The sequence below is a fragment of the Arthrobacter pascens genome, from assembly GCF_017052465.1.
In the GTDB taxonomy this organism is placed as follows: domain Bacteria; phylum Actinomycetota; class Actinomycetes; order Actinomycetales; family Micrococcaceae; genus Arthrobacter; species Arthrobacter pascens.
Map to the genome: position 1 here is coordinate 1 of NZ_JAFHKT010000102.1, position 52,168 is coordinate 52,168.

The 52,168-nt window shown below is 66.1% G+C and carries 40 protein-coding genes; 23 read left to right on the plus strand and 17 right to left on the minus strand.

Annotation, left to right across the window (positions count from 1 at the left end):
* Window positions 1-155: 155 nt before the first annotated feature.
* The 5 genes from JYA52_RS02265 to JYA52_RS02285 all read right to left on the minus strand — a co-directional run bounded on the left by JYA52_RS02265 (window position 156) and on the right by JYA52_RS02285 (window position 7,270).
* Window positions 156-629, minus strand: coding sequence for a CHAT domain-containing protein (locus JYA52_RS02265; protein WP_240459874.1), 474 nt, complete (start codon window positions 627-629; stop codon window positions 156-158).
* Window positions 630-1,576: 947 nt separating this feature from the next.
* A complete protein-coding gene (locus tag JYA52_RS02270; RefSeq protein ID WP_205651530.1) occupies window positions 1,577-2,284 on the minus strand; it encodes an AfsR/SARP family transcriptional regulator in 708 nt (235 codons plus the stop codon).
* A gap of 647 nt (window positions 2,285-2,931) precedes the next feature.
* Window positions 2,932-3,150, minus strand: coding sequence for a peptidoglycan-binding domain-containing protein (locus tag JYA52_RS23025; RefSeq protein WP_205651568.1), 219 nt, complete (start codon window positions 3,148-3,150; stop codon window positions 2,932-2,934).
* Window positions 3,151-3,258: 108 nt separating this feature from the next.
* A complete protein-coding gene (locus tag JYA52_RS02280; RefSeq protein ID WP_205651531.1) occupies window positions 3,259-3,441 on the minus strand; it encodes a hypothetical protein in 183 nt (60 codons plus the stop codon).
* A 382-nt stretch (window positions 3,442-3,823) separates the two neighbouring features.
* Window positions 3,824-7,270, minus strand: a complete 3,447-nt coding sequence (locus tag JYA52_RS02285) for an IPT/TIG domain-containing protein (protein ID WP_205651532.1) — start codon at window positions 7,268-7,270, stop codon at window positions 3,824-3,826.
* 1,019 nt (window positions 7,271-8,289) lie between these two features.
* Here JYA52_RS02285 and JYA52_RS22905 point away from each other — a divergent pair.
* The 21 genes from JYA52_RS22905 to JYA52_RS02390 all read left to right on the plus strand — a co-directional run bounded on the left by JYA52_RS22905 (window position 8,290) and on the right by JYA52_RS02390 (window position 34,227).
* Entirely contained in the window at window positions 8,290-9,228 is a 939-nt protein-coding gene (locus JYA52_RS22905) for a helix-turn-helix transcriptional regulator (RefSeq protein WP_205651533.1), read from the plus strand.
* Window positions 9,229-9,370: 142 nt separating this feature from the next.
* Window positions 9,371-11,410, plus strand: a complete 2,040-nt coding sequence (locus tag JYA52_RS02295) for a phage tail sheath family protein (protein ID WP_205651534.1) — start codon at window positions 9,371-9,373, stop codon at window positions 11,408-11,410.
* 13 nt (window positions 11,411-11,423) lie between these two features.
* Window positions 11,424-11,945, plus strand: a complete 522-nt coding sequence (locus tag JYA52_RS02300; RefSeq protein ID WP_205651535.1) for a phage tail protein — start codon at window positions 11,424-11,426, stop codon at window positions 11,943-11,945.
* Window positions 11,946-11,950: 5 nt separating this feature from the next.
* A complete protein-coding gene (locus JYA52_RS02305; protein ID WP_205651536.1) occupies window positions 11,951-12,685 on the plus strand; it encodes a hypothetical protein in 735 nt (244 codons plus the stop codon).
* Window positions 12,682-13,515 (plus strand): hypothetical protein, encoded by an 834-nt coding sequence (locus tag JYA52_RS02310; RefSeq protein WP_205651537.1) that lies wholly within the window; start codon window positions 12,682-12,684, stop codon window positions 13,513-13,515. The genes JYA52_RS02305 and JYA52_RS02310 overlap by 4 nt, the downstream gene beginning before the upstream one ends.
* Window positions 13,512-14,243, plus strand: coding sequence for a Pvc16 family protein (locus tag JYA52_RS02315; protein ID WP_205651538.1), 732 nt, complete (start codon window positions 13,512-13,514; stop codon window positions 14,241-14,243). Before JYA52_RS02310 ends, JYA52_RS02315 begins: the two co-directional genes overlap by 4 nt.
* Window positions 14,240-16,216 (plus strand): ATP-binding protein, encoded by a 1,977-nt coding sequence (locus JYA52_RS02320; RefSeq protein WP_205651539.1) that lies wholly within the window; start codon window positions 14,240-14,242, stop codon window positions 16,214-16,216. The genes JYA52_RS02315 and JYA52_RS02320 overlap by 4 nt, the downstream gene beginning before the upstream one ends.
* A 44-nt stretch (window positions 16,217-16,260) precedes the next feature.
* Entirely contained in the window at window positions 16,261-16,437 is a 177-nt protein-coding gene (locus tag JYA52_RS02325; RefSeq protein WP_205651540.1) for a hypothetical protein, read from the plus strand.
* A 107-nt stretch (window positions 16,438-16,544) separates the two neighbouring features.
* Window positions 16,545-19,775 carry an eCIS core domain-containing protein gene (locus JYA52_RS02330; RefSeq protein ID WP_307869284.1) on the plus strand — a complete coding sequence of 1,077 codons (3,231 nt, stop codon included), beginning with the start codon at window positions 16,545-16,547 and terminating at the stop codon, window positions 19,773-19,775.
* Complete coding sequence (locus tag JYA52_RS02335) at window positions 19,772-20,428, plus strand: hypothetical protein (protein ID WP_205651542.1); 657 nt, start codon at window positions 19,772-19,774, stop codon at window positions 20,426-20,428. Before JYA52_RS02330 ends, JYA52_RS02335 begins: the two co-directional genes overlap by 4 nt.
* Complete coding sequence (locus tag JYA52_RS02340) at window positions 20,425-20,745, plus strand: hypothetical protein (RefSeq protein WP_205651543.1); 321 nt, start codon at window positions 20,425-20,427, stop codon at window positions 20,743-20,745. Before JYA52_RS02335 ends, JYA52_RS02340 begins: the two co-directional genes overlap by 4 nt.
* Window positions 20,732-21,850, plus strand: a complete 1,119-nt coding sequence (locus JYA52_RS02345; RefSeq protein WP_205651544.1) for a hypothetical protein — start codon at window positions 20,732-20,734, stop codon at window positions 21,848-21,850. Before JYA52_RS02340 ends, JYA52_RS02345 begins: the two co-directional genes overlap by 14 nt.
* The gene (locus tag JYA52_RS02350) at window positions 21,847-22,362 is read left to right on the plus strand and encodes a phage baseplate assembly protein V (protein WP_205651545.1); all 516 of its coding nucleotides are present in this window, start codon (window positions 21,847-21,849) and stop codon (window positions 22,360-22,362) included. Before JYA52_RS02345 ends, JYA52_RS02350 begins: the two co-directional genes overlap by 4 nt.
* An 11-nt stretch (window positions 22,363-22,373) precedes the next feature.
* On the plus strand, window positions 22,374-22,718 hold the full coding sequence (locus tag JYA52_RS02355) for a hypothetical protein (protein WP_205651546.1): 345 nt from the start codon (window positions 22,374-22,376) through the stop codon (window positions 22,716-22,718).
* Window positions 22,715-23,089 carry a GPW/gp25 family protein gene (locus tag JYA52_RS02360; RefSeq protein ID WP_205651547.1) on the plus strand — a complete coding sequence of 125 codons (375 nt, stop codon included), beginning with the start codon at window positions 22,715-22,717 and terminating at the stop codon, window positions 23,087-23,089. Before JYA52_RS02355 ends, JYA52_RS02360 begins: the two co-directional genes overlap by 4 nt.
* On the plus strand, window positions 23,086-25,596 hold the full coding sequence (locus JYA52_RS22740; protein WP_504739504.1) for a baseplate J/gp47 family protein: 2,511 nt from the start codon (window positions 23,086-23,088) through the stop codon (window positions 25,594-25,596). The genes JYA52_RS02360 and JYA52_RS22740 overlap by 4 nt, the downstream gene beginning before the upstream one ends.
* Complete coding sequence (locus tag JYA52_RS02370) at window positions 25,593-28,181, plus strand: baseplate J/gp47 family protein (protein WP_205651549.1); 2,589 nt, start codon at window positions 25,593-25,595, stop codon at window positions 28,179-28,181. The genes JYA52_RS22740 and JYA52_RS02370 overlap by 4 nt, the downstream gene beginning before the upstream one ends.
* Complete coding sequence (locus tag JYA52_RS02375) at window positions 28,178-30,637, plus strand: hypothetical protein (RefSeq protein ID WP_205651550.1); 2,460 nt, start codon at window positions 28,178-28,180, stop codon at window positions 30,635-30,637. Before JYA52_RS02370 ends, JYA52_RS02375 begins: the two co-directional genes overlap by 4 nt.
* A complete protein-coding gene (locus JYA52_RS02380; protein WP_205651551.1) occupies window positions 30,634-33,162 on the plus strand; it encodes a hypothetical protein in 2,529 nt (842 codons plus the stop codon). Before JYA52_RS02375 ends, JYA52_RS02380 begins: the two co-directional genes overlap by 4 nt.
* A 355-nt stretch (window positions 33,163-33,517) precedes the next feature.
* Entirely contained in the window at window positions 33,518-33,697 is a 180-nt protein-coding gene (locus tag JYA52_RS02385) for a hypothetical protein (RefSeq protein WP_205651552.1), read from the plus strand.
* Window positions 33,694-34,227: an SLATT domain-containing protein gene (locus tag JYA52_RS02390; RefSeq protein ID WP_205651553.1), complete on the plus strand. Its 534-nt coding sequence runs from the start codon at window positions 33,694-33,696 to the stop codon at window positions 34,225-34,227. Before JYA52_RS02385 ends, JYA52_RS02390 begins: the two co-directional genes overlap by 4 nt.
* A 640-nt stretch (window positions 34,228-34,867) precedes the next feature.
* Here JYA52_RS02390 and JYA52_RS23030 read toward each other — a convergent pair.
* Entirely contained in the window at window positions 34,868-35,008 is a 141-nt protein-coding gene (locus JYA52_RS23030; RefSeq protein WP_372433707.1) for a plasmid pRiA4b ORF-3 family protein, read from the minus strand.
* 1,097 nt (window positions 35,009-36,105) lie between these two features.
* The gene (locus JYA52_RS02400) at window positions 36,106-36,822 is read right to left on the minus strand and encodes a CBS domain-containing protein (RefSeq protein WP_205651555.1); all 717 of its coding nucleotides are present in this window, start codon (window positions 36,820-36,822) and stop codon (window positions 36,106-36,108) included.
* Between the two features lie 1,025 nt (window positions 36,823-37,847).
* On the opposite strand from JYA52_RS02400, the gene JYA52_RS02405 reads away from it, so the two are divergent.
* Window positions 37,848-40,646 (plus strand): P-loop NTPase fold protein, encoded by a 2,799-nt coding sequence (locus JYA52_RS02405; RefSeq protein WP_205651556.1) that lies wholly within the window; start codon window positions 37,848-37,850, stop codon window positions 40,644-40,646.
* 804 nt (window positions 40,647-41,450) lie between these two features.
* On the opposite strand, the gene JYA52_RS02410 is transcribed toward JYA52_RS02405, so the two are convergent.
* From JYA52_RS02410 to JYA52_RS02455, 10 genes are all read right to left on the minus strand, one after another.
* Entirely contained in the window at window positions 41,451-42,050 is a 600-nt protein-coding gene (locus JYA52_RS02410; RefSeq protein ID WP_205651557.1) for a peptidoglycan-binding protein, read from the minus strand.
* A gap of 397 nt (window positions 42,051-42,447) precedes the next feature.
* Window positions 42,448-42,633, minus strand: coding sequence for a peptidoglycan-binding domain-containing protein (locus JYA52_RS23035; RefSeq protein WP_372433708.1), 186 nt, complete (start codon window positions 42,631-42,633; stop codon window positions 42,448-42,450).
* A gap of 371 nt (window positions 42,634-43,004) precedes the next feature.
* Window positions 43,005-43,865, minus strand: coding sequence for a peptidoglycan-binding domain-containing protein (locus JYA52_RS02420; RefSeq protein WP_205651559.1), 861 nt, complete (start codon window positions 43,863-43,865; stop codon window positions 43,005-43,007).
* Window positions 43,866-44,053: 188 nt separating this feature from the next.
* Window positions 44,054-45,151 (minus strand): IPT/TIG domain-containing protein, encoded by a 1,098-nt coding sequence (locus JYA52_RS02425; RefSeq protein ID WP_205651560.1) that lies wholly within the window; start codon window positions 45,149-45,151, stop codon window positions 44,054-44,056.
* Window positions 45,152-45,261: 110 nt separating this feature from the next.
* Window positions 45,262-45,597, minus strand: coding sequence for a hypothetical protein (locus JYA52_RS02430; RefSeq protein ID WP_205651561.1), 336 nt, complete (start codon window positions 45,595-45,597; stop codon window positions 45,262-45,264).
* A 19-nt stretch (window positions 45,598-45,616) separates the two neighbouring features.
* Complete coding sequence (locus JYA52_RS23040) at window positions 45,617-45,958, minus strand: peptidoglycan-binding domain-containing protein (RefSeq protein ID WP_205651562.1); 342 nt, start codon at window positions 45,956-45,958, stop codon at window positions 45,617-45,619.
* A gap of 38 nt (window positions 45,959-45,996) precedes the next feature.
* Window positions 45,997-47,472, minus strand: coding sequence for a hypothetical protein (locus tag JYA52_RS02440; RefSeq protein WP_205651563.1), 1,476 nt, complete (start codon window positions 47,470-47,472; stop codon window positions 45,997-45,999).
* A gap of 24 nt (window positions 47,473-47,496) precedes the next feature.
* Window positions 47,497-49,107 carry a hypothetical protein gene (locus JYA52_RS02445; RefSeq protein WP_205651564.1) on the minus strand — a complete coding sequence of 537 codons (1,611 nt, stop codon included), beginning with the start codon at window positions 49,105-49,107 and terminating at the stop codon, window positions 47,497-47,499.
* A 46-nt stretch (window positions 49,108-49,153) separates the two neighbouring features.
* Entirely contained in the window at window positions 49,154-50,155 is a 1,002-nt protein-coding gene (locus tag JYA52_RS02450; protein WP_205651565.1) for a gluzincin family metallopeptidase, read from the minus strand.
* 1,005 nt (window positions 50,156-51,160) lie between these two features.
* Window positions 51,161-51,442, minus strand: a complete 282-nt coding sequence (locus tag JYA52_RS02455) for a hypothetical protein (protein WP_205651566.1) — start codon at window positions 51,440-51,442, stop codon at window positions 51,161-51,163.
* A gap of 409 nt (window positions 51,443-51,851) precedes the next feature.
* Here JYA52_RS02455 and JYA52_RS02460 point away from each other — a divergent pair, with 409 nt between their 5' ends.
* The gene (locus JYA52_RS02460) at window positions 51,852-52,070 is read left to right on the plus strand and encodes a hypothetical protein (RefSeq protein ID WP_205651567.1); all 219 of its coding nucleotides are present in this window, start codon (window positions 51,852-51,854) and stop codon (window positions 52,068-52,070) included.
* The last annotated feature ends 98 nt before the right edge of the window (window positions 52,071-52,168 follow it).

Below are 52,168 nucleotides of genomic sequence, written 5' to 3' on the forward strand. Positions count from 1 at the left end.
GTTTGAGCGCCATCAACTAGGCTCGTCGCCCAGTGATTGAAGGAGGCAGCAATCTCCACGTCGTTCATCGCTGCCATGCTCTCCGCTGTTGCCGATTTCATGCTTTAACCCTCCTGTGTGTCCACTTGCATTCCTCGCCGCGGTCACGGTGTCGCCTACTGCCAGTACCCCGACAGACTGAACGCCGCCCATTCAAGAGCCGGGCGGCCTTCGTCCCTCATCGACGTCGCGGCCTCCCGCCACGCCTCCGCCCGGGTCAGGCCGTCAACTAGCCACGCGCGGTAGAACCGCGTACAGAACTCCCCGGCCGGCTCGACCGGAACATCCCAGTGTGTCGTGAGGAGACTCGATGCGCCCGAAAGCAGGAAACCGAGCTCCACGCCCAGCGCATCCCCTGCGCTCCCCTCGCGGGCAAGGCCGGTGGAGCATGCTTGCGTGGTCACATGACTCCCCGTCAGCCGCAGCCCAGCAACCCGCTCCGGCGAAAGCAGGCCACCTGGCCGGCCGATCGCAGCCAGAGACGGCAGCCCCGACCCGGGCGCCAGAAGCAGGCCAGCCCTCGAGAACCTGGAAATCCGGTATTTTAAACCAGTTTGCGAAGTCGACAAGCATATGACTAGATTTGTCATATGTGGCAGAACTTAGGGGGAAATGCTTGTGGTATGTGAAGCGAAGGCCTTCAAAATTGACGTTGCTTTTGGGAATCAATTTCGAAGCTAGGGCAGACAACGAGGCAATTCACCAGGCGCCGTTGTTTCGAGTACTTCCAAAGTAATACGGCACCTCAGAGGTGAGCAGCCGCCCCAAGGCAGGTACTGCTTTACGCCGTCCCTGCTAGCTGCTCTGGAAAAGTTCATGAGCGAGCCTGTTGCTCGACCTCTGTGGCGAAGTCGGACGGCTTGCCCAGGGACTTGTTCCGTGCGGTGAAGTGCGACGAAATATCCTACGATGACAAAGCGCCACTTGTATCCCCGGCGAATCATTATCAGGCGGGCAATCTTGAGCAAAACTTTTGCGGAAGTTGGTGGATTCCTGATTCCCGTACAGCAGGATCAAAGGTACCCGGCGAATGCCGGCTCTCAGACCTTCCTGGGCAGAATTGCCCAGATCGCTGTTTCCGGACAGCAGAGGCGGGTCCGGCATTCGAGAGTGGGTTCTTCCAGCATGTGGCTGGTTACAGACTGAAAGTAAGGTGAAACGCCATGACAAGCGATGATCGTCCATCAGGAATCTCCGCTCACGAGGCCGATTCGAGGACGCCGCCTATGGGCACGCTAGTCATCCGTACCTGGTACGAACCGGATCAGGTACCCAGTTTCCGAGCCAGGGTAACGTATAGCCAGGATGCGGATGATGATCCCGCCACGGTCGTCGCTGCCAATCCGGAGGAGGCCCTGAGCGTCGTACGTCAGTGGCTCTTCACCCAGTATGGCTCCCCGGACGAAGCCTAGAGGCGCCGGGGTGAGAAGGATAGAAGGATACAGCAAGGTTGCCGGCTTGACCCCGAACCCGTTGAACGTCTACCGTCCAGTCGGCCTTTGGAACGCGCCCGTTTACATTCCGTTTCAGCTGCTTGTCACCGAACATCTGCAACAAGCGTTCGAATAGCATCCGATGGAGCAATTCCCATTTCGGCCTTAAGCAGCGCTTGATACTTCTCGAAGGCTCGAAGCGCCGAGGCGTTGTTACCCTGCTGCCGCTCAGCCTGGATTAGGAGTCCGACCGCTCGTTCGTATAGCGGTTCAAGTTCCAGTGCGGCCTCGGAGGCTTCCACTGCAACCTCGCAGTCGGAGCGTGCCAGGGACTCGCGGGCGATGACCAGAAGGGCGTGCAGACGATTCTGCCTAAGCCGTGTCTGCTCAAAAATCACCCAGTCTTCGTACCAGCCGGGGAGAAGCTCAGCATGACGTAGCTCGTGAAGGCAGGAAGCAGCGTTGCCGTTGAGCCCGACTTGGATCAGATGCTGAATTTGCGACCGGACGCGGTGAAGGTCGACGTCCGCCGCTTCGCTGAGTGAAAGCACGGCCCCGCCATTGATCAACAGGCCGGGCACCTGCCTCGTGATGAGATGCACGCTCACACGGAGGCTTTCCAGGGCTCGCGGCTCAGAATGCTCCGGCCACAGCAGCCCCACTAGATAACTCCGGGGGCGCGGACCGTTTATCGCCAGCGCCGTAATCAGCCGCTGTTGGCGCGCTGCGACGTGCACGACGTTGTCGCCGCAAAGAAGTTGCCATGACTGAAACAGGCTTAACCGAAAATCACCATAGTCACCGTCGCCCATGGGATACCCCCAAATCCAGTTGTTCCAGAGGTCTGGGATAGATCTAGGAACGAGGATCCGGAGTTTCGCGAAGGATGTCAATGATCAACGTCATCTGGCAGTTTCTCCCAGCAACAGACTATGCAGTTGGGCATCATTGGGAATCCAGCAACAATTATCGCCTACACTGCTGACCCAAGGGTTGGGACTTGATTTATTGGCTAGCCGGAAACGGACGGTCAGCGATTCCTGCACAGCAGTGAGACCCTCACTGGAAGCAGACTGCCCACCGACTTTCGGCCCTCCGACTGGTGCACACGTTTCCACAGGAGAATGTTGTTGAGTAGTGTGGACTATTGAAAACTTGCTCCTCGATGAGCCCAGACGTGAGCAATTTCTGCGTTCCATTCTCGAACGGAACATCTGACCGGCATCAAACGCGACAGCGTCATCCGCTCTGGCCAATGGCGCGTTCCTCACCGGGCCTCCAACATCGTCCAGCTTTGGCCGCCCAGAATTGCCAAACCACGTATAGCCGGCAGCGATAGTTCGACCGGCCGAGACGTAACATTTGTCAGTCCGGAGCAGTTCAGCCGCCGCAGGGCCTCAATTCCGGGACGAAGGCCGGCCACGGAGCCTTGCAGAGCACGGTCGGCCTTAGGCAGCAGCTATCCGACGGCGGCCCAAGTTATCGGCCCAACGATCCCGTCCGCGGTCAGGCCGTTGGTGCGCTGGAAGGAGCGTGCGGCCGATTCAGTACCGGGGCCAAATATGCCGTCGATGGTCAGCCTGTAGCCTAGGGCAAAGAGCCGCTGCTGGAAATAGGTGACATGCTCACCAGTTGAACCTCTGTGGATCTGAGGTCGCGTAACGGTCCGCAGCTGGATCTTTCACCATCCCGATGATGCCGATTTGGTTCCAGATGAGCTGCCCGGGCCCGCGCGACCGGGAGGGGGAGTCAGAGGTCATTTTCGGACTAGGAGCTGCCCGACTCCTCAGCCGGCCAGAAACTCGTAAACCCTGTTCGCTTCATCGGAACCGATCATGATCGGATCCGATGCGTCCATACCGCGGCTCGGGGTCACCACGTAGTAGAGGTTTCGTCGCGAGGACGGGCCGCGCATGGCCATCACTAGGTCCGCGCTGCGAGGCTCCTGCTGGCCGCCCTCAACCTGCAACTTCCTTCCTTTCGTGCGTGCAGTCCAGTCTTTGAATTCGTGCTGCCGGCACCTTTTCGTCGTGAAGGTTCTTGGCTGCGCCGGAGTAGATAACCTCCGCCGCCTCTTCATCGGGGGCTCCAGGGATTAGGCGTAACGATACGAGCTGTTCGATATCATGTGGTATCAATGGAATCACAGCCCCTTGTGGCCGATTGTCGGGCGAATCAATTCAACTCGCCACAATGTTCCTATAGTGGTCTTCCGTCATGTCCGGGGTTCTGCAATGGGCAGAAACTACCCATCGCGTTTCCCGCTCAGGCACCGCGACACCTCTCCCGTGAAGATTTGGGGTCGTCGAGCGCGCCGGCGACCCCTCGTGTCTGGTCGTCTCCCCGCCGGCTCAGGGCCGGATGCGGACCGAATTCGAGCGCATGCCTGCGACGAAATCGGCGCCGTCGACGACGGCGACCACGTCGAGATCCCGGCCGTCCAGTTCGGGGTTCCGGTCGAGCACCGCGCGCAGTTCGAACTGCGTATCGAACGAGCCAGAAGGTCCCGTGACAGTCTCATCGACGACGACATCGCCATCGGGTCCGCCCGTAATAACGATGAGCACAGGGATGCCGGAGCCTCCGGGGCTGACATCCCCGCCCACTGCAACCGTCCCTCCACCGGATTCCGCCCAAATGCGCACGCGGCAAGCGAACTTGGCCTTGCACCGGGCGGTCAGCCCGCCGATGGGCGAGAGGAATTCGCCCGGCTCGATCCCGTCGGCGGTCTCGGTGTAACGTCGTTCGAGGAATCCGTCGATTCGCACATCGATCGGCGGCTGCTCAACATACCGCCCGACGTCGTCGGGTGCCGCGATGACGACATCGACCATCCGCTCGCCGTGTCCGTCGACCCACACCCACTGATGCGGAATCTGCGCGAGGTAGCCATCGGAGCGCCCCGTGACCCGTGCGCGCAGGTGGATGCGCCGGCGACCAGCAGACGGGTTCCGAACCGCGACCGGAAGCGTAAGGGGATGCACCGGGCTGCCGGCCGACAGGTCGAACTCGGCGATGTTCTCCTGCGCTTGGTTGTTGCCGCCCGTGACCTCGCCCAGCTGATGGGTGGCCACGACTTTGAGGCAGGTGTGCTCACCGACCTGTGGCACCCACACCGTCGTTGAGTCGAAGGAGGAGCCGCTCGCGATGGAGCCCACGGTGGCCGTCTTGATCGGCGCCCAGCTTCCGTTGTCGCCCACACCCGGAGGTGTTACGGAATAGAACGTCACCAGGACGTTGGTTGCCTCATCCGTCCCGTCATTGCGGATGCGGCAGTAGAAGTCGTTCTTGGCATTGACGAGCGGTTTGTCCCCGCTGCCCTTCGGCCGGCCCTCGGCATCCATGGGCTGGTCGTACACGCCGTCCTGCTTACGGTCGATCCAAATGTCGGGCGTCTGGTAGTGGTCGTCCCACGGCTGGATGCGTAGGTCGAACTTGCCCGCCGGATCGTCGGGGACATTCTGTGCCCACTCGATCTTCACCTTGCAGATCAGTGGCCACGCCTGGACATTGTCGTCGAGCACGGTGATCTTGAGGTCACGCAGCGGATCGACGACGACGCTGCCAGTGCGCAGTACGTTCGGCGCGTGCGCGAGGGTGATGAAGCGGGTTTGCTGGTTGTTGTTGATCGAGTCGAGCAGCACGCGTGTGACGATGACTCCGCCCTGGTTCGGGTTCGGCGCCCCGCCGAGGGGCAGACCCGGGTCGAACACCAGCCCCGTCGTGCCTGGACGCTGCCGTACCTCGACGTAGTACGACAGGGAAGGAGTGACGATGATCTTCAGCACGTGATACCGGCCCTGAACCGTGTTCTCGGTCGTGCCGTGCGCTTGCAGCTCGACCTCCAGGGTGCGGGGGTTGCGGTCCCACTTGACGCGCCCGATGTTCGTCTGCCCGCTCAGGTTCTCGTCGTTAGGGTTCGACGCGTGCGCGTCGGCGAACCACCCCAGGTTCTCTAGGTTCGAGCCGCTGAACAGCGCGTGAAATGCGTCGTGGGAGCCCATGATGTCGAATGCCGCGGCGGTCGCCTCGGCGGGGTCGATAAGATCGGACCCGTATATGTCCTCCCCGAGGTGCGCACCCGCCGCGAACTTCGGATCGATGATGTTGTGCCCGGTCTCGTGCGCGAGGCGACCCCAGTCGGCGTCCTCGTGAACCGTGATGTATGGGGTGTCCTTGCTGAGGGTCTCGTTGATGCTGAGTCCCGCCGCGGAAAAGGTGAACGTCTTGGCGCTCATGTTTCCCCACCCGCGTGTGAACTTTCCGCCGGTGTAGCAAGTAACGGCGATCATGTCGGGCTGCGAGGCAGCGATCTCGGTCTTGTAGAGCTGGACTGCCTCAGCGACCAGCCGCGGGTTGTTCCAGAAATTGTTGTACACCTTGACAGTGCCGTCGGGGTTGGTCTGGGCCACGGGATTGCCAGAGGCGTCCGTCTCGAACTCTGCGTGGCCGTTCGAGTCGTAGACAGGGTTGCCGCTGGCATCGACCTTCTGCTTCAGCTCGGAGGTCCAGTGGTAGTCCAGTAGATTGCCACTGAGCGTCTTCCACCCGGCGGTCACCGCGCCGCTGACCGCGCTCTTCGAGTAGCTCGCCTGATCGTAGTACGTGGCGACCGAATCCCCGGGACCGTTCCAGCGGTCGTCGATCGTTGTGCGTGCGCCTGTCGGCGGCGACGCCAGATCAGCCGGGTTCACCAGCGCGACGAAGACCGCGCCGCCCGACTTTGGCAGCCCCTGCTCGCCAAGCGCCGGGGCGGGGGCTATATCTGCCAGCACTAGCGGCGGCCCGTCGTCGAAGTACCCCGGGCTCTCGTTCAAAATGAACGTACCCGCGTCGAGGATGTTAGGACCGACCCTGACGGTGACGGAGCCGTCCCGCGTGTCGGGGTGCGTGAGCACACGCAGCCGGTGGTCCGAATGCTCCAGCACGGTCGCTGGCACGCCGCCGACCTCGACGGTAACCGGTGTCGCCCAGTCCCCGAACCCGCTGCCCGAGAGCACCAGCACGTCGCCGCCGTGGCCGAGTAGGGGCGAGAGGGCGGTGACCACGGGTCTGGGCGGCACGGGTGCGAGGTCGTAGACGATGACCTCGCGCATACCACTGATCACCACCCGATCCCGCACCATTCCGATGCTCGTGGGCTGCACATCCCCGGCGTCGAACAGCGCCGCCGTCACACCGGCAGAGTCGATCTGCTGCACCCTGCCGCCTGTGCCGGGTTCCGCGTGTAACAGGAGTGTCTCGCTGTCGTCCGTCCAGGTGAGGCGGCCCGGGCTCTCAAACGAACCCGTGAGCGGCGAGATCAATCCACCCGAAACATCGACCGCGAGGATTTCGTCCCGACGCGAGACGTAGGCAAGCGAGCCGTCCGCGCGCGCTGCAAGGCCCACTCCGTTGTCGAGCGCGTCCGACAGGCGCGAGACGTCGCCTGTCGCGGGTGCGATTTCAATGAGGCGTCCCTCCGGTCCCGTCTGCACCGCCCACACGGTGGCCCGCCCCGGAACCCAGGCGATCTGCGCGACCTCGCCGAGATCCTTAGCGACGAGCTGCGGCGCCGACCCGGGCGAGGACAAGTCGAGCAGGTAGAGGCGGCCATCGCGGATGGCGACGAACGCGGCGAGACCGTCGCTGGTGATCGCAAGATCCACGGCGCCGCGCAGGTCGCGGGTGAGTGCCCGCATCGAGCGGTCCATGCCGATGCTCGACACCCGGCCGGAGATCTCTGCGACATAGACCCTGTCGTCGATCGGGTTGTAGCGGCATCCGCTCGTCGGGGTCAATCCGTCTGCGATCGTCACGCCAGTGACCATTGCTGCCTCCCCAATTCATCTGCTGGTTCCTCTGAGGGTCTGAACCTTCCAGATTGACAGGTCCGCCTGGCCGGGTAGGCGGGTCAACGTTTGGCTCGCTCGTCCTACCAATATCGGCGGATGTCGTTACTGTGGCGTTACTGACGGTGACAGTGTCAGCCGTATGGTCCGTCCCCTGCATCCTGCCCCCCGTCGAGTTCATCGCCGCGCATGAACTTTCCGGCCTGGGCGAAGGATCCGTTCGCGGAATTCCACCTAAACATCAAGGCCTGCTGTTGGCGGCGCCACAAGAGCCATCACTCGCTACTACGCAGGGTTCCCGGTGTCGTCAGCCATCACGTATTGACCGGACTTCGTAACGCGGGAGTAACACGTCACCGTTCCAACGCATCAGTCTTTTCTCATGGATCTATGGGTGCGCGGCTGGATATTTTTCGTCGGCCTGATTGTCCTATTGATAGCTCATCTAATTTTTGAGTCCGGGAACGTCGGTGCCCCGGAGGATATAAGTGATCACCCCTGCCCAGATGGGTCTCGACACCATGGCTCCGGCTGCCTCAGCGATCAGCCGGATACCAGATTAGGCAGGTGCCAAGAAACGCGCCCTGCGCAGACACGTAAGCAGGTGGGCTGAATGGCCTATGGCCGAGCGCCGAAGGACCTGCCATGCTGCCGATAACGCGTCAGTAACGCGCGACTTCTATAGTCAGAGGTCCGCGACGCTATGGAGTTTTTTGCGATCACAGTTGGGATCGACGGAGGTGATTGTTCATGTTGAATGCTCTTCGTCCGCTGATTCTCGTGCGAGGATTCGGCGGCACCGAGGTATCGGATGATCAAGCGAGGCCCTATCAGGGCTTCAATGACGGGACCGTGTGCCTGACTCGGGGTGAGAATTACATCTACGAGGGCTACCTGCTCCGCGCACTCAAGTCGGCGACATACCCGTATCGGATGCCACGAATGTCGTGGGGTTCTACTCTGATAGCGTCAGCGCGTCTTCGACCGTGACTGATATCGATCCGGACTCTCTGGAGGGCACGGTCGTCCTCGACCCGGCGGTCGAGAGCAAGGTGGTGATGGTCGAGCATCGCTGGGGACGGGAAAGCGAGCAGTCCAGCCGATCGGAGGATGCCCTCGCGTCGGCGGCCCAGGCCCGGTTTCACCCCGCCGTGCTCTCGGTGACGCTCGAGGTGTTGCATGCGATCGCGGAGGGGGTCCCGACCAAGGTCGCCCTCTGCCGGTGCCTGGCTCGCGAGACCGAGGCGGCCGTCGCGGCCCATGTCGAGCTGGATCCGACCGCGGGCACGTTGAGCATCGTCTCGTGGCCGGGCCAGGCCGATCTGGTGCGGGCCCAACCCTTTCTCGACACCCTGCCAGCGGTCGTGCCCCACCTGATCGGGCTGCTCTCGGCCGACCGCCGCGCGCGCCGGCTGTCGACGGAGTCCCACCAGCTGAGCTGGCAGGCGACCGTGGCGGCGATGTTGTTCGAGGACGTGCTACGGTGCCGCGACGTCGCCCTGGTGCCTCTCGACGTCGACGGGCCCGAGCTGCGCCTGGTCGTGCTGGGCGGCCGCGACCACCTGTGCGCACCCACCGTCCACCTGCTCGACTGCCTGCGGGGTCCGCTGTCCGACCTGATACGGATCGCCGCACCCCACGCCGCGGGCGGGCAGGATCACGGCGTCGCCCCGTCATCTGGCCTCACCCAGCGCGAGATCGAGGTGCTGCGGCTGATGGCAGAGGGGCTGCTCGCCCACACCATCGCGCTCCGCCTCCGGGTCTCCCCCCGGACGGTCCACAAGCACCTCGGGAACATCTACCGCAAGCTCGACGCCCACGACCGTCTCGTCGCCGTACGCCGCGCGGAGGGCCTCGGCCTGCTCGACCGCGCGACCGGCGACCGCCCCACGCTGGCCGACGGGCTGCTCACGCTGAGGTGGTAGTTCTACGTATAGCGACCCCCGCACGGCACTAGTAGGGTTACGTGGACCGCCGGTCGTCCGACCGGCATCCGCGCAGGTGAAGATCTGCGCGGCCAGATCATCGGGGCCGGCCTGCCAGGGTCGACCGCCGCGGGGAGGGTCGATGCTGCAGCTGACGTATCCCGGGGTCTACACCCAGGAGAAGAGCTCGGGGGTCCGCACCATCACCGGTGCCAGCACCTCGGTGGCCCACTTCATCGGGCCAACGCGGACCGGGATCGACAACCGGCCCGTGCGCTGCCTCAACTACGGGGACTTCGAGCGGCAGTTCGGGGGTCTGCACCCGCAGAGCTCGTTGTCCTACTCGGTCCTCCACTTCTTCGCGAACGGCGGGTCGGAGGCCTTCGTGACCCGGCTCCCGGTCAGCGGGTCGGCGGCCGCGAGCTCGGTGGTCCCCGGCAGCGGCGGCGGCGCGACCGCCCTCACCGTGACCGCGCTCGGGACGGGCGCGGTTGGCAACGGGATCTTCCTCGAGATCGACTCCTTCGACATCGGGGCCGATCCCTTCGGTGCGGCCGCGGACACCAAGCGGTTCAACCTCACCGTCGTCGACTCCGTGACCGGGACCGTCGAGCGGTTCACCAACCTCACCACAGCCTCCGGCAACGCCAGGACGGCCGACGCCGTGGTCAACGACCCGGCGACCGGCTCGCGGCTGGTGAAGATCGCGATGGCCCCGCGCGACGCGGCTGGCCCGGCTCCGACCGGCACGGTCTACAAGATCGGCGCCGGCCCGGCCACCGCCACCATCGCCGCCGACCTCAAGCTGGCGCTGACGATCACCCGCCGCCAGACGGACGGGACGGCGGACGCCGCCAACACGGTGACCGCCCTCGAGGTCGTCGCGCTGCCGACCGGCTCGCCCACCCCGGCGAGCCCGCGCGAGCTCGTCGCCCGCTTGGTCGGGGCGATCAACCAGACGCTCCGCGCGACACCCGCCGAGATCGCGAAGCTGGCGGGCGCCGAGGTGCAGGGTGAGCTGTTCGAGGGCGGCGCACAGTTCCGCCTGTCGCTGACCCGCCCGACCGGCCCCGCGGGCACCGCACGCATCCACGACGCCACCATCACCTTCGCCGGCCCCGCGAGCGGATCGTCCTTGAGCGCCGCCTACAACATGGGGTCCGTCGCGACGCCGCACGTGTCCTCGGGCCCGTCGCGGGTCCGGCTCGGCCTGCCAATCGCCGGCCTGGTCACGACAGCCACCGCTGGCGTCGACGGCGCCACGCACGGCCAGCCGTCAGACACGGTCTTCAAGAACGCTGTCACCGCCCTCGACGGGCCCGACCCGTTCTTCAACCTGCTCTGCCTCCCGGACCTGGTCCGGCCGTCGACGACCGACCCCGCCGTGCCGCAGCACAGCAACGTGGTGGCGGTGTACGCCGAGGCGGCGCGGGTGTGCGCCAAGAAGTTCGCCTTCCTCGTCGTCGACCCGCCGCCGCAGGTCAACGACGTGGGCTCCGCCGAACAGTGGAAGACCATGCAACTGGGCTTCTCCTCCACACACGCAGCCGCCTGGTTCCCGCGCATCCGGGTCGACGACCCGCTCCAGCCCGGCTCGATCATCAGCCACCCGCCGTCGGGTGCGATCGCCGGCGTGATCGCCCGGACCGACGCCCAGGTGGGCGTCTGGCAGGCGCCGGCCGGGACCGAGGCGGTGCTGGCCGGGGTCTACGGACCGGCGGTGTCGATCTCCGACCCGGAGCACGGCCTGCTCAACCCGGTCGGGCTCAACGTGATACGGCAGTTCCCGATCTACCAGACCGTCGCCTTCGGCTCACGCACGGTGGACGGGTCCAACGCGCTCGGCAGCGAGTGGAAGTACATCCCGGTGAGGCGCACCGCCGACTACATCCTCCGGTCATTGTCCGAGGCCCTCCGGTGGGCCGTGCACAAACCCAACGGGGAGGATCTCTGGTCGCAGCTGCGCGTCAACTGCACCTCCTTCATGCACGGCCTCTACCGGCAGGGGGCCTTCAAGGGCACCTCGGCACGGCAGGCCTACTTCGTTGCCTGCGACGCGAGCACCACCACCCAGGGGGACATCGACGCTGGCGTGGTCAACATCGCCATCGGCTTCGCACCGCTCAAGCCAGCTGAATTCGTCGTCATCACGCTGCGCCAGATCGTGCAGCCGGCGGTCTGAGGGGGTATCCGACATGGGACAGTTCTCAGTCAACGCACAGCGGTTGGACCCGTACAAGAACTTCAAGTTCCGGGTGAAGTGGGACGGCCGCTACGTCGCCGGCGTGTCAAAAGTGTCGCTGCTCAAGCGCACCACCGAGGTCGTCAAGCACCGCTCCGGCGGAGACCCGTCGACGTCGTTCAAATCACCGGGCCGCACCGAGTACGACGCCATCACGCTCGAGCGCGGCGTCACCCACGACCAGGACTTCGAGCAGTGGGCCAACAAGGTCTGGAACTTCGGCTCCGGACTCGGCGGCGAGGTGTCCCTCGCGGACTTCCGCAAGGACATCATAGTCGAGCTGCTCAACGAGGCGGGGCAGGTCGTCCTCTCCTACGCCGTCTTCCGGTGCTGGGTCTCGGAGTACCAGGCACTGCCTGACCTCGACGCTAACGCCAACGCCGTGGCGATCTCCAAACTCAAGCTCGAGAACGAGGGCTGGGAGCGCGACTACGCCGTCGTGGAGCCCAGCGAGCCCACCTTCGTCGAGCCCTGACCGCCATGACCGGGCTGACTGTCCCCGACCTGATCCGCTGGTGGCCGCCGCCGGCCACCGGCTCCGCGCACGAGCGCGTGGTGGGTCTGCTCGTCGCCCTCGACGGTCCGGCCGCGGCCCGGGTCACCCTGGGCACGCACCACCGGCAGCTGCTCGCGCTGCACCGCGACCTCGTCGGGACCGCGCTCGAGGCCGTGGTCACCTGCCGGCACTGCGCCACCGACAGCGAGTTCCCGGTGCCCGTGGAGGCGGTGCTCGACCTGCCTGCACCCGTGCCGGAGAACGTCGTCGCGGTCGAGGCGGGTGCCGCGCGCGAGACCTTCCGGTTGCCGACGGTCGAGGACCTGGACGCCACCCACGGCCTGGCCTACGACGACGCCGTACGCCGTCTGGCCGAGCGCACCCACGTGGGCGGTGGCGCCCCATTGCTCGGCTCCGGGGACCTCGCCCGGCTGGCCGCCGCGTGGGACGAGGCCGACCCGGCCGGCGACGTCACCGTCGACGTCAACTGCGTGGGCTGCGGCGCCCCCCTGGCTGTCTCGGTCGACCCGGTCGAGTTCGTCGCCCGCGACTTCGACCGGTTTATCGACCGCGTGCTGCGCGAGGTGCACGCGCTCGCGACCGCGTACGGCTGGACCGAGGAGACGATCCTCGCCCTGCCCACGAGCCGGCGCCGTCGCTACCTGGAGCTGGTCGACCCCCGGGCGACGGCGAGATCCCTCACGGCGGTGTCGTCGTGACCGAGCACCCCACCTATCTCGACGCGCTCGCCAGGGCCGCCGACTGGGAGCGCCCGGCGGACGACCGGACCGATACTGCGCGTCCCCGCCCCAGGTCCCACTTCGAGCCCGACGGGCCCGACCTGGCCAGCGGTGAGGTCGCCTACACCGATACCGCAGTCGAGGCCGAAACGTCGGGTTCGGTGGCCGAGCCGACACATCCGCGCACCCAAAAGGATGCGCCGGTGCAGCCGACCGAGGACGAGCCGCCGGTCGGCCGCCCCGAACCGGCGACTGCCACCACCGAGCCGGCCGCTCCGCCCGCCGAGGAGGCTCCGCAACGGTTGGCCGCGCAGCCCGCTGCCGAGGAGGTGGTCGCACGCGAGCCCGCCCGACCGCCGGCGCACGTCGAGCCAGCGGAGCCAGCCGGGCTCCCGAGCCCACCGGTCCCGGACATCCGCGAGCACGCGCCCGCCGAGCCGGTGACGTCGTACCCCGAGCCCGAGCCTGCCCCGGAGCAACGAGAGCCCCACCCGGCGGCGACGGCGGCAGTGCCCGTGGACCGGTCCAACCCGACCCCGCCGCGCGAACCGATTCCGGCACCCGAGGCGGCCCACGAGGCTCGTCCGGTCGCGCGACCGGTCGAGCTGGCCGCGACCGAGGAACCTGTCCCCCCTGAGCCTGAGGCTGGCGGCGGACCGACTGTCCTCGTCGAGATCGGTCGCATCGAGGTCCGGCTGGCGTCCGACCCGGGTACCGCCCCGCGGCCCACGGCGATCCGCCCGACACCGGGCCCGTCGCTCGCCGACTACCTGCGTGACCGGTCGGCCGGCGAAGGGCGGCTGGCATGAGCGCCCGCTTCGCCATCCCGGCCACGACCTTCGTGCTGCGCGGGATCCTCCAACAACGGCTCAACCTGTCCTACCCGGCCACGCTGACGGCGCCGGTCGTGTCGGTGGAGCCGCCACCGCGCCCGTCGCCGACCAATGGGAACCCCTCCGGTGGCGGCGCCGCGCAGCCGGAGCCCGCCCGGCTCCACCTCTTCTGCCACCACGTCGCGCTCAACCCCGCGTGGCGCAACATGTACGACCCGCACGTCAGCTCCGCCGGCAAGCGCGTCGGTCCGTCCCCGCTGGCCGTCGACCTCCACTACCTCCTGGCCGCCACCGGACTCGACCTCGAGCGTGAAGTGCTCCTCGGTCTCGGGATTACCGCCCTCAACCGGTTCGGCGTCGTGCCGAGACCCAAGATCGCCGCGATCCTGGGCGCCGTCGCCGTGCCGGGCACGCCGGCCAGGATCACCGACCTGATCCCCGATGAGGAGCTCCATGACCCGCAGGAGCAGCCCCAGCAGATCACGATCAGCCAGCAACCGGTGGACCTAGACATGTCGACGCGGATCTGGTCGGCGTTCCAGTCACCGCTGCGGCCCTCGGCGTACTTCCTGGTCACCACCGTGTTCCTCGAGGTCGACGAGAACCTGCCCGAGATGAAGAACGTGGATGACCTGAAGATCGGCGTCCGACCCGACGTCAGCGGCGCGGATGCGGACCCGGCCGACGTGGTGACCACGCCATGACCACCGTGGACCGACGCTCCTGCCTCCAGGTCAGCCGCGAGGCGGCCCTGGCCGCCCTGGCCGGCGGACCCGACCCGTTCGCGGACTGGTGGCGCTGGTGGGAGGCGCAGGACGGCGATGCTTCGGTACGCCGGCTGGTCGCCGGCTTCGCCCTGGCCCGGCCCGAGGCGGAGCTGGTCGCGCTGCTGCTGGCGGCCTCCGCGAGCGAGCAGGTCGCCCGGGCGGTGTCGACGGCCGTCGACACCGAGGGTGGCGTCGGCGGGGCCGGGCTGCCGCTCTGGCTAGCCTGCCGGGTGGTGCCCGGGCTCTACGTCTCCGCCTTGGCCCGGTCTGCGCCGTTGCAGCGCCTCGGTCTGGTGGAGACCACCGAGAGGGTGCCCCGGATCGAAACCCGGATGCGCCTGGTCGACGCGCTGGTTGACCGGCTGATCGGCGACCCCGTGCTCGACCCGGTGCTGACCGCGCGCATGCAGCTGCTGCCCGATGCACCGCCGGGGATGCGCGAGCCCCAGCCGGGCAACGAGGGCCTCGCGGCCGTCTCCAGCGCGAGCCGGCGGCTGGCGCAGGAGCTCTCCACCGCGCTCGGCACCCGAGGGCCTCTCGGCGTGCCGCCACTGGTCCTAGCCCGTCGATCCGGGACCGCTGAGCTCGGTCGCGCCCTCCGGACGCTCGGGTTGCTGCCGTGGTCGCTGGCGGCCACCTCCCTGCCCGACGACCCCGACGAGATCGAGTCCCTGGCGCTGCGCTGGAGCCGGGAGGCCGCGCTCGACGCGATCGCGCTGGTCGTCCACGACAACGCGGGCGGGCCACGCCCTGGGCTCGGCAGCTTCCTGGACCGGGTGCTGGGGCACGTCGTCCTCGCCGGATCCCAGGCGCCGGAAGAGCTGATCCGCGGCGTCCACGTCCTGGCCGAGCGGCCGGACGGCCCCGACGCGATGCTGCTGCGCTGGGCGCGGGAGCTCGGACCGGAGCGGACCCGCCGGGTCGGTCCGGGGCTCGGTTCGGTGGCCGCCCACTTCCGGCTCGACGAGGCGACGGTGGGCCGCACCGCGGGCACCGCCGGCCCGGCCATCGACGCGGCCGGGGACGACCCCGGGGCGGCGTCCGCGGCGCTCTGGCACGTCGCCGCGCGCGCGGTTACTCCGGTCCCCCGGCCCGGCATCCGGATTGTGGAGCCGGCGTACACGTGGGAGGACCTGGTCCTGCAGCCCGAGACCGAGGCCACGCTCCGTCGGGTCGAGGCGCACGTGCGGTTCGCCGCCCAGGTCCTGGACGACTGGGGCTTTGCGGCGCGGCTCGGGGGGCGCGAGGGCTGGCGCGGACGCGGCGTGGCGGCGCTCTTCGCGGGGCCGTCCGGCACCGGCAAGACGATGGCGGCGGAGGTGATCGCGGCGTCCCTCGACCTGCGGGTGATGTCGATCGACCTGAGCCAGGTGATCTCGAAGTTCGTGGGCGAGACCTCCAAGAACATCGCCGCGGCCTTCGACGACGCTGAGCGCTCGGGTGCCGTCATGGTGTGGAACGAGGGCGACGCGGTGTGGGGCACCCGCGGTAGCGTGGGCAACGCCGTCGACCGGCACGTCAACGCCGAGGTCGGCGACCTCCTGCAGCGCATCGAGGAGTTCTCGGGCTTCACCCTCGTCACCACCAACCTGCGGCAGGCGATCGACCCCGCCTTCCTGCGCCGCTTCCGGTTCGTCGTCGACTTCCCGATGCCGTCCGAGGCCGAGCGCCTGCGGCTGTGGCGCTCCGCCTTCCCCGCGGCCACCCCGGTCGAGCCGCTCGAGTGGGAACGGCTGGCCGGCCTGCCGCTGACGGGCGGCTCGATCCGCAACGTCGCCCTCGGCGCGGCCTTCCTCGCCGCGGCGGCCGGGACGTCGGTGACCCGCACGATGATCGAGGCCGAGCTCGGCCAGGAGATGCGCAAGCAGGACCTGCCGATGCCGCGGCTGACCTGGTCGGAACCGTCGTGACCGCCCCGCGCGAGCTGCGCGTCCAGGTCGGCACCCTGCGCGTGGTGGGTGGCTCGACCATCGAGGCCAAGCGCGTCGCCGACGCCCTGCCGGCGGCAATCGAGCGTGCGCTCACCGGTCGTCCGGCCGCCGCGCCCGGACCCGCGGACCTCGTGGCGGACGCGGTCGCCAGCCGGGTCCGCCGCGAGGCGGGCGCCGCCGGTGCGGAGGTGGGTCCGTGAGGCAGTTGGCCCAGGCAGTGCGCCCCGCACCGGTGACCGTGAGGCCGGTGCCGCGCCCGGCGGCCCGCCCGGTCCCGCAGACGGCGGCTCCGGACGCACAGGCGTTCGTGGCGCCACCGGTCGCCTCCGTCGTCGCGGAGGAGGGTCGCCCCCTGCCCGCGCCGTTGCGCTCGGAGATGGAGACAGCGCTCGGCCACGACCTCGGCTCGGTCCGCGTGCACGACGGCGCCGGCTCCGCACGCGCCGCGGCCGAGGCCGGCGCCCGCGCGTTCACGGTCGGCGACCACGTCGGCTTCGGCAGTCCGGGCTTCCACCCCGAGACGCCGGAGGGACGCGGTCTCCTCGCCCACGAGCTGGTCCACGTCCTCCAGGGCGGCGCCCCCGACCACGCGCGCGCCGAGGCGGAGGCTGCCTCGGCCGTCGCGAGCCTTGCCCGCGGCGAGCGGCCCACGCTCACTCGTCACCCCGGGCGGGCCGGCCTGCACCGCGCCCCCACCGACGCCCCGGCGCCGGCAGCCGTACCGGCACCGCCGCCCGCGTCGGCTCCGGGTGCGGCCGCCGCGCCCGCGGTCTCGCCCACGCAGCCTGCCCCCGCCGGGATCCCCGCCGTGCGCCTGCCGGCGGGCATGAGCGTCCTGACCGACACCCCTCCGGGCATCGGCACCACCGAGCTGGTCGTCCAGATGCCCCAGTTCACCCTGCCCCTGGAGAAAGGCGCCGGGCCGTGGGTTCAGCAGGCCTACAACGACGCCGGGACCGGCGGCCGACTGGTGTTCAGCCCCCTCATCGAGGGCGGCTCGGTCGCGGCGTACAAGGAGGGCACGGAGGACTACAAGTCCGTCTGGCTCAACAAGTTCGGGTTCACCAGCACCGCCGCGATGGCCCGGGCTTTCACCTCCTCGACCGATCCCGCCGTCCGCGCCAGCCTCCAGGACCCGGCGGTCCGCGACACCGTCCACCGTCTGCGGACCAACCTGAAGCAGGCCCAGTGCGACATCGACCACATCGTCGAGAAGCAGATCGGCGGGACCTCGATCCCGTCCAACCTGCAGTTGCTCACCAGCAGCAAGAACCAAGCTTCCGGACGGCAGACCTATCAGTCGCTCGTCGCGATCGTGAACGCGATCCGCGCGTCCGATATGCGCGGCCCCAATGTGCGGAACCTGCAGATCCGCCTCCGCGCCGCCACCGTTCCCCAGGGCACCAGCGACCCCAGCTTCGTCATCGAGGACCACCTGCGCGCCGGACGGGTCTTGGGCAGCACCGACGTGCAGACGCGGGCCGCCGGCAAGCCGGTCAGCCTCCGGGCCGGCGGCATGTCGGAGGCCGCGGCGCTGCGCGACACCGGCGACACGGCCCTCGACAGCATGAACCGGCGGCTGGTCCCGGCGATGCGGCTTACCACCTACCGACGAGGTGCCCAAGGTGCCAACAGTGCCCAGGACACCGTCCTGGCCGAGCTCGACAGCCGGGCTATGCGGGCGAGCGGCTCGGGAGCGAGAGTACGCCTCGTGGCCCGGCGCGCGGCGGCCGCCGCCGGTGACGGTCCGCCGGCGGCCACCCAGCCGCCCCAGGGCGCGGCGCCGGAGCCGACCTCCGCGCCGGCCGGCGAGACCCGCGAACTGCGCCTGGAGGACCGCGACCAGCGCCTGAACTTCTTCTATCCCTATCTGAGCCCCGGCCAGCTCACCCAGCTCTCACTCGACGAGCAGGGCAACCTCAGCGGCACCGGCTTCATCACGCCGACGATCCCGATCTTCAGGCGTCTCGACGTCACGTTCAGCCGCGACACCCTCGCTCTTGTCGCCCCGCTCGACAAGGACAAGCTCCGGTCGCCGTTCCCGGCCGGGTTCCGCTTCACCGGCGGCGAGCTCGCGTTGCAGCTGTCCCCCGAGCTGGTCCCGCGCGGAAGCCTCACTTTCTCTGTCGGACCCGCCGCCCAACCGCTGATCAACGGTGCGCTCTCGGTGACGATGACCGGCGGCGTGCTGATCGCCAGCGGCGACCTCACCCCTGCGCGACCGATCCCCGGCATCAGCTCGGCCTCGGGCAACGTCACTTGGCGCTCGGACACCGGATGGCAGGGGGCGATCCGGGCCACCTCGTCGTCGATCCCCCACAGCACGGCCGACCTCGAGCTCGGGTTCCGCACCGAGGGTGAACAGTTCGCCCCGTACGCGCGGGGCGGGCTGGTCAGCCAGGTGCGCAACACTCAGATAGGCCTCACCGCCTCGTGGCGCGGTGGCCCGGTGAGCTACCGCGGCCACACCATCATCGAGAATCCGCTGCCCCTGGTGGAGCGGATCCGCCTGGACGGGACGTACGGCGAGCGGGGACTGCACCTGCACGGCAATGCGCCGATCCGCTGGCGCAACATCGAGTCGACCATCGACCTCAACTACGACCAGCGTCCCGACCAGACCGAGGGCCGCTTCTCGGGCACCGCCACCTTCGCGATCCGCACGCCGAAGGCCGAGGGCACCGCGACGCTCGCCTACGACGACCGGGGGCGGTTCACCGGCCGCGGGACGGTCGCCTACCAAGTGACTCCCAGCCTGCGGCCCCAGCTGGGCATCGAGCTGACCGCCGACCGCCGCGTGAAGCTGACCGGCGAGGTGCGGCTCAACGACATCGAGCTGAGCCGGCGGTGGCCCTCGGCCGAGGGAGGTCAGCTCTCGATCATCAGTGGCCTCGGGGTGAAGTTCAGCATCCCGACGCCGGTCCCGGCCGTCACCGCGTACGGCGAGATCCGGGGCTCGCTCGGCCTCGGGTACGGCGTGGGGCCGATCATGCTGCGCGGCGTCATCTTCTCCGGCGAGCTCTACCCGTTCGAGGACGACCCGCAGGTCCGGGCGCGGCTCCGCGGCAGCTTCGTCGTCCCGGCGTACGCCGAGCTGTACGGCACCTTCGGCGCCTACATTGGCCTCGAGGTGGCTCTGGGCGCCGTTGGCGCCAAGGGCGGGGTCGAGATCACCCCCCGGCTCCGGATCAGTGGCGAGGGCGGGATCGCCGTGGACGCGGTCTATGACTCGGGCGGCTTCAGCTTCGCCGCCGAGGCCTACGCGTCCGGGCAGCTCACCGCGTCGGCGACGGTCAACCTGGTGGCCGACCTGTACGCGGCGTACGGCCTCTTCTCGCACCGGTGGACCTATCAGGCAGCCTCGGTCAGCGCCCAGATCGGCCCGACCGTCCGCCTCACGATCGGCCGGATCGCCATGTCGAAGACCGGGGAGATGACCTGGCCCAGCCTGTCGCAGGTCCGGATGGAGCCTCAGAACATCGACCCGCTCGCGGTCGTCCGCGACATGCTGCGCCGAGGGGAGACCCGGGAGACATGACCACGTTCCCGCGATCTCCCCGCACGCTGCGCGGCGGCTTCATCGTGATGGACGCCGGCGGCCTCGCCGTGCGTCGCACCGTGCCTTTCCAGTACAACCCCGACACCCTCACCAGGTCCCTGGCGCCACGCGGTGCGACTGCGGACGCTGGCGACCGGCTCGAGCCGACCCGCCTGGTCGGTCCGCCCGCAGAGACGATGAAGCTCGAGATCGCCCTCGACGCCACCGACCGGCTCGAGAAGCCGGCCCAGAACACCACGACCGCGGCCGAGGGCATCGCCGCCGACCTCGCCGAACTGGAGACGATGGTGTCGCCGACCGTGGCGGACCTGGAGGCCGCCGAGGCACTCACCAGCCGGGGAACCCTGGAGATCCTGCCGCTGCCCTCGCCGCTCCTCCTTCTGGTGCTCGGCGCCAACCGCGTGGTGCCGGTGCGGATCACCGAGTTCGCGGTCACCGAGGAGGCCTTCGACACCAAGCTCAACCCGGTGCTGGCGCGCGTGAGCCTGGGCCTGCGGGTGATGACCACCGACGACCTGCCGTTCGGGTCGAAAGGCGCCGCGCTCTACCTCACCGCGGCCCGGCGGCGCGAGCGGCTCGCGGCACGCCGCGGCGCCGGCGTCCAGGCCCTCGGACTGACGAGGGCGCCATGAGCACGCCGTTCCCTCCCTCGAGCCGCTACGCGCACGTCCCAGTACTGACCCGCACCCTGGCCGACGGGACCGTGGTCCGCTACCTCGCCCGCAGGATGCTGCCGCCCGCTGAACGCTTCCAGCCCCTGGAGATGGTCCGTCTCGACGGCACCGAGCGCCCCGACACCCTGGCCGCCGACGCCTACGGCGACCCGCTCCTCTGGTGGCGGATCGTGGACGCCAGCGGCGAGGCAGACCCTCGCGACCTGACCGGGACCGAGGGCCGGCTGGTCTTGATCCCCCTGCCCCTGGAGATCACCGACGATGGCCGCGCTTAGCTCCGTGACGCTGTCGGTCCAGATCGGGCCGATCGCGGTCTCCCCCGCCCCGGCCGCGGTGATCGACGCGATCGACGGCGCCACCGTGACGCACGCGGTCGGAGCACGGTCCGGGTTCCAGCTCAGCCTGACCTACTCCAAGACCTCCCCCATCGCGCGGACCCTGCTGCCGTCGGGCTTCTTCGACCCGATGGTGCGGGTGATGCTGGTCGCCACCCTGCGCGGCGTCTCCACCGTGCTCGCCGACGGCCCGATCAAGCGGCAGGACGTCACCGCGACGACCCACCCCGGCCAGTACCGGCTGGTGCTCACCGGCGAGGACGTCTCCGGCTACATGGACCTCCTGGACCTCACAGGTCTGCCGTACCCAGCCATGCCGCCCTTCGCCCGGGTCGCCCTGATGCTCGCCAAGTACGCCCCGCTCGGCGTCGTGCCCGTCACGATTCCCGCTCCGTTCGCGGCGACCGAGAACCCCGTCGAGGGCTTTCACCACCAGCAGGGCACCGACCTGGAGTACGCCACGAAGCTCGCCCGCGAGGCCGGCTACGACTTCCACGTCTCCCCCGGACCGGTGCCCGGGGCGAACACGGCGTACTGGGGGCCGCCGGTCCGGGTCGGCCTGGTGCAACCGGCCCTGAGCATCGACCTCGACCACGCCTCAAACATCGACAGCATGAGCTTCTCGGCCGACGGCAACGCGGCCGTCCTGCCCTATGGCTTCGTCAAGGTCGCCGGCTTCTCGGTGCCGGTCCCGGTGCCGGACCTCGGCATCCTCAAGCCGCCGCTTTCGGCGCGCCCCCTCATGCCCACGAAGACCAAGCAGCTGGAGTCCGAACGCATGAAGCTCCCCGACGTGATGATGGGCCTACTCGCCGGCCGCGGCGGCACCGACCCCGTGACCGCCACCGGCTCCATGGACCTCACCCGCTACGGCCGGCCGCTGGCAGCGCGCTCGCTGGTCGGCGTCCGCGGCGCCGGCAACGCCCACGACGGCCTGTGGTTCGTCAAGTCCGTCACGCACACCCTCGGCCGGGGAAAGTGGAAGCAGAGCTTCCAGCTCTCCCGCGACGGCCTGGGCTCGCTCGTCTCGACGGTGACGCTGTGACGGCGGGACCGGCGTACTTCGGGAAGTACCGCGCGACGGTGCTCTCCACGACCGACCCGATGGTCCAGGGTCGGATCATGGTCCAGCTGGCCGACCGGTACGGACCGTTCCCGTCCACCTGGGCACTGCCTGCAGTGCCGTTCGCCGGCAAGGGCATGGGCGGGGTCGTGGCCCTGCCCCAGGTCGGCAGCATGGTGTGGGTCGAGTTCGAGGCCGGCGACCCGGACTACCCGATCTGGAGTGGCGGCTTCTGGCCGGACGCCGCCGGCTTCCCGGTCCTCGCACTGGCGGGTGCCACCCCGCTGGCACCCAATATCCACTTCCAGACGACCACCGGGGTCTCCGTGACCCTGTCGGACCTGCCGGCCAAGCAGGTGCAGGTGATGACACCGACCGGGGCCATGCTGGTAATCGGCGCCAGCGGCATCACGATCAGCAACGGTCAGGGCGCCTCGATCGTCATGTCCGGACCCTCCGTGGTCATCAATGGCGGCGCGCTGGTCGTGACCTGAGACGAGACGATATGCCCGGACCTGTCCTCCACGCCAGCGCCACCGTCAGCTGCCCGCACGGTGCGCCACTCACCATCGTGCCGTCGGCACCACGCGTCACCGTCTCGGGACTGCCGGTGGCGGTGCTCACCGACCAGGGCATGGTCGCCGGCTGCCCCTTCAACGTCCCGGTGGTGGCCGGGACCAAGCCGCAGCCCTGTGTCAGCACGCGCTGGATGCTCGGCGCCACGCGCGTCACGTCCGGTGGGCAACCGGTGCTGATCAACCCAGTGGGGGCGCTCTGCCTCTCGGCCGAGCAGATCCCCGGCGGTCCCCCGACGGTCTCCTCCAGCCAGACCCGGGTGGTGGCGACATGAGCCGGATCTCGTTCCCCTTCGGCCCGACCCCGCTCGGACGCTCGGCGGTGGTCGACTACGGCAGCGACGCCCACGTCCGGCAGCTCCTGGAGCTGCTCATCTTCACAGTGCCGGGCGAGCGAGTGATGCGTCCCGAGCTCGGCAGCCCGGTGCGGCAGATGGTCTTCGGTCCGCTCGGTGGCCCCGCGTCGCTCGCCTTGGAGGCGGCGCTCCAGGCCACAGTGCAGCAGTGGCTCGGCCACGTGCTTACCCTCGTCGACCTGACCGTCACGGTGTTCGACGAGGACGCGGCGCTCGAGGTGTCGCTGACCTACGAGACCGTCCGCACCCGCTCGACCGGCCAGGTGCGCGTCCGCAAGGACCTCACATGAGCACCCGCTACATCTGCTGCGACGAGCGCCGCCGCGCCCTGCTGGCTGATCCCGCCGCCCCGACTGGCATCTCCGGCATCGACTACCTGGAGGTCCAGCAGGGCAACCCCGTCTCGAACCCGACGGTGATCACGCTCGTGCTGGTGAAGCCGCTCACGCTGCCGGCGGCCCAACTCGCGGGGGACAACATCCGGATCACCGGAGGCGTGCGCTTTCCCGCCCCCCAGGTCGACCCCACCGTGAAGGCTCTTCCCGGGGCGGGCACGGTGTCGTCGTACGAGGTGACGATCCCGGGCGGCCAACAGACGGACTTCTCGACTTACCGGCTCGAGGTGGTCGCCGGGCCGGGTCAGACCGACCCTCCCGCGTTCCTCGACCCGCACCTGGCCTCGGTCGAGTTCACCTTCAAGATCGACTGTGGCAGCGAGCTCGACTGTGCCGAGCCGTCGCGACCGGCCGGGACAGAGCAGGCGGACGACCCCGAGTTCGACTACCTCGCGCGCGACTGGGAGGGCTTCCGTCGGCTGATGCTGGACCGGTTGGCCGTGCTGGTGCCCGGGTTCCGCGAGGACGACGCCGTGGACCTGACCACGACTGTCATCGAGGCACTGGCCTACCGCCTGGACCAGCAGAGCTACCGCGTCGACTGGACCACGACCGAGGCGTTCCTCGACACCGCCCGCAGTCGCACGTCCCTGGTACGGCACGCCCGCCTCGTCGACTACGCACCGGCCGAGGGCATCAGCGCACGCACCTTCGTGAGCCTGGGCTTCCGGGCGTCGGCGGCGTTCCCGGACGGCCAGCTGCTGCCGGCGCACACCCCGGTGCTGCCCCGGCAGGCCGAGCTCCCGACCGCTGTGACCGCGCCCGAGTACGCCACCTGGCTGCGCGCCACCCCGGACCTGCCGGTCGTGTTCGAGACGCTCGCGCCGATAGGTCTGTGGCAGTGGCGGTCCCGGATCGCCCTCCACACGTGGGGCGACGAGGAGTGCTGCGTGCCCCGCGGAGCGACGGGCCTCACGCTGGTGGACGACAGCGGGGGCGGTCCCGGCGAGCTCCGCGCGGGCGACTTGCTCCTGGTCGAGGAGATCGCCTCCCCCGACACCGGTGAGGGGGCAGATGCCGATCCACGGCACCGGTTCGTCGTCCGGCTCACCTCCGTGAGCCCCACCCACGACGTCCTCTTCCCCGCTCTCTCGCTGGTCGAGGTGGGCTGGGACGACGCCGATGCCCTGCCCTTCGACCTCGTCGTCTCACGCCGCGTGCAGGGACCGAGCGGGCCACCGGTCCGGGTCGTCTGCGGGGCGGTCCGCGGCAACATCGTCCTGGCCGAGCACGGCGTCAGCCTCCCCCCGGTGGCGTCCCTGGGCCTCACGCCCGCGAGCACGGCCGACCTGTCGCCCAGGCTGGACCCGCCGTCACCAGAGCCCGGCAGCCGCTGGCAGCCACGCGTCCGGGCGCCGGGCCCGCTGGCCCGGGTCTCCCCCCACGGCCCCGCCGACCTACCACAGGTGACGGCGACCGCACTGCTGGCGGACACCGGAGGGCCCCCGGCGATTAGCCTGCGGGACGCCTTCTCCACGTGGACGGCGCGCACCGACCTGCTGGCCAGCGGTGCCTTCGGCCGCGACTTCGTGGTCGAGACCGACGCCACCGGCGCACCGACGCTCCGCTTCGGCGACGGGATCCACGGGCTCGGCCCGACGGTGCGCGCCGTACTCGGGGTCGAGGGCCGGTTCGGCTGCGGCACCGCCGGCAACCTGGGCGCCGACGCTCTGGGCCACGTCGTCGTGCCGGCCGCCCTCGAGCAGCTGCCCGTTCAGAACGTCTCCAACCCCCTGCCCGGGCACGGGGGTGCCGCACCCGAGAGCGCTGCCGTCGTGCGGGCGGTCGCCCCGGAGGCCTTCCGTCACCCGCAGCGGGCCGTCACGGCCGACGATTACGCGGTCGCTGCGCGCGAGCACCCTGACGTGTCCAACGCGATGGCCGTCGCACGATGGACCGGCGCCTGGCAGACGGTCGTCGTCCACGTCGACCGAGCAGGCGGGCGTCCGGTCGACGCTGCGTTCCGGACGTCGCTGATGGCTCACCTCGAGACCTACCGGCTCGCCGGCTTCGACGTGGCGGTGAGGGCGGCGAAGCTGGTCCCGCTCGACGTGGAGCTCTCGGTCTGTGCGCTCCCGGGTGAGATCCGCGGCCAGGTCGGACAGCGGGTCCGGGCGGCGCTCACGCCGGTGGGATCCGACGGCGGCTACGGCTTCTTCCATCCCGACCGGTTCACCTTCGGCACACCGCTCTACCTCTCGGCCCTGATCGCCGCGGTGATGGCGGTGCCGGGTGTCCAGAGCGTCACGCCGATCGTCTTCCAACGGTTCGCCCGGCTCTCGCAGGGCGAGCTCGGCCTCGGCCTCATCAAGCCGGATGCCACCGAGGTGCTCGAGCTGCGGGACGACCCGAGCTTCCCCGAGCGCGGGCGGCTGCGGATCACGATGGGAGGTGGCCGATGACCGGCGAGGCAGGCTGCGGGTGCGGGACCGGTACGACGTGCGGCTGCGACGAGGCGACACCGGCCGTCCAACTGCCCGGCGACCCGGCGGCGTTCGCGCACCACGCGATCCTGGAGCGAATGCTCGATCACGTGGCGCACGCCGAGGTCGACGCGCATCGACCGCTCCTCGGATGGACGACCCGTGCGCTGGACGATCCGGGTATCGCGCTCCTCTCAGCGCAGGCCGGCGCGGCGCACGTGATCGCTTGGAACCTCCACCGCCAGCACGCCGACACGACACTGACCCGCAGCGGCGACGCCGAGGCCCTTCAGCTCCTCACCCGGCTTCTCGGCCACCGCAGGCGCCCAGCGCTGGCGGCCACCACGGTACTGTCGTTCGCGGTCTCGGAGATCGACGGCGCGCCCACCCGGGCCACCGTCCCCGCGGGGACCAAGGTCAGCACGATCCCCGAGCCCGGGGAGAAGCCCCAGGTGTTCGAGACCGACGCGGACCTCGACGCCTGCCGGGCCTGGAACAGCCTCAGCCCTGTGCGCGCACCCCAGCCCCAGACCGTCGCGACCACCACGACGTCGCTGCTCGTCACCGGCGTCGGCCATGCCGTCCGCACAGGTGACCACGTCCTGACCTGGCAGGGCGAGGCCGGCTCTCAGACGACCTGGGTGCTCTTTCGGGTCAATGCCGTCGCCACCGACGACGACGCACAGGTCCCGACCACGACCCTCATCGTGTCCGGGGGTCGCACGTGTGCCGCGGACAGCTACGTGACGTCCGGCGCCGCCCAGGGGACGGTCGTCCTGCTCGGCGACCGGGCCATGCCGTTCGGGGCAACGGCCCCCGACATCAGCTTCATGCCGGAGTCGGTACGGATTGCCAAGGGAAGCCCGGCGACGGCAGCCGCCACGGCTTGGAAGGACTTCACCGCCTTCAAGGACACGAAGGTGGACCTCGATACCGTCCACGCTGCTGCCGCTGCAGGTCGGGTTGCACTGCTGGACGGGTCGAGCTCCGTCCTGACGCGCATCACGGCGGCGGTCGACACGGCCCGCAGCGATTTCGGCCTGTCCGCTCGGTGCACCCGACTCACTCTCGCGCGGACCAGCGCGGGAGGCATCGACCTGGCCGTGTCGCCGCTGAAGGAGTTGGACTCCGAGGTACGGACCCTGTCCATCTACCTCGAGACCGGACGGCTCAGCCTCGTCGTGCCGCTGGCCGACCCGGAGCTGCCGGTGACCGGCACCGCACCCGCGCAGCACCCCGCGCTCCCGGCGACGGCTCAGGCGGACCGGTTCTACGTCCTCGGCACCCACGAGCTGCCGCCCGGGCGACGCGTGGTCCTCAGCGGCGTCGACACCACGACCGGGGCGGTGGCGACGGAGCCGGCCGTGGTCGCGAAGGCGACAGCGGTGACCGGAAGCGGAGTGACCGCGACTCTGCTGCAGCTGGAGGGCACGCTGCAGCGCAGGTTCCGTGCGTCAACCCTGTCTGTGCTGGCCAACTGCACGGTCGCCTCCCAGGCGGAGTCGGCTCCGCCGATCCCTGCCGCACCGGGCGTCGAGCCGGGGGTCGAGATCCTCGGGTCGGGCGACCCAGGCGTCGCGCTGCCCCGGTACCCCCTGAGGCGTCCGCGGCTCGCCTACCTCCCGGCCGCCGGCCCCGCCGGCTTCGCGCCCGCGATCCAGGTGAGCGTGGACGGCCGGGCCTTCCACCTCGTCGACACACTCCCGGGCGACAACCCGACGAGCCGCGACTTCCGCGTGCTGGCCCGGGGCGACGACAGCGCCGAGGTCCAGTTCGGCGGCCGGCTGCCCTCGGGGATCGGCAACGTCACCGCCCGGTACCGCACCGGAGGCGGGGCGGCCGGCAACCTCGTCGCCGGACGGTTGGTGCAGTCATTGACGCCCGTGACCGGTGTCAGCACCGTGACGAACCCCGTTCCGGCCGAGGGCGGCAGCGACGCAGAGACCGACGCCGAGATGCGCGAGACGGCGCCCCGGGCCATCCGCACGCTCGGGCGAGCCGTCGCCCTCAGCGACTTCGCGGCGTTCGCCGAGGGCTACCGCGGCGTGGGACGTGCTGACGCCACCGAGATTCGCCTCAACCGGGCCCGCACAATCGTCGTCACGATCGCGACGACGACCTTCGCGCCCCCGGCGCCCGGCTCCGACCTGATCACCGAACTGGGCGACGCGATCCTGGCCGCCGCTCCCCCGGGCACCAAGGTCCTTGTTGCCGGCTTCATCGACCTGGCCATGTCGGTCGGCGTGGCGTTCGCCCATGACCCGACGTACCGGCGCCCGGACGTCGAGGACCGGGTGCGGGCCGCGCTGCTGGCGCAGTTCGGGGCCGCCGGCCGACCCTTCGCACGGGCTGTCCACCGCTCCGAAATCCTGGCCTTCGTCCAGAACGTCGAGGGCGTCGTGGCCGCCCGCCTCGTCTCGTTCTCCGCGACCGGGGTCGTCGAGGACGCCCAGGGCCGGCTGCCCTGTCCCGGACCCGAGGCGCCGAGCACCGGTTTCATGCCTGCGCGCCGCCTGTCGCTTGCCGCGGCCGGGATCCTCCCGTTCCAGGAGCTGACGCCATGAGCACCACACCGGACGTGTCGCCGAGCCGGGTCGCCGAGGTGGGCGCGGAGCTGTACGACCTCCTGCCAGCGCACGTGCGGCAGGTCGATCTGGCCACTGGCAGCGCGCTTCGGTCCCTGCTCGGGGTGCTCGCCCGCTCCAGCACCGAGCTCGACGTCGAGCTCGAGGCCTACTACGACGCCCTGTTCGTCGAGACCGCCGATGCGGCCAGCCTGCCCGGACTGGCAGCTCTGGTGGCCGCGATCCCGCTGCAACCCATGCCACCGGGAGCGGCGCTCGACCAGCGGGCGTACGTCGCCAACACCGTCCGCTACCGACGCGGCAAGGGCACCGCCCGGGTCCTGGAGGCCCTGGCGCGCGACGTGTCCGGCGACGGGGCCGCTGCGGTGGAGTACTTCCTCCGCGTGGCCCGTCTGCAGCACCTGCTGGACGTCCGGCCCGAGCGGCCGGCGACGGGATCGCTGGTCGACGGAGACACGCACGCCCGCGCCGGCGCCTTCCAGGACCGGCTGCCACGGCTGCTCGACGTCCGGGACGTCGTGGCGACCCATGCCCACCCGTCGGGGCGGTTCGGGATCCTCTCGGTCGGGGTGCACCTGCTGCGTCCGGTCGTCCCGGTGTTCCCGGCCCCACCGGTCGGGACCGCCTTGGCGGCCAGCGACGTGTCGGGCGTGCCGCAGGCCCAGACCTGGCCGGTAGCCGGCGGCACGACCGGCCACTTCCAGCTGGCCGCCCAGCCCGGCGCCCCGCTCCGCCTCTTCGCCCCGGACCGGGTCGCCGATGCCGCCGGTGCGCGGCCGGAGGGACGCGACCTCGCCGACCGGCTGCGCCGGCTGCCGCTGCACCGCGAGACCGACGAGCTGCGGCGGGCCGCCGTCGAGGGGCGTGCGCCACGGCTCACGGGTCGTCCGTGGTTCGACGCGAGCGGCCTGCCATTCCGGGTCTTCGTTCGGCGTGCCGGCGAGACAACGTTCGCCGCCGTACCACCCGCGCAGCTGCGGATCGCCAACCTGGAGACCAAGCCGTCGGCCAGACCGCCCGCCACCCTGCCGGTCATCTGGTACCAGCAGGGCGCGACCCAGGCGACCCGCACGACCGACTCGGCTCCGATCACCTGCGCCGTCGACCCGGTCACCGGGCGCGTCGTCACTGCCCTGCCCGCCCCCGGCACCCCGGACGTGACCGAGGTCAGGGTCGCTTATGCGACCGGCCACGGCCGTCCGGTCGGAGCCGGGGCGCAGGAGCGCGGCGCCGCCGACCAGCCCTTCGAGATCCGCGACGACGGTCCGGTGACCGACCTGATATGGGTGGTCGACCCGTCGCGGCCGACCGGCGGCTCGGCGCAGACCTCCAGCCGGACCGTGTCCAGCCTGGCCGCCGCTCTCGCCGAGGTCGCCGCAGCCGGCGCGAACCGCCGCAGCTTCGTCATCCTGGCTCGGTGCGACGTCGAGTCGGTGTCGGCGGCGGCCGGGACGCTCGACATCGAGGTGCCGGCGGAGTCCGAGGTGCACCTGGTGGCCGCCGAGTGGCGCATCCCGGTGGCCGCGCCCGGCGTCCCGGGCGACCCCGCGCTCCGCGGCTTCGTCGTACGCCGGGAGCGAAGGTTCACCGTCGAGGGCACGGTCCGGGTGCAGCGTGGCTCGGGACCGGACACGGCCGAGGCCGGTCGGCTGGTGGTGGACGGCCTCGAGATCACCGGTGGGATGAGGCTGGCGGTCCGCTCGGTCTCCCACCTCGAACTTCGGCACACCACCCTCCGGTCCCCTGGCGCGGCGGCCCTGACCGCAACCGGGCAGCTCACCGACGTCACCGTCGAGATCACCCGCACGATGTGCGGGCCGATCCGCCTCGGCTCCTCGGCCATCCCGGTGACCGGCGACCTCACCCTGTGTGACTCAGTCGTCGCGTCCGACGGCATCGCCACCGGAGACACGTTGGCCGCACCCGGCCTGGACTGCTGCCTGCGCAACGTCACCGTCCTCGGCAGCTCGCAGCTCCGGGAGCTGACCGCCACCAACGTGCTGTTCGCCGCCCCGTTGACCGTCTCCCGTCGCCAGTCCGGCTGCGTGCGCTTCAGCTTCGTCCCCGATGGCTCGGCCGCCCCGCGGCTCTACCGTTGCCAGCCCCAGCTGGCGCTCGCAGCAGCCCGCCAGGCGAAGGGCGCGCCGCTGTCCGTCAGCGAGGCACAGCGGGTCCGGCTCTCCGTCGAGCCGGTCCTCCTGGATCGCTCGCTCGACGAGCCGACGGTGGCGATGCTCCACGAGCTCTGCCCGGACGCGATTCGGCTGGGCGGTGAGGACGAGGCCGAGATGGGCGCCTTCGCGGTCGCCGCCCACGGCATCGCCCGCGCCAACCTCGTGTCGCTCTTCGATGACTTCGTCCCATCGGCTCTCAGGGCCGGAGTCATCGACGACACCCGCTCGGCCACTGTCGCACAACGGAGGAACACGCCATGACGATCCGCAACGACGCCACCCGTCAGACCATCCGCGCCGCCGACCGGCGCGCGGCCCGAGCCGTCGTACCCCGGCAGGGCCAGGCCCTGCTCGACGCCGACCTCGACCAGCAAGCCCGGCACACACTCACCCGGATCGAGGCCGAGACGGCCGACACCCTGGGCTCTCCGGGCCGGTTCGTCGTCCCGGCCGGGTCCACCGCGTTCGCGATCACCGTGGCTGCGACTCCGCCGGCCTGCGGCATCGGCGGCGGCCGCGGCTACCTCGGCGGCTGGCTGCTGGAGAACCCTTCCGCGTGCACGCTCGGCACCCAGCCGCACCCGCGGACCGACGCCGCTGTGGTCGGACCCGTCGCGATGGTGGTCAAGGCGCTGGTCCGCCACGTCGACCCGGTCGAGGAGACGGCGTACGCCGACCCGGCGCTGGGTGACGCCCAGGCGGCGGGGCGGTCCCTGGTCGACTGGCAGGTCTTCCCCTTCTCGCCCAGCGGTGCCTGGGCGTCGCCCGGCTGCGCCACGATCACCGGCCAGGCCGACTGGCAGCGCCTGGTCGCGCCGTCGACCGGCACCCTCGCCGTCGTACCGGACGCCGCGCCACCCTCGACCGACCCCTGCAGCCTGGCGCCGGCCGGCGGCTACTCGCGCAGCGACAACATCTGCTTCCGCATCGAGGTCGACGGCGGCACCGCCCGCAACGATTTCCCGAACGTCGACGGTCCGCGGTTCGGGCTGGCCGGACTTCGGGTGAAGATGTCGCGACGCAACGCCTCGCTGATGGTGCGAATCAAGGGTGTCAGCGGCACCGACGTCACCGTCGAACCACCGGCGCTGGACCCCCACAACTGGTTCGCCGCCGGCATGTACGCCGAGCTGGTCACGGCGCACGACGACGTGGACCCCCGCGCGGCGATCGCGAGCACGCGGATGTTCCAGGTGGCCACCGCGAGCGACAGCGTGGTGACCCTGGCCTCGACCGCGGCCGCCACACTCGCCACCCTGACGGGCACCTGGTATCTCCGGCTCTGGGACGCCTTCCCCCACGGGTCCGGGACCCAGACCGTCACGACCACCGCCACGGCCCCAGACGTGTCGCAGGACATCGACCTCGGTGACGGCGTCAAGGTTCGCTTGGGGGCCGGTAGCGGCGGGGCCGCGGCCACGACCTTCCGCCGGGGCGACCACTGGACCTTCGCCGGTCGCTCCGACGGCACCATCGACTGGCCGGCAGGCAGTCCCCAGGAGCTGCCGCACGGCCCCGACACGCGCTACGCCCCGCTCGCGGTACTCAACGGCGCGAGCCCCTTCGAGGACTGCCGGATCCCCGCGGCGTCCCTGACCGACCGCAGCCTGTTCTTCCGAGGTGGCGACGGCCAGGCCGTGATGGTCCCGCCCGGCAGCGGCTTCGTCGCCCTGCCCTCGCCGCTGCGGGTAGCGGTGATGCGTGGCCGGACGCCGGTCGCCGGCGCGAGGCTCCGGTGGAACACTCCCGCCGCGCCGGTGTCGCCGCCGTCCCAGATCAACGGTCAGGCCGTGTCCACCGCCGCCGTGGTCGACGTGACCACTGGCACCGACGGCGTCTGCGAGGTTCAGTGGAGCGTCGACAGCGCCACGTCCGCGTCCGCCCAGCGGGTCCAGGTCACACTGCTCGACGGCAGCGGCAACTCGGAGGGTGCGCCCCTGGTGTTCACGAGCCAGTTCTCGACCGCCGCCAACACCAGCTACCAGCCCGGCGCCTGCAAGGTGCTGAACAACTCGACGACCGTCCAGGAGGCGCTCGACGAGCTGTGCGCCAACCTGGGCCAAGGGCCGGAGGAGGAGCCCGAGACGCTCAGCATCACGTCGATCGTTCTCCTCGGTGACCAGACCGTAGACACGCTCCTGGAGAAGGAGCTCATCCTCAACGGCAAGGAAGTCGAGTACGACGCTTTCCTTGACAGCATCGTCATCGGAGTCTCCGGCAACGCGCTCGAGTGCACCCCGGAGCCGTGGGACCCGATCGTCGAGGTGGAGCTTGACCTTCCCTACCCGACGACCGACCCGGACCGCTGGTACTGGGGCAAGGCCAGCATCGACCCCAGTCGGGGCGATGGCATCCGGGGATTCTTCGGCTTCCAGCGGATGCGCCTCGCCGGCGAGGTGTTCACGAAAGTGCGAGCACGCAGCCCTCGCGACCGCAACATCGAGCGCCTCGAGCGCGGCCTGACGTGGACGCCAAGCAGCAGGGCCCGGAGGTTCCTCGAGACGGCACCCCAGCACCGGTTCGGCTACGCCCCCGCCGTACTCGACGAGCAGATGAAGGAACTGGAGTGGGAGTTCGAGGAGGAGCCCCGGATTCTCTGCCGGCTCCGCGTCCGCTCGGCACACGTGTGGGCCAAGGGAGAACGGTCCGAGCGCGCTTGGCTGAACGCCGAGCACCTAGGCACCTCCGACGGACTCACCGCACGCGAGTTGTTGCTCGGCGAGCGCGACCCGCAACGGGCTGCCGACTTGGACGTGTTCTTCTATCTGCGAATGCCGCGTGGGTGACCGGATGAAACGTCTCGGGGCGGTGGAGCCCAATGTCGTACGCCTGAGCCAACCCACGGGCCCGCTCTCCGATGTGACCTTCACGAGGTCCTTCTTGCTCTCGAGCTGCTCCCACGAGAACGTGACCTCGTCCGCCGTGGGAGACCTCGATCCCGTAGAAGTCCGCCAACTCCGTGGTCTGCACGTTGAAGATGAACTGGCAGTAGCCGTTGGTGTAGTGGAATCCGGGGAACCCGGCGATCGGCCCCGAGTGGTGCCACTCCCGCTTGATCAGGTAGCCGCCCATCAAGGTGCCGCTCCCGATCACGCGCCCGCCCTGCAGCAAAGGGGCGCGACCCTGTCGAGGACGTTCCGCGTGTTGATCGGAGTCCGAAGTGCCGAGGAGCTCGCGGGGTCGAACGTCGAAACACTCACTCCTGCCGCCCGCGCTGCGGGCGTCAAGTCGGAGGAAGTGCGCCACCGCCACCTGCATTCCCTGGCCTTCCTCGTCAGCAAGCTCGCCAGGACGTGGGCCGTGCCGGGGCGATCGGGATGAAACCCGCGAGTGGAGCGAGGGTCCCGGACCGCGGGAAGCCGACGGACGGCGGTACTCCGCCGGAGCCGTTCTGGGTGAAGGCGGAGTGGCGAGAGGTCCTTCCCGACACAGTTCTCGCCCATCACGCGTTTCGGCTCAGAGGCAAGCAGAGCTGTGAAAGGTGGTGGAGGTACCAGCACATCGCTCTGCTCGTCATCACCGCGTCCATCCCAGTCGTAGCGGCAGCGAACGGCCCCCTGGTCGTCCTCGCCGCCCTCGGCGCCATGGCCACCTTCCTCGCAGGCGTCGGCGATCTGTTCAATTGGCGCGACAACTTCATTCGCGAGAATCGTTCGCTGATGCAGATCCAGCGCGAGCTGGTCCTGTGGAAGGCAGGGCGTCCGCCCTACCGGAGCCTCAAGGTTGCTCCGGCGGACTCGATACCAGAGGACACCGCGGAACTCCTCGTCAGGGTGGAGGAGATCGTCCAGACCGAAGGAGAGGGCTGGGCGACCTCGGTCGCACATGCTGATGACGAGAGGATCGACTAGACGGTATGGATTGACCGCCTCGTGTGGGTGGTTGCGGGCCGGGGCCTCTCTCGCGCAGATTCGTGGTTATCGGACAGCCAACGGCGCCTCGCCCTTCCGGGCCACATCAATAACATCCTGGCGGAACTCCGCCCCATACGGCGTGGGCATCGTCAACATCCTTCCACGAGCACAAGCTCGCTAGATCAAGGAATCAACAAAACCGGGGGCAGTCCCCCGGCTGCCAGCTATGATCAGTCCTAAGACCTGTTCCTGTCTAAGGTCGTGGTTGATTTCCGCTAGGTTCAGGAACTCTGGATCGAACGGCGCGTCGGTACCTGGTTACCTCCGCTAGCCATCTCGAGACCGTGCTCGTGGTCGTCGTGGGAATGGGTTAGCCAGCGTGTCCAAGATCTGCTCGTAGCCGGGCATCCCTCCGGAATCTCCGAGCAGACCGCTTCGGGCGCCGTCGAGGATTCGCGCTGGCGGATCGGTTGGGCTCACGGCGCCGCCGGATGATTAGACCGAGCCGGTGCAGCCAGTTGGCCCCTAAGGGCGTATTCGTAGAACGTCGTGCCCTCGTCAGCTTTACAAGATCACCAAGGGAGCATTCCTCTTTTGGAGGATCCGTCGGGGAGTCGCAGAACTCGGCGGGGAACCACTATGGGGCTCCGAGACCCTCCGTCCACGGGCTTAAGCCGTCCGTAGGGTCGGCAGCCGTGTACCGGTGAAGATGCTCGTCACACCATCCAAAGGCCGTTTGAAGGATCCGAGTCAGGTGCATGTCGCTTACCAGCTCCACACTCCGCCATACAAGCCCCAAGAGATGTAGGACGCAACCTCACCGCCCGGAGTCGGTGATGCAGCACATGCAGATTCTTCCTCCTTGGCCAGTAATCCGGGAGAATCTCGCAGCCATGCTTCGGTGATCCTCCAAGCCTGGCTCTGCCCGGTTGGAATGGGCGGGACTGCAGTATCGACGGCGTAGAGTCCGGGGTTGAAAGGCGGGTAGTTTGGTGGTTCTGGCTGGGTTCTGCCGTTGACACACTGGTCTTTCCCGTCCACTTTGACTGTCATTTTCCGCAACTCTCGTGTCCGAGCGAACGAATGATGCGCGCGCTGTGATTCAACAAGCACTGCTGAGAGGATGAAGAGAACGGTTAGCCAGATGAGTGCCAACAGCGGGTGATAGCCGTAACCGATGAGCCACCAGTGCGCGTGCCGAAGAACCCGAATCCGCCCCTTCGACTTTTGCCTTCAGCGGCGAACCGGTAGCTATACGCCGGATGGTTGGTTCGGAGTTTGAAGGGACGTTGGCCACGTTCGCATTCGATCAGTCCCATTAGGTCACCTGGTTCCCCCACCGGCAATAGCCCTGCTTGCTGAATTTCCAGACACCCCGCAGGGCCGGTCCGGGAGAGGCCTGTGATTCAGGCTGCATATCTGACCCGTTCAGGCAGTGTCTCAATATGATCCAACCAGCCGTCCCCCAGGCCCAGCTGCGCCACCACCGCGAATGACTATGTGAAGCGAGCGTCCAGCTTTGGGTGCCCATCTTTCGGATGCGTCTCCAAGCCACCGAGGAGGCAGTGACACACCGGCCCATTCAGGAAGGTAGGAAACCAGGGCGTACTTTATTGGGGCGCGAACTCCGGGGGACACGTGCGTGACGGTTATTCCGGCACTGTCGGCCCTCACAGAGCCGGCCAATGCCACACCTATTCAAAGAGAACATACGATGCATCAGTGGTGCGACCGTCCCCTGAAGAGGTTGCAACTCTGTCCGGGGCCGGGGGCAGCATGGGCGTCTGATTTGATTACGGACATAACGAACACCCCGGCCGAGGCTGAGAAACGGGGACGAATTGCCTCTTCTTGAATTCCCAGCGGGCGGCGGTCTCATAGGTCCGCAGCGAGATCGGTGTTAGTAAGCCAGCCGATGACGGGGTTCTTCCTCGCCCCTCCAGCAGTCACAAAGACGTCGTGGCATTCTGGAATTGAACTCATTGTCCTGCGCGCCTCCGCAATAACGGCGTTGGGTCCTACGACGCCAATAGCTTTGATGCGTCTTTCTAATGTCGGGTTCAGCAGCAGTTCATGGATCGTTTGCGTTAGCGCCTCCGGCGCCTCGTACGTCTCCAGAGTTGCAGCGAATGCGTCAATGGTTGATTTGTGGACGACAAAGGTGACGGCACCCGATTCGTCGAGGATCGGAATGCGGGAGACGCCAGCTGAAACCATCCTCGTGTAAAGGTCAGCAAGTGGCACAGACTCTGCCGGTGTCGACGCCGGCAAATTATGGGAAATTATTCGTGCCTTGGGAATCATTACCTCGGAGACCGGCGTTGTGGGCTTGAGTCCAAGCAGGCGTTGGGTGCTCTCCGTGGCTGCTACGAGATTTTCCCGTGCGAAGTAGAACGCCAGAATTGTTCCCACCCACGTGCCAAACAAGGGGAGGATCGAAGCGAATACGAGCCGTGCCATCTCTGGCCGATTGGCATCGCTGGCTAGCCATATTGCTACACCCGACACAATAATAATGCCAGCGATGCCAAAAATTAGGACGTTTCGTGCCAGGTCGTCTCGTGTCTTGGCCAGTCCGTGGAGCGCGGCCATCCTAGGAATCCGCCTGACAGCTGGTGTTCGCGTTCACGCTCGATCGTTCCTTCCGTTAGTTGAATACTCATCTTTTGCACATCTGCCAGAAATTTTGGAGCCAATATCTCTGCGGACCTTTAAGTGTGGCGAGTATTCGCACTCTAGTTTGTATGCGTTACTCGGGCGTTACGCGCCTGACGGGAGCCAGTGGAGATTGGACCTATTTGCACTGCCGGAACCGCGCTGGCCCGGCACCGGATCTCATTGTATTTCTTGAGATGAAACGGTCTCACCGACGTTAATTAGGACGCCCCCGGAATTACCCCGCCATCTGCCCAGGACATATGCGGGCGCGGTCGCGTTCAGCGCACGCGACGCATACTGGAACAGCAGCAGCGATCGGCGCGCTACTCACGAGTAGGTCCCTCAGAGAATGGGGTCCTCGAACGCAGAGGATTATGCTGTTGATGCGGCCGTATGGGTTCCGCTTCATGAAGGGAGACCCGATGCAGTCGAGACGGGTTGGCGATTGTTCGGGAGGATATTACCCAATCGCACTTGTACAGGCCATTCCCCCCGACACTCCCCCAAGGTCCTCCAGAAACATTTAAGAGAATGACACACGAATTTGTACTGTGAACGTCCCTGACCTGTCGGCACGGAGCAAAACGCAACCCGAGAACCGTCACTTGGCATTGCAGACGGCCCGTACCTCCAAACGGCAGGAGCCTTCTAGGGCAGACGGCCAGTAACGCACGGATAACGGCAGCGATTTAAAGTCAGTTCCAGGGGGAATTGACCGAGGCCCGTTCATTACCTTCGTTGACAAACTCTGGAAAGTGAACCTGGAACGATGGGCCGGCGGGGAATGTGCGTTATAACCATCACGGAAGTCGGCCGTCCATTCTGCATCGCCGAGGTAGCGTCTGGCCACAATAAGCTGAACGCGGCAACTAGTGCAGAAGCATGGAGCGGCCTGATTTTGAACGGATGGCACGGCCGAACGGGGGCGTGCCGGCAGCGACACGTGCCGGGATGTTGCCATGCTGCTTCCGCTGCAACTCGGGAGCGAAGTCTTAGATAAAAACAATCTCATTGGAGGGGCAGTGTTGTCCGAAGCCTCTGAAATGCGTTGGTCCCCATCCGTACAAAAGGCCTTAGAGTGGGCGACTGGTTGCGCGGTGCAGCGGGGCGGAGAGCCCACTGTTACCGCGAACGAACTTTTCGTAGGGCTCCTACTAGCACATCCCGATTCAAAAGGAGAAGTTTGGCAGTTCCTAGACTATTTTGGTCTCACCGCACGAGATCTCCTTCCCGACGACTACCCCATTATCGACAGCAAGGTCTTGCATGAGGCCGCCAATGTCGCACGCGCGCCCGAGCCCGACGATTTGGATGCCGAAGTAACGTCAATCTTGTATGCCGCCGACAGCCGGGCAGGGGGCATGCCACAAGTTCTACACGTTCTGGGCGAACTTCTTTCGCTGGACCAGTGGCAGGAGCGGCTACAACCCGGGCTGACACGGTTCGGCATCGATGCGAGCGAGTTGGTGCGCGAATTCAATGACATCATTCCCTCTCCAGATAGCGCTGGCTCCAGCTCGAAGTTCAAAACTCCTGAAGAGATCAATCTGTTGAGCCCTAATCCGGCAGGCGAGCAGATTGGAAAATGGCTCTCACAAAAATTCCCAAGGCGACCAGCGACATTGGGTTCCTTTTCCAACGACATGCCTGACCCAAGGGCCGACTTCATCGGAGTAAGTGAAGAGGCTGACGCCTTCGCGTACCTGATTGCGTCAAAGACGCTGGTACCACCGCTGGCAATCGGCCTGTTTGGAGATTGGGGCAGCGGCAAAAGCTTCCTGATGGCAAAAATCCGACAGCGAGTTAGCCAGCTAACAAGCCTGGCGGCGACGGGCGATAACTCCACATCGAAGGAGATCTGGACGAAGATCCTAGCGATCGATTTCAACGCATGGCAGTATGTCGAGACGGACCTGTGGGCCGCATTGCTGTCCCGCATTTTTGACGAGCTTACGCCGCAGGCTCGGCGGAAACTAACAGAGCTAAACCGTCAGCAGCAAGAGCAGCGCGCACTGCGCGACGAGAACTTTGGTGAGCAGCTTCGCGCGGAGACGGCGGTCGCCAATCTCCTAACAGCGAAGGTAAACCAAGAGCACGATGCACGCGTGGCGGCTGATTCGCTGGAGCGCGTCAAGCAGAAGGTGACTGCCCTGCAGGACGCCGCAATGCGAACGTCCTACGACGCACACGCTCGTTCGGCCGCGACCGCGGCGATGGTAGGTGGGCTTGGATCCCTTCTAGGGCCCCAAGTCACTAATGCCGTTGAACAAGCGCGCCGGCTCAAAGCCGCAGCCGACACTCCTGCTTGGCGTCAAAGCAAATTCTGGAGTCTGAGCCGCATCCTGGGTGTCAGCCTCACGTTGTTCATTATTCCCGTTGTCGTATTTGTCCTTGACCTGCGTGGGTTCAGTTTGCCCTCAGCGCTGTCCATCGCTCTAGGTGCCGGTGCGGCCTTACTCGTCGCATTCTTGCGCGCGACTGCTGTCTTCGCCGAGGGGCAGCAAACGGCCGCCCTCGATGCCGCTGCGAAAGTGGAGCGGGAAATGTCGAGCCACGTCAGGAAGGCCGAAGAACACCTGGCATCCAAACAGAAAGAGATTGAAGCCACGCGCAAAAAAATCAGCGAAGAACGGCAGAAGGCTGCTGGTGCGGCGGCAAGAGGCCTCGACCTCGCCACAATACGCGCCCGTCTCAACCCTGGGACGGTTTATGCCAACTTCTTGTCCGGCCGGTACACCAGCGATGATTACCGCAAGAGGCTAGGGATCGTAACTACTATCAGCGATGATCTGGAAACGCTGTCGAGCCTCATCGCAGAATACAACAACAGCCCCATGGCCCATCAACCCGATGGTCCACCCAACCGTATCGTCCTCTACATTGACGACCTCGACCGCTGCCCTCCCCAACGGGTCGTCGAGGTACTCGAAGCCGTCCATCTGTTGTTGGCATTCCCTTTGTTCGTTGTCGTCGTCGCCGTCGACACGCGGTGGCTAAAGGCCGCTCTGTCACGGGCAGTGCCCATCCTTCAAGAAAAGGCAGATTCAGCCATCCATGCTCCAACCCCTACGGACTATCTAGAGAAGATCTTCCAGATCCCGTTCTGGGTCGAGCATCTCGACGAGGCCGGCCGCCATCGGCTCGTGCGAGGTCTCCTTCTTCCGTCAGTCGCTCAGTCGAACGCTAGCCGTCCGCCCTCGCAGAATAGCCTCACCTCACTGCAGGTTGGTCCGGACGAGGAGGGGGTCGCCAGGACGATGCTGGCGGTGCACGGACCTTGGCTCGACAGGGAAGCACAGAATTTCTCGATCACGGCTGGCGAATTGGCTTTCATCGAGGCGCTGAACCCTCTTATTTCTGGCACGCCAAGGCAGGTCAAGCGATTCGTTAATGTGTGCAAGTTGCTGTTAGCCATGTCGCCGCCCTTGGACGGCGGTGCTGTTCTGCCTACAGAGCGCACTGCCGCTTGTTTCATGGCAGCGCTACACCAGTCGATGCCAGACTTTGCAGAGCATCTCGCGGCCGAGGCGACCTCCTCGATACCCGGTGCGACCCTCGAGACAATTTTGTCTGACCCTAGCCTTCAGGGCTCGGAGATAGAGGTTCATCGGCAGCGCGTCCAGGAGTGGCTTGCGGGTTCGTCTGCCTCATTCCAGCCGATTGCCGAACGGTTTGGCTCGGCCCACGCCTCGATGATCCTTAAGAGGTGGGAAGTCATCAAGCGGATGCGCTTTGAGGACACCGAGAGGATTCGTTAAAGCGTGTTATCGCCCGGATGTCGTCGCGGGGATCGGAAGAGGATTCTCAGGGGGAAGCGTCTCTCGCCGAAAGACACTGCCCCGACCTGCAATATTAGGGCGATCAGGCGAAGGAGGCCGAAGGTATCGTTGCCGTTGACCAGTTTTCCGGTGCAGGATGAGTTCCGTTTGTTGGCACCCGGTTCAAATGGCCTTTTGATTAGTACTCAAGCAGTTTGAAGCTCCTGACTTGGCGTCGCGGCTCCACCAATCAGACCCTAATGCTTTGCTACCAAGCTTTCACCAAGAACTTCCGGTTATCGGGCTGGTCGACGATGAAGAGGGGGTTCGCTTCGATTTCATTCGAGATGTCCGGTAGCCCTATTTTGCCCGAGACGATGTCCCAACATTTCAACTCAACGCGGTGAACGGGAGCCCCCTTATGGCTTTCGGGACCAAGTCGCGACCAATTTATAGCTTCTGCAGCGGTGCGGGGCCAAGGTCGAACAGGTGGTCTGTTCATTCCTCTCGGCCGGATCGCATGGTTACCCGCGCCCCAGCGCTCGGGAAACTATTACTTACGGCCGCACTAAGTACTACAGTCGCGTTTATGGAGTGTGGTTATCCAAGCGCCCCGGCGTCACGCCCTCGCCACCCCAAACTGACGAGTGGCTTGCTTCAGAGCCAAGATGTTGAGTCGAAGAAGGTAGCCACAGCAGGTGCGACGGTGGTCCGCCAACCGAAACAAGTGTCCAAGATGATGAACACCGTCCCGGTGGCGGCGACGGATGGCGGTATGTTGGCCACTCACCCTTGGGAGACCGGTCACTGCAGCAACACGGACCACGTGCGGGGACCTACGATACCGTCAGGAACAAGAGAGTTGTCCCGCTGAAAGTCCCTGACCGCGGAGTCGGTATCCATGCCGAAGAGACCGTCGACTTGGCCTTCAGGGAATCCCAGAGCGCGTTGGATGAACTTCACGTCCTCGCCGGCTGAACCACTGCGGAGTTTGCGTTGCCCGGGATTGGCGTCGGTGACGTACGCCTCGAAGCCGTCAGATTCTGAGGGAGGGGTAAATCCACCATTGCTTATGACCTGCCCTGAGGCCGGGAAACTTGTCCGTGCTGCAACTGTCAAGGCGCGAGCATCCTGCGGTGTTCCAACAAACTCGTAGTGCATCGCATCAGGTCGTTCCCGGTACCATCCTCCCCAGTAGAAACTGTATTGCCACCACAACTCCGGCATCCAAAACGGCATATCCGTGACAAGCTCGTCCTGATGAGGGTTAGTGCGCCAGTTGATGTCGACGGCTAGACCCCAGGAGTGGTTTGAGGGGCGGTCCGTTCCGCGGATGGGCCGGCAGACAAAGCCACCCGTATGGTCGGGGTCGATGTCATAGCCGCGGCGTTCGGTCTCGGCCATGAGAAGTGCTACGAGTTCGGCAATCTCCTTCCTTAGGGGTATTCGCAAACCGTCGGGACGGGTCACCGTCACTTGTGTGTCTTGCTGGCAATTCGGCCACCCTGGACCCCAACCGCGTCCTTCTGCTCCGTTCACCCGGACGCCCTCCGGCCGGGGCGGGAAATCTGTGAGATTAGACATCATCTTCCCCTACTTCGTTCTTGTCATAAACCCAGCCGTCCCTCTCGTCGCTGTCGTCTATGTCATCGGGTGTGAAGGCCACGATTGTGTAAGGAACGGATTCCATTGTTTCTCCCATCAATAGGTCACAACATGTTGAACTGCGTTTTCGAAGGCACGGCCGGAACTCACGGCGGCGGCCTCTGTTGGGAATGGGAAAACCCCTGCAAAAAATTGCTCATGATGTCCACAGGACTTCCCAGGTGATGGGACCCACATGGCCGTCTACAGTCAGGCCATGTCGACGCTGGAAGGCGCGTATCGCTGCATCCGTCTCGGGTCCCGACGACACCGTTGATCGTGATAGCTGGGTCCAGTGAGCCCAATCGGGTCTGGATCGCGAGGATGTTGACCCGGTCCCCATCCGTTACCCCGTCGTGCACGGTCGGTCCGGCCTCAAGGCCGAAGGCGTGCCCGTCCGGGAGTGGAAAAGCCCTCGGATCATTGAAAGTAGGATTGGCTGCCGGCGACGCTGACGGTTGGGCGTCTGCCGGGGTGGGTGGATCCGCCCAGGTGAGGGGAGGATCAGGATTCGGCGACAATGGCACGCGCCGGATCCGATATGCCAAAACGACAACACCGTCGAACGTGGCCTCTTGGACGACGGATGTGCTGGCGGGCGCGGGATTTGAAGGACTTGTGGGGTGGGTGCCGGGATGGGCGACACTCGCGGACGCGGTAGCGGAAATACTACCGAGCCCGGGAGGACTACACCCACTGGTTTTGAAAAACGAGCTAGACGCGGGGAACAATGTATCCCAGCGCCGCCCAGGTGAGTTGCCCGACGACGCCATCATTGGTCAATTCATCGCTGCTCTGGAAGGAACGGACGGCTGCGTCAGTTGGCTCGTCGAACTGGCCGCTCTGTTCACCAACATAAAAGCCTAAATATGCCAAGAAGCGCTGTAGAGATGCTACATCTTCACCCGCATCACTCATACGTAAAGTAGGCCGCTGTGAGCCGATTTCGATGTAAAGCACGGAAGGATCCGCTCTTTGAGACACCGAGTAAGAAGCATTTCTAAATAGGCCGCGATTCACTGCGTTGCGCTTTATCAACCATGCATTTGACATGTCACATTTTGCCGCGGCGTCAAGCCAGTTCATAGTGGAACAGGCTTGACGGAAGCTTGGCCATTTGCCGCCCTGCCCAAATGCGGGCCCCATGGCCCAGGCCATGCTGAGAAGGCCCAATTGAGCGTCCGCTGGCCATTCGTCCAATGTGCCGAATTCCGCTGTTTCTTTGAGTTTTGACTCGAAGGAGAGTAACCTGTTTTTGGTCAGCTCGGCGCACCCCTCCCTGTTGATACGCAGGTTGGTCGAAGGTTCGTACTCCCAGGCGCGGCCAGTGTGCTCGCTATCGGATTTCACCGCACGCCATTCCGTGGCAATTTGGTCCGTAGATGCCTGGTTGTTGTCGTTCCTCAGATAAAACGGAGCTCCCTCATCGGATAGAGAGATTGCTGCATCTTCACTATCAATCAAGTGACCCAACCCAATTGTTACTTTACCCAAGATGTCCTGATACATCCACAGGACTTGCCCTTCCAATGGTTCAGTAAAGCTATAAAAATTCTCACTGACTTGATCCCACATTATCGGCTACCTCCTATTTCCTCGCTAGATAGTCGCGCGCCTGATAATTTATAATAGATATGTGGCGGCAGAAAATACTGCCCAATACTTTCTTCTTCGATCTAATGCTTATTTCGTGTTTATGCCTTTCCAAAGGAGTCCCGTTGGGACAGCTTGTCGGTCAGACAGGCCCGCTCCGATGGGCCGCATCAGGTCTCATAGGTGAACAAAACGGCTTCGGTTGCGGCATCGACTTTGCTGACCGTTACCCACACCGATCCGCTGGTCAGTGGCGCTGGCACCGTTGCCGTGACTTGGGTGTCGTCGTCGATCCACCACGAGTTCGCTGGCACGTCCCCGAAGGCGACCCCGGTAGCAGATGTGAAGCCGGAACCGGATAGCACCACTTGCGATCCGGCGGCGGTGGTGTCCGGGCTGACGCTGGTCAGCGACAGCGAAGGGAAGGAAGGGGACTGGTCGTAGCTGAAGGCAACGGCTGCGCTCGTCGCATCTTGGGAGTTGACCGTCACCCACACCGACCCACTGGTTATAGGCTCGGGCACTATTGCGGTAATGTGCTGGTCGCCGGTCGTCGACCACGAGTCCGCCCACACCGGTCCGAAGGCCACTCCGGTGGCCATGGTGAAGCCGGAGCCCGACAGCTCCACCTGTGCGCCTGCCATTCCGGAGTCCGGGGAGATCGACCACAGCTGGAGGACTGCGGGTGTCGGCGTCGGTCTCCCGGAAAGCTCCTGTTGCACTCGCGGGATGATGTTGTCGATCAGCTGAGTGATGCGGACCTGGCCCGGGCAGACTTTACCCGTGGCGTTCGACCATTTTTCGCCGTTGGTTACTCGCCAGGGGTCGATGCCTTGTCGGTGATAGCCAATACCGCGGCGTCCCTGTGCGCTATCGGGGATGAGCTCGGCGGGGATCGAGTATTCCCTGCAGCACCAGAGGACCAGCGCTATGATGGCGTCCAATTGGGCCTGCGACCACGGGGTCGTTTCATTTCCGCCATCACTGGTCTCGATGCTGATCAGGCGCGCGTTGCCCTGCAGGTTGGCGTCGGCCTGGAAGTCGGTATCCACCCACTGGTAGATGACTCCGTCCTTGTCGAGGTCAGCGGGGCCGCCGATACCGAAGTGTGACTCAGTGCCCGCCCACCCCTTGTCCCTGAACATCGCCTCGGTGCCAGTCAAGAATCCGGCCATAGTATGTAGGCAGACGACGTCGTGCGCGGCCAGCCGGCTTCCCGGGTCGCCTGCAGCGAGCGGTCTCCATTCTGCAAAAGGGTAGAGCGCCATGAGATGTACCTCGAATTCAATTCAGGGCTGGATAAACGTGGACCGTACAGCGGCCAATGGATTTCGCGTAAAAATATCTCGATAAATGTTTTATGTGGTGATCTATTCGGCTATGCTTCCTCGTTGATCACATTCTTGATCGTATCGAAACTGCCGAGTCGAACGGACTCAAGCAGGAAAGCGTCGAACTGTTTTTGGACTGTCGGGTCATCGACACGCGGCAGGTCAATCGGTATACCGCTCCATTCGATGAGCAGCAGGAATTGCCGGCCGAGATCGAGGGGATCGCTTGCGTGCTCGCGTGAGCGGCGAAGCAGGCGGATCGAATGCCACTGGCCCGACCGTGTGGGGCCAGCGTGGAGGGCAGGTAGGTAGCGCTCGCGCGCGAAGTCCTCGAACGCATTGGCCTGAAGATGAGAGCCGAGCGTCCATTGGTAAATAATCATTTTCGATAGATACCTTCTGCTAAAAACTGGGGACCGACGCATCAGCGGTCCGACTATAATCGGGAGTGCCTGGCCCGTTGTGAAGTGGGCAGGCGCCCCAATTCCATATCCCGCAGAGGCGGGCGCTTTTCTTATGACCACAGGGCTTTCCAGCTGGCGGGACAACCAAGCCATCATCGGTCAGACCGCGGCTGCGCTGGAATTCTCGGATCGCAGCGTCGCTTTGCTCTCCTAACCAGCCGTCCATAGTTATGGACTGTCCCAACTCCTGTAGCCGTCCTTGAATTGCTAGTACGCTTACTCGATCAGCTTCTCCCGCCTTGCCGTCGTGGATCACATCACTCGCGCGTGAGCCGAACATATGGCCCGATGGTAGAGGAAAGGGGCGCGCGTTCGTTTTCAGTCCAGGTCCGACGCTAGGTCTGGCACTTTGGGCAGGCGTTTGCAAATAAAGGCGAGGATCGACATCTCGTCTCGCGGCGGGGGAACCGGTGGAGACGGAGGCGGCGACGGTGGTGCCGGAGCTGGGATGCCCAAGAGCTCCGGCCGGATACGGATGACCGGGTTGGTCAAGATGTGGCCGTCCAGCTGGATGGGGCGCCGTCTGGCGATCGGCGCCTCAGCCGGGGTGGCTCGGCGCAGCGCCGACAGCTGGAGGAAACTGTTGCGCTCGAGCGCCCGGAAAGCCCGCGGCGTGACCGCTGGCGTCGGAGCGGAAGCCTCCGGCTGTACCGTCCGGCGGGCGATCCGTGCCGCGATGCCCGGATCGACGCGCAGGTTGGGTCGCAGTGTCAGGCGCGCCGGATTGAGTGTGAAGCGCAGGTCCTGGAAGGTCCTGTCGGTGCTGGCGGCCTGTTCGATCACTTCAATATTGCGGACAAACACACAAGCCGAAACATAGGCCGGGCACGCGCCCGTCGGCGGGTCCCCGCCGTCGCTGAGTTGGAGATCCGGATCGCTGCTGCGCCAAATGCCCGACGTCAGTGCCTCGGGGCGGAACCAGGCCCGCACCATCGCGACCGAGCGGTATTCGAACGACATGCGCTCGATCCCGGTGCCGCCATCGTCGTCAAGCACCCGCTTGAGCGCTTCGGGCGCCTCATCGACCAGGGTTCGCATCTCGCTGGCGGACAGATCGAAGGTGAGCCAGTCTTGGTCGGCGAAGTTGCGCGGCGAAAATCCGGTCGGCGCATACTGGTTGCCGCCCGCCTCGGTGATCATGTCGATATCGGGGTTGAAGGCCTGTGTCCATTCGGCCCACCGCAGGCCCGGGTCACGAAGCGCTGCTTGGCGCCGGGCTTGTAGTGCCGCCTCAATCGCAGCGCGGCCACCCAGTGTTTCCCAGGCGCTAGCGGCCGCGTCTATCGCGGCGCGCAGCGCCGGCTCATCGACTTCGGTCCAGTGTTGTCGTTCGGCAGGGTCTTGGCTGAGTTCGCCGGTCAGCTTGTGTGCTGCGTAGTCTTCGCGCGCCATGATCCACGAATCGCGATACTGCCGATAGCGCTTCAGCGCCTCGCTCTCGACCCGGGTACCGTCAGGTCCCGCCTCGTACAAAACATCAGCGGCTGCCGGCCCCCCGCCGCTGTCCGCTCGTGCGGCGCCTACCTCGGCTCGGCTAAGGACATCGCGATAGACATCCCACAGCATCCGGTCCGTCGCGGTCGCGACCATGTCGGTGGGCAGGAAATTCACGGTCCGGGCAAAGTCCCCCGCTGCGGCATAATCAGCGGCCGTGGCTGGCGCGGCGAGAGCCGCCAGTTCCGCCGCGGTGAAACCTATCGGCGCCAACAGCGGGAAGCTCAGCATCACGCTGGTATCGACGGCGAACACGCGTTTCGCCTTTTCGATCAGCGCGAGTTGCACGAATGCGTCCATGGCGTATGTCCCCTTTCCGCTACCTCAGATCCAGGCGTCGGCGGGAATATCGGCTGATGGGTTCGGGCTCTGCGGCATCACGTGGCATTTGAAGCCGATTAGCTGCATCCCGTCAATGGACATCGTGTTGTTTTCAAACTTGAACCCGTAATCGCGCGCCGTATCACCCGATCCGGAACGATGTGAGCCACTGCCCCCCACGAAGAACGGGCCGAAGGAAAAGGAGCCGCCAGCGCTGGTCGACTGGGAGTTCGCGTTGTTCACAAAATCCGAAAAGCCATGGCTCTCGCCGAATTTCAGCGACAGCTTGCGCACGAAGATCGCACTGGTCGCATAGGCCGGCAACTTGCCGTTGGGCGGTGAGCCACCATCCGAAAGGCGATCGCCCTTCACCACCACATTGTTCTGATCGAACCGCCAGTAATGGCTGGTGAGAAAGGCCGTGCGAAACCAAGGGCGCGCGATCGGGATCTGGGCGATCTCGAAAGTCATATCGACATGGCTATTGTCGAATGTACCGTGGTATTCGCTGTGGCTACTCGATACCGAGTGCGAGCCGCTGGCGCCGAAACCCCAAAAACTGAAGCCGCCCCCGCCGCTGGACTGCGACCACTTATAACTGGAGTTGGAGTGGCTCTCGTAATCTCCAGCCGAGAAGCCGAACCGAGTCCAGCCATTCGAAGTGGCGAAACTGCCCGGAACCAGCGAAGTGAAGAAAAAGTCGCTGCCCGAGACCGGCGAGGTTAGCCGCGCCTTCTCCAGGTCCTCGACATATTGTTGCTTCAACAGCGACATATCGCGACGCCCGACCCCTTCGAAGAAGGCGGCGATCTTCTCGTAATCGAGCTTATGGCCAGCGGTCTCCCAGTCCGTCATTGCGGCGCGGACGTTGTTGCGATAGGTATTGGCGTTGTTCGCAAAGTCATGGACCGCGCGGGAATTCGTGGCGGTCAGTGCGTCGATCTTACGGGCATTATATTCAAGCGCCGCATCGTTATACGCCTTCATTTTCGCGAAATAGGCAGTGACTAGGTCGCTGGGGCCCGATGATTCGGTTTCATCCCCAGAAATTATGTCCTTGGTCTTGACCGTCTTTGTCAGCAGGCCGTTGAGCCGCTCAATCTGAGCGACCGTTTCCGGCGGCAAATCGACCTTCATCACCTGGCTCATCCGCAGCGTGTAGTCATAGACGTCCGACAGCGTGCCATCGTTGTTCTGAACGGCCATTTTCGCGAACTGATCGTTGGTGCCGGCCGCGACATCCGGTACGAAGTCAAGCAGCCGTGCCATGTTCTCGGCCTGCATGTAGAGGCGCATGGTGTCCTGCGCCATCAGCCCGTTGAGCTGCTCCGGTGTCAGAGGCGGGGCCGGAGGAGGCGGCGGCGGCGTACCGCCCGCTGCCGCGGCCGCTGCCGCTGCGCTGGGCTGCATCGCATCAACTGCGGACTTCTTAACCACGCCGGTAAGGCCCTGGGTCAAATATTCCAGGTCGCTGGGCTCGATCGGGATTCCCGGGGTGCACCAGCTGAAAAAATTGTCGTCTGATTTGGGCACGGTGTCATCGCCGTTGGTCAGCACATTATAAAGCTTGCTCATGATCGTGTTGGCAAGGACGCTGGGCTCTAAGAGGGCCATGATCTTCTCTCTACTCTCGTACTTTGATTAGGCAGTTACCATAAACTCAGTACCAAAAAACCCAGACTGCCGGCGAAGTCGGCCAGGTCGACCGACCACTGTTCCCACCGTCCCCCGAGGTGTGCCCGTTGGCATCGGGCAGAGTCGTCCAGTCTTCAGCACCGGCGGTGCGGGCTTCCACGAAGGCAGAATCCCACTTGGTTTCGGTACTGCGGGTCAGCCAGAAGGACAGCTGCGCCCCTTCGTCCGGGACCGTGAAGGTTCGGGTGAGGCGTTTGTAGGAACTGTCCGCCGCCCTGGACCAGGCTAAGTCGGTGCCGGTCCGCGGTTCCGCCACTAGGGCAACGAGGTCGGGGTCCGGCGCATCCAGGTAGCTGACTCGCCCGACCTTGTACTGATTGAAGGCCGACTGCCCGACACTGGCCGTGGCAAGGTAGGCCGCCATCGGTTCGCGCGCCTCCCACGTCCAGGTGGTCAGGCCGTCCCGGGTCCGGTTGTCGACCAAGCGCACATTGACCACGACTTCGAGCCCTTCGGGAACCGTCATCCGGACGGTGTAGGATGCCTTGTCGAGCGGATGGTCGTTGACCGGGAACCAGTTTGCTTCCACGTGCGGCTGCCCGATGACCAGGGAACCATCGTCCGTGTGGAAGAAACCAGACTGCCCGGACTGGGGGTCCCTGATACCCCGCTGCGGAGTAACGGTCAGTTCGCCGGAGCCGTGCGTGAATTCGGCCGGACGACCTCTGACTGTCAATCCGTCCATGTCCAAGGTCCTGCATGCCGTTAGCGTGATGGTCGCGGTCCCGCCCAGAATCTCGGTCAGCGGATCATAGCTGAGATCCAACACATAATGGTCGACGTCGTAGCCGCCGTTGCCGTCCAGCGAAAAGTACGGTTCCTGGGCCGATTCCGGGGATGTTTCGGTGGCCGCAGCGGCCGGGACTGGCAGCACGGCGGCGCGTAGCAGCAGTGCCGCCGGCGCGGCCGTGCGCCCACGTCCGCCTGCGGCATCAGGACCGTCGGCGGCCGGGGGCTGGGGCGACATCGGCGATTCCTGCTTTCCTGAGTAAGTCGGCGGAGGATCCTGGCCTTCCACCAACGTGAAGCGACCCTGTTTCGCAGCTACCTTGGCACCGGCCCAGACGACTGCGGGCGCCGGGCTCCATTACACTGCCACTGGCGTTACTGGGGCGTTACTGTGCCGTTACTCCTCCGGGCCTTCCACAACGAGCTCGGCCAACTGCCTTAGAGGGGGAAGGTCCTGCAGGCCGGCCGCCCCCTCCTGGTCAAGGTCGCCTTTGCCTCACCCCGCGTTCAGGATGAACGCACCGGTGGTCAGTCGGATAGGAAAGTGGCTGAGTCTCGGAGGGCCATGGCCGCAAAGCCCACCACTTCTTGCAACTCGCCCTCGGGTCCGACCCCGGCTACCACCCTGACCAGGCTCACCAGAGCGCATGATTTGCTCCGAATCAGTTGCCACGTCATGTCCTTACCCCGCATTCCTGCATGAACAGGTATCAGAGCGGAAATTCTGGACCAGCCGCAACCCTAGGTCCATCTAAAGAAAAATCAGCAAATCATGTTGTGAGCGGCCCTAGCCACCATGAAGTGGTGAACAAGAAAACCCAAGGGTCGTCATCGTCGAAGAAGACCTTGATTCCTAACTTAATGAGACAGTCGCGCAGCATCGGAGCCGGCCCGCGACGCGGGTTCTCCGCCATTCGCTGGTGACTCTGATCGAGCCAGGCGTGACTGAGGAACACGGCACCAGATCCGGCCGTACCACCCCCTCGACACCGAGGGCTGCTGAGACAATCAGTCCAAGATGTCAACTTCAGTAAAGCTGGTCGACCATGCAGACCGAAAGGTCCGTTGCCCGAACCGCACAGGATCTATTCAAGACGCTGAGTGTCGCCGGCGAAGGCCCGCATGTAGGACGCCCAGTTGGCCAATGATTTCGATACGGTGAGCGGGAGGACCGCGCCTTTGTGATTGCCCCTGAGTAGATGGCTCCTAACCTGGTCACCCGTTTCCTGGTAGATCCGCACTCCTACCACCTCGGCGACGCAGTGCCCAAACACCAGGGGCCTGACCGGGTTCGCCACCGAGTACGGCGAGGAGTTCCACCGCATTGAAGCCCTGAACCCAGGTTGCCCGGAAACCTCGGGATCGAGATGCGATCCGCCATTTCAACGTAAAGCTTGTACTGCTCCATGATGGCGGCCTGATACTTGTCGTCGTGCGCGAAGTACACCATAATCACGGCCTCGTCGGTCCAGAGGCTCGAATTGACATCACTTGGTTGCGCCGGATCGGCAATCTTGAAATACATGTTTCAAAACCTCATGGATCCAGTGTTCCGCGAAACCCCGCCCCGCGTGCACGCATCGCGCCCACCGGTCTTCACAGTGGAGCGCCACGTTCCGCCCGCGCTTGTGGATCCCAAGCATTCGGAAATCCTCTGCCCAGATGTTTCGTCGCCAGCCCAAGCCCGCTCACCTGCACAACGCGAGAGACCCTATTTATTAGACAATCTGAGCCTTCGCGCCAGTCCATCCTCTCGTTCTTGCGGCTAGGGCCTGGCCGCGACGGGGTTTGAACTGGAATTTCGGTCATTTGAGTTTTCTGGCTCCACTCCACGGGAACCCGCACGTCGGGAGAGTTCAGAGAAATCCCATTGCACTCCAATAATTTCCCCATACCACTGTCCATGGGGGGCAAAGCGGTGCCAGTCTGGGACCATGAAAACCGACATTGACGAGTTGACCGAATTGAATATCCGCATCGGGCAGGAAGAATCTGCCGGCAAACGCGAATACTTTGAGGAGAAAGTCCTTGCCGCGGCCTTCGCTATGAGGCGCGGCCTGACGGGCGGCGTGGTGGACAGGGCAGCATTCCTGGATGCCGTGAAACCTAGTTGTATTTCCCACGGAGGTTGTGAACAGCGTGGCGTGATGTAAGAAACGAGAGCCTCCGGTATCGATTTGGGTTACCACACTCATCTCGACGCCAGGAGGCTCTCGTGTCCTACGTTACCCATGCCAACGCTGACCTGACA

What these genes read in the sequence shown, in the direction of transcription:
- JYA52_RS02265 (WP_240459874.1), bottom strand. Translation starts at nt 629, where the DNA reads ATGACAAATCTAGTCATATGCTTGTCGACTTCGCAAACTGGTTTAAAA.
- JYA52_RS02270 (WP_205651530.1), bottom strand. Translation starts at nt 2,284, where the DNA reads ATGGGCGACGGTGACTATGGTGATTTTCGGTTAAGCCTGTTTCAGTCA.
- JYA52_RS02295 (WP_205651534.1), top strand. Translation starts at nt 9,371, where the DNA reads ATGCTGCAGCTGACGTATCCCGGGGTCTACACCCAGGAGAAGAGCTCG.
- JYA52_RS02300 (WP_205651535.1), top strand. Translation starts at nt 11,424, where the DNA reads ATGGGACAGTTCTCAGTCAACGCACAGCGGTTGGACCCGTACAAGAAC.
- JYA52_RS02305 (WP_205651536.1), top strand. Translation starts at nt 11,951, where the DNA reads ATGACCGGGCTGACTGTCCCCGACCTGATCCGCTGGTGGCCGCCGCCG.
- JYA52_RS02315 (WP_205651538.1), top strand. Translation starts at nt 13,512, where the DNA reads ATGAGCGCCCGCTTCGCCATCCCGGCCACGACCTTCGTGCTGCGCGGG.
- JYA52_RS02320 (WP_205651539.1), top strand. Translation starts at nt 14,240, where the DNA reads ATGACCACCGTGGACCGACGCTCCTGCCTCCAGGTCAGCCGCGAGGCG.
- JYA52_RS02335 (WP_205651542.1), top strand. Translation starts at nt 19,772, where the DNA reads ATGACCACGTTCCCGCGATCTCCCCGCACGCTGCGCGGCGGCTTCATC.
- JYA52_RS02340 (WP_205651543.1), top strand. Translation starts at nt 20,425, where the DNA reads ATGAGCACGCCGTTCCCTCCCTCGAGCCGCTACGCGCACGTCCCAGTA.
- JYA52_RS02345 (WP_205651544.1), top strand. Translation starts at nt 20,732, where the DNA reads ATGGCCGCGCTTAGCTCCGTGACGCTGTCGGTCCAGATCGGGCCGATC.
- JYA52_RS02355 (WP_205651546.1), top strand. Translation starts at nt 22,374, where the DNA reads ATGCCCGGACCTGTCCTCCACGCCAGCGCCACCGTCAGCTGCCCGCAC.
- JYA52_RS02360 (WP_205651547.1), top strand. Translation starts at nt 22,715, where the DNA reads ATGAGCCGGATCTCGTTCCCCTTCGGCCCGACCCCGCTCGGACGCTCG.
- JYA52_RS22740 (WP_504739504.1), top strand. Translation starts at nt 23,086, where the DNA reads ATGAGCACCCGCTACATCTGCTGCGACGAGCGCCGCCGCGCCCTGCTG.
- JYA52_RS02370 (WP_205651549.1), top strand. Translation starts at nt 25,593, where the DNA reads ATGACCGGCGAGGCAGGCTGCGGGTGCGGGACCGGTACGACGTGCGGC.
- JYA52_RS02375 (WP_205651550.1), top strand. Translation starts at nt 28,178, where the DNA reads ATGAGCACCACACCGGACGTGTCGCCGAGCCGGGTCGCCGAGGTGGGC.
- JYA52_RS02380 (WP_205651551.1), top strand. Translation starts at nt 30,634, where the DNA reads ATGACGATCCGCAACGACGCCACCCGTCAGACCATCCGCGCCGCCGAC.
- JYA52_RS02390 (WP_205651553.1), top strand. Translation starts at nt 33,694, where the DNA reads ATGAAACCCGCGAGTGGAGCGAGGGTCCCGGACCGCGGGAAGCCGACG.
- JYA52_RS02400 (WP_205651555.1), bottom strand. Translation starts at nt 36,822, where the DNA reads ATGGCCGCGCTCCACGGACTGGCCAAGACACGAGACGACCTGGCACGA.
- JYA52_RS02405 (WP_205651556.1), top strand. Translation starts at nt 37,848, where the DNA reads ATGCTGCTTCCGCTGCAACTCGGGAGCGAAGTCTTAGATAAAAACAAT.
- JYA52_RS02410 (WP_205651557.1), bottom strand. Translation starts at nt 42,050, where the DNA reads ATGGCCGAGACCGAACGCCGCGGCTATGACATCGACCCCGACCATACG.
- JYA52_RS23035 (WP_372433708.1), bottom strand. Translation starts at nt 42,633, where the DNA reads ATGGGGACCGGGTCAACATCCTCGCGATCCAGACCCGATTGGGCTCAC.
- JYA52_RS02420 (WP_205651559.1), bottom strand. Translation starts at nt 43,865, where the DNA reads ATGTGGGATCAAGTCAGTGAGAATTTTTATAGCTTTACTGAACCATTG.
- JYA52_RS02425 (WP_205651560.1), bottom strand. Translation starts at nt 45,151, where the DNA reads ATGGCGCTCTACCCTTTTGCAGAATGGAGACCGCTCGCTGCAGGCGAC.
- JYA52_RS02430 (WP_205651561.1), bottom strand. Translation starts at nt 45,597, where the DNA reads ATGATTATTTACCAATGGACGCTCGGCTCTCATCTTCAGGCCAATGCG.
- JYA52_RS23040 (WP_205651562.1), bottom strand. Translation starts at nt 45,958, where the DNA reads ATGTTCGGCTCACGCGCGAGTGATGTGATCCACGACGGCAAGGCGGGA.
- JYA52_RS02440 (WP_205651563.1), bottom strand. Translation starts at nt 47,472, where the DNA reads ATGGACGCATTCGTGCAACTCGCGCTGATCGAAAAGGCGAAACGCGTG.
- JYA52_RS02445 (WP_205651564.1), bottom strand. Translation starts at nt 49,107, where the DNA reads ATGGCCCTCTTAGAGCCCAGCGTCCTTGCCAACACGATCATGAGCAAG.
- JYA52_RS02450 (WP_205651565.1), bottom strand. Translation starts at nt 50,155, where the DNA reads ATGTCGCCCCAGCCCCCGGCCGCCGACGGTCCTGATGCCGCAGGCGGA.
- JYA52_RS02455 (WP_205651566.1), bottom strand. Translation starts at nt 51,442, where the DNA reads ATGTATTTCAAGATTGCCGATCCGGCGCAACCAAGTGATGTCAATTCG.
- JYA52_RS02460 (WP_205651567.1), top strand. Translation starts at nt 51,852, where the DNA reads ATGAAAACCGACATTGACGAGTTGACCGAATTGAATATCCGCATCGGG.